The 55,906-nt window shown below is 70.9% G+C and carries 53 protein-coding genes, 1 tRNA gene and 1 rRNA gene (1 of these 55 cut by a window edge); 28 read left to right on the top strand and 27 right to left on the bottom strand.

What is annotated here, in order from left to right; genetic code table 11:
- On the top strand, positions 1–352 hold the 3' portion of the coding sequence (locus AB0N03_RS34345) for a hypothetical protein (RefSeq protein WP_364380556.1). It extends 542 nt beyond the left edge of the window; only the last 352 of its 894 coding nucleotides appear in the window; its start codon lies off the left edge, out of view; the stop codon is at positions 350–352.
- Here AB0N03_RS34345 and AB0N03_RS34340 read toward each other — a convergent pair.
- The gene (locus tag AB0N03_RS34340) at positions 349–768 is read right to left on the bottom strand and encodes a hypothetical protein (protein WP_364380553.1); all 420 of its coding nucleotides are present in this window, start codon (positions 766–768) and stop codon (positions 349–351) included. The two genes, AB0N03_RS34345 and AB0N03_RS34340, sit on opposite strands and share 4 nt — an antisense overlap.
- Positions 769–851: 83 nt before the next feature.
- On the opposite strand from AB0N03_RS34340, the gene AB0N03_RS34335 reads away from it, so the two are divergent.
- Positions 852–1,112: a hypothetical protein gene (locus AB0N03_RS34335; protein WP_364380550.1), complete on the top strand. Its 261-nt coding sequence runs from the start codon at positions 852–854 to the stop codon at positions 1,110–1,112.
- Here AB0N03_RS34335 and AB0N03_RS34330 read toward each other — a convergent pair.
- Together AB0N03_RS34330 and AB0N03_RS34325 are read right to left on the bottom strand one after the other, a co-directional pair.
- Positions 1,099–3,213 (bottom strand): DUF2156 domain-containing protein, encoded by a 2,115-nt coding sequence (locus AB0N03_RS34330; RefSeq protein ID WP_364380547.1) that lies wholly within the window; start codon positions 3,211–3,213, stop codon positions 1,099–1,101. The genes AB0N03_RS34335 and AB0N03_RS34330 overlap by 14 nt on opposite strands.
- A gap of 111 nt (positions 3,214–3,324) precedes the next feature.
- Positions 3,325–4,020: a haloacid dehalogenase-like hydrolase gene (locus AB0N03_RS34325; protein WP_364380544.1), complete on the bottom strand. Its 696-nt coding sequence runs from the start codon at positions 4,018–4,020 to the stop codon at positions 3,325–3,327.
- A gap of 105 nt (positions 4,021–4,125) precedes the next feature.
- On the opposite strand from AB0N03_RS34325, the gene AB0N03_RS34320 reads away from it, so the two are divergent.
- On the top strand, positions 4,126–5,130 hold the full coding sequence (locus tag AB0N03_RS34320; RefSeq protein WP_364380541.1) for an ABC transporter permease: 1,005 nt from the start codon (positions 4,126–4,128) through the stop codon (positions 5,128–5,130).
- Here the strand turns inward: AB0N03_RS34320 and AB0N03_RS34315 are convergent.
- From AB0N03_RS34315 to AB0N03_RS34290, 6 genes are all read right to left on the bottom strand, one after another.
- Positions 5,068–5,478, bottom strand: coding sequence for a secondary thiamine-phosphate synthase enzyme YjbQ (locus AB0N03_RS34315; RefSeq protein ID WP_364380539.1), 411 nt, complete (start codon positions 5,476–5,478; stop codon positions 5,068–5,070). The genes AB0N03_RS34320 and AB0N03_RS34315 overlap by 63 nt on opposite strands.
- 57 nt (positions 5,479–5,535) lie before the next feature.
- Complete coding sequence (locus tag AB0N03_RS34310) at positions 5,536–6,180, bottom strand: response regulator transcription factor (protein WP_364380536.1); 645 nt, start codon at positions 6,178–6,180, stop codon at positions 5,536–5,538.
- A gap of 9 nt (positions 6,181–6,189) precedes the next feature.
- Positions 6,190–7,497, bottom strand: coding sequence for a sensor domain-containing protein (locus AB0N03_RS34305; protein ID WP_364380533.1), 1,308 nt, complete (start codon positions 7,495–7,497; stop codon positions 6,190–6,192).
- A gap of 209 nt (positions 7,498–7,706) precedes the next feature.
- Entirely contained in the window at positions 7,707–7,907 is a 201-nt protein-coding gene (locus AB0N03_RS34300; RefSeq protein ID WP_364380530.1) for a hypothetical protein, read from the bottom strand.
- A 7-nt stretch (positions 7,908–7,914) separates the two neighbouring features.
- Positions 7,915–9,024, bottom strand: coding sequence for an acyl-CoA desaturase (locus AB0N03_RS34295; RefSeq protein WP_364380528.1), 1,110 nt, complete (start codon positions 9,022–9,024; stop codon positions 7,915–7,917).
- 10 nt (positions 9,025–9,034) lie between these two features.
- Complete coding sequence (locus tag AB0N03_RS34290) at positions 9,035–10,102, bottom strand: FAD-binding oxidoreductase (RefSeq protein WP_364380525.1); 1,068 nt, start codon at positions 10,100–10,102, stop codon at positions 9,035–9,037.
- A 195-nt stretch (positions 10,103–10,297) separates the two neighbouring features.
- Here AB0N03_RS34290 and AB0N03_RS34285 point away from each other — a divergent pair, with 195 nt between their 5' ends.
- The 5 genes from AB0N03_RS34285 to AB0N03_RS34265 all read left to right on the top strand — a co-directional run bounded on the left by AB0N03_RS34285 (position 10,298) and on the right by AB0N03_RS34265 (position 14,572).
- Positions 10,298–10,915, top strand: a complete 618-nt coding sequence (locus tag AB0N03_RS34285; protein ID WP_364380522.1) for a TetR family transcriptional regulator — start codon at positions 10,298–10,300, stop codon at positions 10,913–10,915.
- A 123-nt stretch (positions 10,916–11,038) separates the two neighbouring features.
- Positions 11,039–12,151, top strand: coding sequence for a Re/Si-specific NAD(P)(+) transhydrogenase subunit alpha (locus tag AB0N03_RS34280; protein WP_364380519.1), 1,113 nt, complete (start codon positions 11,039–11,041; stop codon positions 12,149–12,151).
- A gap of 5 nt (positions 12,152–12,156) precedes the next feature.
- A complete protein-coding gene (locus AB0N03_RS34275; RefSeq protein WP_364380781.1) occupies positions 12,157–12,459 on the top strand; it encodes an NAD(P) transhydrogenase subunit alpha in 303 nt (100 codons plus the stop codon).
- The gene (locus tag AB0N03_RS34270; protein ID WP_364380516.1) at positions 12,456–13,844 is read left to right on the top strand and encodes an NAD(P)(+) transhydrogenase (Re/Si-specific) subunit beta; all 1,389 of its coding nucleotides are present in this window, start codon (positions 12,456–12,458) and stop codon (positions 13,842–13,844) included. Before AB0N03_RS34275 ends, AB0N03_RS34270 begins: the two co-directional genes overlap by 4 nt.
- A complete protein-coding gene (locus AB0N03_RS34265; RefSeq protein WP_364380513.1) occupies positions 13,841–14,572 on the top strand; it encodes a lipoate--protein ligase family protein in 732 nt (243 codons plus the stop codon). Before AB0N03_RS34270 ends, AB0N03_RS34265 begins: the two co-directional genes overlap by 4 nt.
- A gap of 74 nt (positions 14,573–14,646) precedes the next feature.
- On the opposite strand, the gene AB0N03_RS34260 is transcribed toward AB0N03_RS34265, so the two are convergent.
- A complete protein-coding gene (locus tag AB0N03_RS34260; RefSeq protein ID WP_364380510.1) occupies positions 14,647–15,123 on the bottom strand; it encodes a histone-like nucleoid-structuring protein Lsr2 in 477 nt (158 codons plus the stop codon).
- Positions 15,124–15,260: 137 nt separating this feature from the next.
- On the opposite strand from AB0N03_RS34260, the gene AB0N03_RS34255 reads away from it, so the two are divergent.
- Entirely contained in the window at positions 15,261–16,655 is a 1,395-nt protein-coding gene (locus AB0N03_RS34255) for an NAD(P)/FAD-dependent oxidoreductase (RefSeq protein WP_364380507.1), read from the top strand.
- Between the two features lie 17 nt (positions 16,656–16,672).
- Here the strand turns inward: AB0N03_RS34255 and AB0N03_RS34250 are convergent, their stop codons facing one another.
- Positions 16,673–18,592 carry a hypothetical protein gene (locus AB0N03_RS34250; protein ID WP_364380504.1) on the bottom strand — a complete coding sequence of 640 codons (1,920 nt, stop codon included), beginning with the start codon at positions 18,590–18,592 and terminating at the stop codon, positions 16,673–16,675.
- 274 nt (positions 18,593–18,866) lie between these two features.
- Here AB0N03_RS34250 and AB0N03_RS34245 point away from each other — a divergent pair, with 274 nt between their 5' ends.
- Positions 18,867–19,370: a DUF3145 domain-containing protein gene (locus AB0N03_RS34245; protein WP_364380501.1), complete on the top strand. Its 504-nt coding sequence runs from the start codon at positions 18,867–18,869 to the stop codon at positions 19,368–19,370.
- Positions 19,371–19,499: 129 nt separating this feature from the next.
- Positions 19,500–20,093 carry a hypothetical protein gene (locus AB0N03_RS34240; RefSeq protein WP_364380498.1) on the top strand — a complete coding sequence of 198 codons (594 nt, stop codon included), beginning with the start codon at positions 19,500–19,502 and terminating at the stop codon, positions 20,091–20,093.
- A gap of 52 nt (positions 20,094–20,145) precedes the next feature.
- Here the strand turns inward: AB0N03_RS34240 and AB0N03_RS34235 are convergent, their stop codons facing one another.
- From AB0N03_RS34235 to AB0N03_RS34215, 5 genes are all read right to left on the bottom strand, one after another.
- A complete protein-coding gene (locus tag AB0N03_RS34235; protein ID WP_364380495.1) occupies positions 20,146–21,396 on the bottom strand; it encodes a beta-ketoacyl-[acyl-carrier-protein] synthase family protein in 1,251 nt (416 codons plus the stop codon).
- A gap of 27 nt (positions 21,397–21,423) precedes the next feature.
- Positions 21,424–21,669, bottom strand: coding sequence for an acyl carrier protein (locus AB0N03_RS34230; RefSeq protein ID WP_004559006.1), 246 nt, complete (start codon positions 21,667–21,669; stop codon positions 21,424–21,426).
- Positions 21,670–21,745: 76 nt separating this feature from the next.
- Positions 21,746–22,729, bottom strand: coding sequence for a beta-ketoacyl-ACP synthase III (locus AB0N03_RS34225; RefSeq protein ID WP_364380491.1), 984 nt, complete (start codon positions 22,727–22,729; stop codon positions 21,746–21,748).
- On the bottom strand, positions 22,726–23,649 hold the full coding sequence (locus AB0N03_RS34220) for an ACP S-malonyltransferase (RefSeq protein WP_364380489.1): 924 nt from the start codon (positions 23,647–23,649) through the stop codon (positions 22,726–22,728). The genes AB0N03_RS34225 and AB0N03_RS34220 overlap by 4 nt, the downstream gene beginning before the upstream one ends.
- Before the next feature lie 312 nt (positions 23,650–23,961).
- Complete coding sequence (locus AB0N03_RS34215; RefSeq protein ID WP_364380486.1) at positions 23,962–25,176, bottom strand: helix-turn-helix domain-containing protein; 1,215 nt, start codon at positions 25,174–25,176, stop codon at positions 23,962–23,964.
- 128 nt (positions 25,177–25,304) lie between these two features.
- Between AB0N03_RS34215 and AB0N03_RS34210 the strand changes: the two genes are divergently transcribed.
- The 5 genes from AB0N03_RS34210 to AB0N03_RS34190 all read left to right on the top strand — a co-directional run bounded on the left by AB0N03_RS34210 (position 25,305) and on the right by AB0N03_RS34190 (position 30,025).
- Positions 25,305–26,213 carry an ATP-binding cassette domain-containing protein gene (locus AB0N03_RS34210; RefSeq protein ID WP_364380483.1) on the top strand — a complete coding sequence of 303 codons (909 nt, stop codon included), beginning with the start codon at positions 25,305–25,307 and terminating at the stop codon, positions 26,211–26,213.
- A gap of 23 nt (positions 26,214–26,236) precedes the next feature.
- A complete protein-coding gene (locus AB0N03_RS34205) occupies positions 26,237–27,430 on the top strand; it encodes an ABC transporter permease (RefSeq protein WP_364380778.1) in 1,194 nt (397 codons plus the stop codon).
- A gap of 310 nt (positions 27,431–27,740) precedes the next feature.
- Positions 27,741–28,517, top strand: coding sequence for a hypothetical protein (locus tag AB0N03_RS34200; RefSeq protein ID WP_364380480.1), 777 nt, complete (start codon positions 27,741–27,743; stop codon positions 28,515–28,517).
- A gap of 96 nt (positions 28,518–28,613) precedes the next feature.
- Entirely contained in the window at positions 28,614–29,336 is a 723-nt protein-coding gene (locus tag AB0N03_RS34195; RefSeq protein ID WP_364380477.1) for an MOSC domain-containing protein, read from the top strand.
- 53 nt (positions 29,337–29,389) lie between these two features.
- Complete coding sequence (locus AB0N03_RS34190) at positions 29,390–30,025, top strand: nicotinamide mononucleotide transporter family protein (RefSeq protein ID WP_364380474.1); 636 nt, start codon at positions 29,390–29,392, stop codon at positions 30,023–30,025.
- Here the strand turns inward: AB0N03_RS34190 and AB0N03_RS34185 are convergent.
- The gene (locus AB0N03_RS34185) at positions 30,006–31,622 is read right to left on the bottom strand and encodes an L-lactate permease (RefSeq protein WP_364380775.1); all 1,617 of its coding nucleotides are present in this window, start codon (positions 31,620–31,622) and stop codon (positions 30,006–30,008) included. The genes AB0N03_RS34190 and AB0N03_RS34185 overlap by 20 nt on opposite strands.
- Before the next feature lie 133 nt (positions 31,623–31,755).
- Positions 31,756–32,370 (bottom strand): TetR/AcrR family transcriptional regulator, encoded by a 615-nt coding sequence (locus AB0N03_RS34180; protein WP_364380471.1) that lies wholly within the window; start codon positions 32,368–32,370, stop codon positions 31,756–31,758.
- Between the two features lie 82 nt (positions 32,371–32,452).
- Here AB0N03_RS34180 and AB0N03_RS34175 point away from each other — a divergent pair, with 82 nt between their 5' ends.
- Entirely contained in the window at positions 32,453–33,196 is a 744-nt protein-coding gene (locus tag AB0N03_RS34175) for an SDR family oxidoreductase (protein ID WP_364380469.1), read from the top strand.
- Here AB0N03_RS34175 and AB0N03_RS34170 read toward each other — a convergent pair.
- Both AB0N03_RS34170 and aceE read right to left on the bottom strand, forming a co-directional pair.
- Positions 33,193–34,404: an alpha-hydroxy acid oxidase gene (locus tag AB0N03_RS34170; RefSeq protein WP_364380466.1), complete on the bottom strand. Its 1,212-nt coding sequence runs from the start codon at positions 34,402–34,404 to the stop codon at positions 33,193–33,195. The two genes, AB0N03_RS34175 and AB0N03_RS34170, sit on opposite strands and share 4 nt — an antisense overlap.
- An 83-nt stretch (positions 34,405–34,487) precedes the next feature.
- Positions 34,488–37,283 carry a pyruvate dehydrogenase (acetyl-transferring), homodimeric type gene (gene aceE / locus AB0N03_RS34165; protein WP_364380463.1) on the bottom strand — a complete coding sequence of 932 codons (2,796 nt, stop codon included), beginning with the start codon at positions 37,281–37,283 and terminating at the stop codon, positions 34,488–34,490.
- 418 nt (positions 37,284–37,701) lie between these two features.
- Between aceE and AB0N03_RS34160 the strand changes: the two genes are divergently transcribed.
- From AB0N03_RS34160 to AB0N03_RS34150, 3 genes are all read left to right on the top strand, one after another.
- Complete coding sequence (locus AB0N03_RS34160; protein ID WP_364380460.1) at positions 37,702–38,133, top strand: DUF3052 domain-containing protein; 432 nt, start codon at positions 37,702–37,704, stop codon at positions 38,131–38,133.
- Between the two features lie 72 nt (positions 38,134–38,205).
- Positions 38,206–38,667 (top strand): peroxiredoxin, encoded by a 462-nt coding sequence (locus AB0N03_RS34155; RefSeq protein WP_285484937.1) that lies wholly within the window; start codon positions 38,206–38,208, stop codon positions 38,665–38,667.
- Positions 38,668–38,708: 41 nt separating this feature from the next.
- A tRNA-Val gene (locus AB0N03_RS34150) sits at positions 38,709–38,780 on the top strand.
- Between the two features lie 19 nt (positions 38,781–38,799).
- Here AB0N03_RS34150 and AB0N03_RS34145 read toward each other — a convergent pair.
- The gene (locus tag AB0N03_RS34145; RefSeq protein ID WP_364380457.1) at positions 38,800–39,363 is read right to left on the bottom strand and encodes a dihydrofolate reductase family protein; all 564 of its coding nucleotides are present in this window, start codon (positions 39,361–39,363) and stop codon (positions 38,800–38,802) included.
- Positions 39,364–39,474: 111 nt separating this feature from the next.
- Positions 39,475–39,981, bottom strand: a complete 507-nt coding sequence (locus tag AB0N03_RS34140) for a carboxymuconolactone decarboxylase family protein (RefSeq protein WP_364380772.1) — start codon at positions 39,979–39,981, stop codon at positions 39,475–39,477.
- Between the two features lie 125 nt (positions 39,982–40,106).
- On the opposite strand from AB0N03_RS34140, the gene AB0N03_RS34135 reads away from it, so the two are divergent.
- Entirely contained in the window at positions 40,107–40,571 is a 465-nt protein-coding gene (locus AB0N03_RS34135) for a MarR family winged helix-turn-helix transcriptional regulator (protein WP_364380454.1), read from the top strand.
- Here AB0N03_RS34135 and AB0N03_RS34130 read toward each other — a convergent pair.
- Positions 40,568–40,984: a cupin domain-containing protein gene (locus AB0N03_RS34130; protein WP_364380452.1), complete on the bottom strand. Its 417-nt coding sequence runs from the start codon at positions 40,982–40,984 to the stop codon at positions 40,568–40,570. The genes AB0N03_RS34135 and AB0N03_RS34130 overlap by 4 nt on opposite strands.
- A gap of 137 nt (positions 40,985–41,121) precedes the next feature.
- Here AB0N03_RS34130 and AB0N03_RS34125 point away from each other — a divergent pair, with 137 nt between their 5' ends.
- Entirely contained in the window at positions 41,122–42,069 is a 948-nt protein-coding gene (locus tag AB0N03_RS34125) for an SDR family NAD(P)-dependent oxidoreductase (RefSeq protein ID WP_364380449.1), read from the top strand.
- Here the strand turns inward: AB0N03_RS34125 and AB0N03_RS34120 are convergent.
- On the bottom strand, positions 42,066–43,226 hold the full coding sequence (locus AB0N03_RS34120) for an aminotransferase class V-fold PLP-dependent enzyme (protein WP_364380446.1): 1,161 nt from the start codon (positions 43,224–43,226) through the stop codon (positions 42,066–42,068). The genes AB0N03_RS34125 and AB0N03_RS34120 overlap by 4 nt on opposite strands.
- A 45-nt stretch (positions 43,227–43,271) precedes the next feature.
- On the opposite strand from AB0N03_RS34120, the gene AB0N03_RS34115 reads away from it, so the two are divergent.
- Both AB0N03_RS34115 and AB0N03_RS34110 read left to right on the top strand, forming a co-directional pair.
- Complete coding sequence (locus AB0N03_RS34115; protein ID WP_364380443.1) at positions 43,272–43,904, top strand: GntR family transcriptional regulator; 633 nt, start codon at positions 43,272–43,274, stop codon at positions 43,902–43,904.
- Complete coding sequence (locus AB0N03_RS34110; protein WP_364380441.1) at positions 43,901–44,659, top strand: metallophosphoesterase; 759 nt, start codon at positions 43,901–43,903, stop codon at positions 44,657–44,659. The genes AB0N03_RS34115 and AB0N03_RS34110 overlap by 4 nt, the downstream gene beginning before the upstream one ends.
- On the opposite strand, the gene AB0N03_RS34105 is transcribed toward AB0N03_RS34110, so the two are convergent.
- The 3 genes from AB0N03_RS34105 to AB0N03_RS34095 all read right to left on the bottom strand — a co-directional run bounded on the left by AB0N03_RS34105 (position 44,649) and on the right by AB0N03_RS34095 (position 47,924).
- Positions 44,649–46,274, bottom strand: coding sequence for a CocE/NonD family hydrolase (locus AB0N03_RS34105; RefSeq protein ID WP_364380438.1), 1,626 nt, complete (start codon positions 46,272–46,274; stop codon positions 44,649–44,651). The genes AB0N03_RS34110 and AB0N03_RS34105 overlap by 11 nt on opposite strands.
- An 85-nt stretch (positions 46,275–46,359) precedes the next feature.
- Positions 46,360–47,280 (bottom strand): asparaginase, encoded by a 921-nt coding sequence (locus AB0N03_RS34100; RefSeq protein WP_364380435.1) that lies wholly within the window; start codon positions 47,278–47,280, stop codon positions 46,360–46,362.
- Positions 47,277–47,924 (bottom strand): FadR/GntR family transcriptional regulator, encoded by a 648-nt coding sequence (locus AB0N03_RS34095; protein WP_364380769.1) that lies wholly within the window; start codon positions 47,922–47,924, stop codon positions 47,277–47,279. The genes AB0N03_RS34100 and AB0N03_RS34095 overlap by 4 nt, the downstream gene beginning before the upstream one ends.
- Before the next feature lie 599 nt (positions 47,925–48,523).
- Between AB0N03_RS34095 and dnaE the strand changes: the two genes are divergently transcribed.
- The 4 genes from dnaE to AB0N03_RS34075 all read left to right on the top strand — a co-directional run.
- Complete coding sequence (dnaE, locus tag AB0N03_RS34090; RefSeq protein WP_364380432.1) at positions 48,524–52,108, top strand: DNA polymerase III subunit alpha; 3,585 nt, start codon at positions 48,524–48,526, stop codon at positions 52,106–52,108.
- 73 nt (positions 52,109–52,181) lie between these two features.
- Positions 52,182–53,663 (top strand): MFS transporter, encoded by a 1,482-nt coding sequence (locus AB0N03_RS34085; RefSeq protein WP_364380430.1) that lies wholly within the window; start codon positions 52,182–52,184, stop codon positions 53,661–53,663.
- A 418-nt stretch (positions 53,664–54,081) separates the two neighbouring features.
- Entirely contained in the window at positions 54,082–55,275 is a 1,194-nt protein-coding gene (locus AB0N03_RS34080; RefSeq protein ID WP_364380427.1) for a low temperature requirement protein A, read from the top strand.
- Positions 55,276–55,628: 353 nt separating this feature from the next.
- Positions 55,629–55,906 (top strand): 16S ribosomal RNA (locus tag AB0N03_RS34075); the annotation flags it as partial.

Here is a 55,906-nt window from a genome sequence, read left to right as displayed (position 1 = left end):
GGCCCGCAAGGCCGCGACGGATCTGGCGACCGGCGCGTACGGCGGGACATCCCAGGCCGGCCCGGGCACGGACGCCCAGCTCACGAAAGCCGACGGCACCAAGGCCCCGGCCCGGATCGTGGTCGCCGAAGTGATCCCGGCGGCAACGGGTGAGTGTGCGGCGAAGCACGCGCTGGTCGCTGCGATGGCGTTCGGCAACGGGAGCGCGTCGGGGGTCGTGGTGGCGTACGCGGACAGCGACCGTTCCGGCCCGACGATCCGCGACGACCTGCTGGGGATCTTGAAGAGCTACCGGTTCGTGCCGGCGGCGGACCGGAGCACGATCACCCCGCCGCCGGCCACCTACCGCTAACTCTGCGTGTAGCCGCCGCCGATCTCGTCCTGAAGCTGACGGGACGACGCGATGAGGGCGCGGACCATGCCGCCATCCCGCTGGCCGAGTCCTGCCTTCACGAGCCGTTCCGCCAGTTCGTTCAGATACTGCGCGGCTTGGACGACGTGCCCGAACGCGTCGATTCCGTCGGCGCCCGCGAAGAGATGTTCCCGGGTGGCCGCAGTGTTCGAGAGGATGGCTGAAACCTCGCCCGAGACCTGCTCGTGCGCCCCACCGGGAAGGGGCAGCCGGCTGCTCTGACGCAGCAGGCGCTGACAAGCCTCGATGAGCAGGTCGAGCAGCTGGAAGTCGCGGGACTGACTGACCCTGAGCCCCATGCCGGTGACCGCGTCGTCGCGGCCGAAGTACAGGCGACCGACCGTTCCCTCGGACAAGTGCCCTCCTCCACTCCGGTGTCTCAGGGTACTTGCCGAGGGCGCGGGTTCGGCAAGCTGAGCGTCCAGCGCCCACTCCGAGGTTGGTGCACCACGTCGTCGTCTCGTTCGACCTCGTGCGGAGCCTGCCGGATGACCGGGTCCGCCCTGCACCGCGGGCCGGAGATCGCGACGGGCGGCGGATGGAGCACACCGCGCCCGGCGTGATGCTCGCCTTCGCTGACTCGCGCAACGGGCACTGGCTCCGGCTGACCGACGACACCCCGATCGAAAAGACCGAGGACGTCGTCAGTCGCTGGAAGGGCCGGCCTCCGCAGCCGAGCAGCGACCTCAGCGCCTGCTGACCAGCTTCGCCAGCTCCCGCAGCCGGACGTCCGGCAGGTAGGCCCGGCTCAGCGCCAGCCCGATCCGCGGCAGGTCCGCCTCGTCGCGGTAAGCCAGGTACAGCGGCACGCGCCGGGGCTGGAACTTCGCCTTGAACGCGTGCAGGGAACGGAATCCGTAGTACGGCTCCATGACCCGCCCCAGCGACTCCAGCGCCCGGTCCACCGTGCGCGCCGGAGTGCCGGAAGCGCTGCGGGCCAGCGGTGCGCCCGACAGCGAGACGAACCGCGCGCCCTCGGCGCGGAACTGGACGCACGCCGAGGCGATCAGGAACTCCATCACCGGGCGGAAGCCGTGGGCGCTGCGGCGCATGACGTCCAGCGTCCAGCCGCCCACCTTGCCCGCGCCCGTGTGGACCGGCAGCCACGACGTCACGCCGTGGACCGTGCCCTCCGCGTCGACCGCCAGGCCGACGCGCGTCGCCGGGTCCATCGCCTCGTCGAGGCCGCCGAGGGTGAAGCCCATCTCCGGCATGCCCTTGTCCGACACCCACTCCTCCGACAGCGCCCGGACCTGGGCGAGGATGGGCTCCGGCTGGTCGGCCAAGCGGACCAGCCGGAAGTCGATGTCCTGCTTGGCGGCCTTGTTCAGCGCCGATCGCACGTCCTGCCACGCCTTGCCGCGGAACTCCAGCCCCTCCAGGTCGAGCACGTTGTCCTCGGCGACCTGGACGTGCTGCCAGCCCTGCTCGCGCGTCGCCGCGACCGTCGCCTCCGTCGCCGAGAACACGCACGGCACCAGGCCGGTGTTCTCGCACATCGCGGTGAACTCGGTGACCGTGGCCGCCGCCGTGCCGTCCGGCGCGATCGGGTCGCCCAGCGCGACGGCGACGCCCGCGTGCCGGCGGTAAGCGAGGTACGAACGACCGTCCTCGCGGACGAAGTAGGTGTTGCGCGGCCAGGTCGTCATCCACGACAGCGTGCTGCCGCCGTGGTGCCCGAGTAGCGTGCGGGCCAGCGCCGCCCCGGGACCCTGCGCGTGCCGCCGCAGCCGTCGCCGCGACGGGACCCGGAACGCGTGCCGCGCGGCGATCAGGACGCCCAGCTCGACCGTCCACAAGAGATTGTCCACGAAGAACAGCGGCAGGCCCGTGGTGTCGTAGTCCGACCCGAAGACCTCGGCCAGCCCGTAGACCGTGGCCGTGGCGAGTCCTTGCAGGGTCACGAAGACCGACAACGCGACGGCCCAGCGCCACGCGACGCGGCTGCCCTTGCGCAGCCCGTTGAGCATCGGCACCACGACCAGGACGAGGACCGCCAGCTCCGGCGCCGACAGCGAAACCCCTTCGGCGGAGCCGAACGGGCCGTCACCGGGCACCAGGAACATCACGACCTCGGCGATGGTGAGCAGCAGCAGGCCGGCGACGGTCAGCAGCCGCCACTCCCGCGGGTTCGGCCCCGTCGACGGCACCCGCCGCGAGCCGACCAGCCGGTTGCCGAGCGGGATCGCCGCCAGCAGCGCGAAGAAGTGCACGAGGTCGGCCAGCGTGCCGACGTAGACGATCGCGACCCCGGCGTAGACGCAGAGCCCGGTCCGCAGCCGCAGCGCCCACGGCGGCCGCAGCGTCGCGCTGGCGACCGCGACCGCGGCGAGCGCGCCGCCGGAGAACCCGACGTCGAGGCTGCCCGCCATGCGCTCGGCCCACAGCCAGCCGGAGTTGCTGCACAGCGCGAGGAACTGGGTCGCGACGAGCACCGAGACGAACTGGCCGCCGATGGTCACGGCCATCGCGCGCCGCGTCCCCAATTGCCACTCGGCGAAGCCGGCGAAGAGCGCGAAGCTGCCGACCATCGGGAGGTAGAACCAGGGGACGACGGCGAAGAACGGCCCGGTGAACATGGTCCACCACCGGCCGGCCTCCAGCGACGGCAGCCCGTAGGCGACGAACGGGTAGGCCGCGCGGTCTTCGGCGGCGTTCCAGAGCGCCCCCGACACGACGGCCAGCACGAGCATCGCGAGCACCACACTGCTGGTGAACGGCAGGCGTTGCCTGAGCACCGCGATCGTGCCGCGGATGCGTCCCCCTCCGGCGGGCCCGGCCGCCGACGCTGCTTCAGTCATGCCCGGAAGTGTGGCGAACAGCCGCCTCCGGCCACATCAGGCGAAGGAAGGAGATTTACCCCTAAGGGGTCCTCCCATTGACTGATGCCCACCCCCTCCGGAGGACGACTTTCAGCTGAAGACGGCGGTCTTCACGGCGTCGGTGTCGGCGAGGTCCGGCAGCACGATGTGCGCGCCGGCCGCCCGCAGTTCGCCGGCGCTGTAGAGCCCGGTCGCCACCGCGATCGAAAGAGCGCCGTGGGCCAGGGCGGCTTTGACGTCGTTAGGGGTGTCGCCGACGACGACCACCGCGTCGGCGTCGAACGGCGTGCCGTGCTTGGCCGCCGCCAGCCCCACCGCGTGCGGGACCAGGTCGGGGCGGTGCACCGAGAGCGTGCCGTAGCCGCCGATGTCGAGGTCGAGGTGCTCGTGCAGGCCGAACGCGACCAGCTTGTGCCGCGAGATCTCCGGCAGGTTGCCGGTGACGAGCGACTGGACGACGCCGTCGTCCCCGGCGAACGCCGTCAGCGCTTCGGCCGCGCCCGGCAGCGCGCGGGCCTCCGCCGCGAAGCGGTGCGCCGCGCGTTCCGACTCGGCGACCAGGGCTTTGAACAGCGCTTCGATCGTGTCCCGGGCGGGTTCGAAGCCGTTCGCGGTGAGCAGTTCGGTGGTGGTCGCCAGTTCGGTGCGGCCGCCGAACACCGGGTCGACGCGCAGGGTCGCCCCGGTCGCGGCGGTGAACGCGGCCGCGTACCAAGCCGCGCCCAAGCCGGCGAAGTCCACGAGCGTGTGGTCGATGTCCCAGAGCACCAGGCGCTTCTTCGTCACGGGGTCGAGGTTACCGGCGGCACTATTCAACACGCGTTGACTTCTTGGGGGCGCCGTCGTACCTTGGCTATTAATTCAACAAGCGACGAATAAATGGAGGCTGTCATGACCAGTCCTGTCCGGCGCCCCGCCGGGGCGCTCGCCCTGGTCGCCGCCGTGGCCGGCGCGCTGGTGGCCGTGGTGCTCGGGTTCCTCACCTTCGGCGCGCAGGCCACGGCCGCGCCGGACGGCGTCCCGGTCGCGGTCGCCGCGCCGCCGGAGATCGCGCAGCGCATCGCCGCGCACGGCGGCGGTCAGCTCGAATGGACGGTCGCGACCCCGGTCGACGCGCGGAAGCTGCTGGAGGACAAGAAGGTCTACGGCGTGCTCGAGCTCGGGCCGGGGCCGTCCGCGACCATCGTGACGTCGGGGGCGGTCAACCCGGCCGGTACCCAGGTCGCGCAGCAGGCACTGACCGGCGCGGCGTCCGCGCTGGGGAGCGCCCCGAAGCAGGAAGTGCTGCACCCGGTGAGCGTCGCGGGGCGAACCGCGCCGCTGGCCGCGTCCGCGCTGGCCTGGATCGGCGCGCTCGTCGCGGGTCTCGCGCTGACGCAGCTGGCCAAGCGCACCGGGCGCACGGTCGGCGCCGGCGCGCGGCTCCTGCAGGTCATCGGCGCCGGCGTGCTGGTGACGGCGGCCGTGGCCGGGTTCTTCGCGCTGTGGGACGCCACGTTGCCGCTCGACGCCGGTGTCCTGGGGTTCGTTTTCCTCGCCGCGACGGCGTTCGCGGCCCTGCAGGCGGGTTTGCTGCGCCTGCTCGGGCTGCGCGCGATGGCCGTGCTCGGCCCGCTCTACCTGGTCGCGCCCGCGGTCGCCGGGCAGGTGCCGGAGCTGCTGAACCCGGCCTACCGCACGCTGCTGTGGTCGTGGACGCCGTTCCGCTTCTCGACCGAAGGCCTGCGAAGCCTGCTTCAGGGCGTGCCGGGCGCGCCCGACGTCACGACCGGCGTCTGGGTGCTCGGCGCGCTGCTGGCCGCGGGTCTCCTGGCGGCGCTGTGGCCCGGCCGGTCAGCCCGCGAGGAGGCTGAACCGCACCTTGCGGACCGGGTTGTCGAGGTTGGTGTCCACTAGGCAGATCGACTGCCAGGTCCCCAGCGCGAGGACGCCGCCGAGCACCGGGATCGTCGCGTAGGGCGGCACCAGCGCCGGGAGCACGTGGTCACGGCCGTGACCCGGGCTCCCGTGCCGGTGCCGCCAGCGGCCGTCGCGGGGGAGCAGCGCGTCGAGCGCGGTCAGCAGGTCCTCGTCGCTGCCGGCGCCGGTCTCGAGGATCGCCAGCCCGGCGGTGGCGTGCGGGACCCAGACGTGCAGCAGCCCGTCCGCCGCGTCCGCGTCGCGCAGGAACGACTCGGCCTCGTGGGTGAGGTCGTGGACGATGGCTTCGGAGCCGGTGCGGACCTCGATCTCGGTGGAGTACATGGGCCCAGCCTAAGGCTCCTTCGCGGGTTGCCGGGGGAACTTGCCTGCCCGCGGTGCTCAGGAATCCAGGTAGCGCAGCACCGCCAGCACCCGGCGGTTGTCCCCTTCGGACGGTGGCAGGCCGAGCTTGCCGAAGATCGACGTCACGTACTTTTCGACCGACCCGGCCGAGAGGAACAGCTTCGCGGCGATCGCGGAGTTCGACCGGCCTTCCGCCATCAGCCCCAGCACTTCGCGCTCCCGCGGGGTGAGCCCGCTGAGCGCGTCGGTCTGGCGCGTCGCCGAGAACAGCTGGCTGACGACCTCCGGGTCGAGCACCGTCTCGCCGTCCGCGACCCGGCGCAGCGCGTCGAGGAAGTCCGACACCTCGGCGACGCGGTCCTTGAGCAGGTAGCCGACGCCGCCCGCGCGGTCGGCCAGCAGCTGGGCCGCGTACTTCGTCTCGACGTACTGGGAGAACAGCAGGATCGCGCGGCCCGGCGACTCGCGGCGCAGCGAGATCGCCGCCCGCAGGCCCTCGTCGGTGTGCGTCGGCGGCATCCGGATGTCCACAATGGACACGTCGGGGGTGTGGCCCTCGACGGCGGTTTTCAGCGCGTCGGCGTCCTTCACCGCGGCGACGACCTCGTGGCCGCGGAAGGTCAGCAGCTCGACGAGGCCCTGGCGCAGGATGGTCGAGTCCTCCGCGATGACGATCCGCATGCCGCGACCCTAGCGGGGCAGTGGGACCCGCGCGGTCACTTCGGTCGGTCCGCCCACCGGGCTCGCGACGGTCAGCTCGCCGTCGACCGTCCGCAGCCGCTCCGCGACCCCGGCCAGCCCGCCGCCCGGGACGACTCGCGCACCGCCCCGGCCGCGGTCGCGCACCCGCAGCCAGAGGACGTCCCGCTCTTCGGTGACTTCGACGTACGTCGTCGTTCCGCCGTGCTTCGCGGCGTTCGTGAGCAGCTCGGCGGCGCTGAAGTAGACGATCGTCTCCAGCGACGGCGGTGGGCGGCGCGGCAGGTCGACGGCGACCCGCGCGTCCATCCCGGACGTCGCGACCAGGGTGGCCAGCGCGACGTCGAGCCCCGCGTCGAGGGCGGCGGGGTGGATGCCGCGGGCGAGGTCGCGCAGCTCGATCAGGGCCTGCTTGGCGTTGGTGTGGGCGGCGGTGACCAGCTGCTTGACCTGCGGGAGGTCGAGGTCTTCGAGCTCGTCCTTGGCCAGCCCGAGCTTCATGGCGAGCGCGACGAGCTGGGCTTGCGCGCCGTCGTGCAGGTCGCGCTCGATGCGCCGCAGCCGCAGCGCGGAGTCCTCGACCGCCGTCGCGCGGCTCGCTTCGAGGTCGCGGACGCGTTCGGACAGCTCCCGCGTGCCGAGCAGGCCGACGACCAGCAGCCGGTCGAGGGCGACGAAGGCGTGCGTCACCCACGGGAGCGCCACGAGCACCAGCAACCCGGACGCCGACCAGGCGAGCGCACCGGCCCAGTTGTCGGCGTAGATGTCGAAGAGCGGCAGGCGCTGTTCGCCGAGCGGGAACCAGAAGACGGCGAAGGGGATCGCGGCCAGGGCGTAGAGCGTGGCCGAGACCATCGTGAGCAGCCCGGCGAAGGTCAGCGGGAGCCGCAGCAGCAGGTAGCCGGCGGTGCGCCAGCCCGCGGGATCGCCGACGCGGGCCCGGACCCAGGCCCACAGCCCGGGCTTGAGCTCGGGACGGCGCGGGGCGGGCACGCTGACGCCGAGCAGGGCTTTCGCCAGCCGGCGGTGGGCGGCGCCGAGGCCGCGGGCGTAGTGGATGGCGCCGGCCAGGACGAGGAACCCGAACAGCACGGGGGTCAGCGAGAGGCCGAGCGCGAGCAGGACGAAGAAGCTGAGCAGCGAGAAGAGGGTCAGCGGGCCGGAGAGCCACAGCCAGGCGTATTCGGCCCAGAAGTCGCGCGCGGCCAGCGGCCCGAAGACGCGGCGCAGCAGGTGGGGGCGGGGGACGTCGAGGCTGGTCACGGGACCAGTCTGGCTGGGGCCGGGGGCTCTGCCCATCCGGTTTTCCCCCTGGCGTGGCCCGGGAAAGCACCGGGGCGCGGTTCGAGCGGCGCGTGGCGAACGCCGCCTCGGGTGCGCCGCCTGCCCGCGGGGGCGCCCCCGTTTTCCACTTTACCGGCGAGCACCGACATTTCCGGTGGCGGAAAGACGTGAAGGCCACCTTGAGGAACTTCAAGTTCCTCAAGGTGGCCTTCACGAACTTCGGGTCACGGGGCGTCTGGGTCGTCCTCCCGGGCCTTCTGCGCCGCTTCGCGCATCTCGATCACGTCCGTCAGCCAATCACCCGTCTCGCGGGCGATGTCGCGAACCGCGCCCGTGATGATCGAAGCTATGTTGCCGACGTGCGTCGCGGCTGATTCGGTGATCACCTGCAGGGTGTCCTTCTCCCGTTCGAACTGGCCCACCATGTCACCCTCACGCTGCTCGGAGCTGCCGGTCGGGTTCCACGGTAACCGGCGACGGCGAACTCTGCGGGAGGGCCAGCTTCACGATCTTCTTCGCCACCGACCAGAGCTGCTTGTGCAGCGGGCCCGTGTGGTAAGGCAGCCCGTACTTCTCGCAGATCGCGCGCACCTCTCCCGCGATCTCCGGGTAACGGCGTGCCGGGATGTCGGGGAACAGGTGGTGCTCGATCTGGTGCGACAGGTTGCCGCTCATGATGTGGAACAGCGGGCTGCCGGTGATGTTCGCCGAGCCGAGGATCTGGCGCAGGTACCACTGCCCGCGTGACTCCGAAGCCGTCTCCTCCTCGGTGAAGCTTTCTACGTCGGCGGGGAAGTGGCCGCAGAAGATGATCGAGAACGACCACAGGTTGCGGACCAGGTTCGCGGTCGCGTTGCCGGCGAAGGTCAGCGGCGCGAGCGGCCCGGTCAGCAGCGGGAACAGGACGTAGTCCTTGCCGACCTGCCGCGACGCCTTCCGCAGGATGCGCCGCAACACCGGCAGGTTCTCGGCCCACGACCGCTCGCCCTTGACGACGTTCTCGACCTCGAGGTCGTGCAGCATCACGCCCCACTGGAAGAACAGCGCCAGCAGCGTCGCGTACACCGGGTTGCCCAGGTAGTACGGGTGCCACTTCTGGGCGGTGTCCATCCGCAAGATCCCGTACCCGACGTCGCGGTCCTTGTCGACGATGTTGGTGTAGGTGTGGTGGATGTAGTTGTGCGAGTGCCGCCAGTTCTCGGCCGGCGCCACGGTGTCCCACTCGAACCGCTGCGAGCTCAGCGCCGGGTCGCGCGTCCAGTCGTACTGGCCGTGCATGACGTTGTGGCCGATCTCCATGTTGTCGAGGATCTTGGCCACCGACAGCGCGCCGACGCCGGCGAGCCACGCGGGCGGGAAGAACCCGGCGAACAGCAGCGCCCGCCCGGCGACCTCCAGGCCGCGCTGGGTCTTGATGATGGTGTGGATGTAGTCGACGTCTTCCTGGCCCAGGTCGTCGACGATCCGCTGCCGCAGCGCGTCGAGCTCGCGGCCGAATTCCTCGACCTGTTCCGGGGTCAGGCGGTCCTGCAGACCGGTCATGGCTGTCTCCCTACGCGTCGATCTCGACGTCCCCGACCGGGACGGAGATGCAGAGCTGGATTTCTTCGTCTTCGTCGCCGGAAACCTCGCCGGTGCGAGCGTTGCGGACGCGTCCGGCGGTCTTGAGCTGGGTGCAGGAGAAGCAGATGCCCATCCGGCAGCCGTGCTCCGGCGACAGGCCCGCTTCTTCGGCCTGCTCCAGCAGCGGCTTCCCCGAGTTGGCGCACTCCCGCCCGCTGCGCTTGAACCGGACCTGGCCCTCGGCGTTCGCCGTGTCGAAGGTCAACGCCGGCGGCGTGAACTCTTCGGTGTGCGCGCGTTCACCCAACTGCTCGCGCACGGCGTCCATCAGCGGCTTCGGGCCGCAGACGAACGCCTCCGCGTCGCGGTACCACGGTGCGACGCGCTCGAGGTGCTCCGGCGAGAAGAACCCGCGCAGGTCCCCGCCCTTCGTGTGGGTGTAGGCGTGCACGACCTTCAGCCCGGGGTGCCGGGCCGCGAGCTCGGCCAGCTCGGTGCGGTAGAGCGCGTCGGCCGGGCCGTTCGAATAGTGCAGGAACACGACCTCGCCGGCGTGGCCTTCGTCGACCAGCGTGCGGGCCATGGCGAGCACCGGGGTGACGCCGCTGCCGCCGCTGATCAGCAGCACACGGTCCGGGCGGGTGGCCGGCAGGGTGAACGTGCCGTCCGGAGTGGACAGACCGACCACGGAGCCGGCGCCGAGCGCTCGGTTCAGGTGCCCGGAGACCAGGCCCTGCTCCTTGACGGTGAACTCGAGTTCACCGTCGTACTGCGAACCGCACGGCGAATAGCAGCGCGTGCGCCGGACGCCGTCGATCTCCACCTGCAGGCGGACGTACTGCCCGGCGGTGAAGCCGGGCCACGCGCGGCTGGGCTTGACGGTGAGGGTGACGCTGTCGGGCGTCTGCTTGCGCACCGCCGTGACCAGGCCGCGGATCTCGCGGCGCACCAGCATCGGGTCGACGAGCTCCAGGTAGCGGTCCATCCCGTGCGGGGTCAGCAGCGCCTCGGCCAGCGAGGCCAGGCTGCGCACCCGCCGGGGGATGAGCGCCGTCATCGGAGACCTCCTCGATTACAGTGAACGACTGTACACTGAACAGTGCACTGCGGGAGTGGACTGCCTGTCAACGCGGAACGCGGAGGATGTGACGTGAGCAACGCGGTGGACGCTGTGTTCAGCGGGGCTCCGCCCCGAGCCCCGGCAGGGGGCAGGCCCCCTGCACCCCCAAAGGAAGTCCGTACGCTGGAGCCCGTGTCAGAGGAGCCGGTGAGCCGCCAGGAGCGCAAGCAGCGCACGCGCCAGGCCTTGCTGGACACCGCCCTCGACCTGCTGGCCGACCGTCCGTTCGCGACGCTCTCCCTGCGCGAGGTCGCGAAGGGCGCCGGCCTGGTGCCGACGGCGTTCTACCGGCACTTCGCCTCGACGGAGGAACTCGGCGTCGCGCTCGTCGAAGAAGCGACGCGCACGCTGCGCGGCATGATGCGGTCGGCGCGCACCGATCCCGACACCTACCAGGGGATGATCAGCGCGTCGGTGGCCACGGTCCACCAGTTCGTCCGGGCGAACGAGGACCATTTCCGGTTCCTGACGCGCGAACGCTACGGCGGCGGCCCGCTCGCCCGCGCCATCGCCGTCGAACTGCGGATGTTCGCCGGCGACCTCGCGATCGACCTCGCCCGGTTCGCCCCGCTGCGCGCGTGGAGCACCGAAGACCTGCACATGCTGGCCGACTTGATCGTTTCCGTGATGATCACGACCACTGTCGAGCTGCTGGAAGCCCGGCCGGTTGAAGACGCGAAAATCACCGCAACGGCGGAAAAACGGCTGCGCCTGATCCTGCTCGGGATCCCCCACTGGAAAACGAGCTGAACGCTCCCCCTACGTCGCTCGTATCTTCTGGCACAACCCCCGTACTTGCGACCCAGGTCACTGGGGACTGTCGGTCCGGCGTGGTACAACCCTCGGATCGTGCCTCGCCGATGAGGAGGTCGTGTGGCCGACAGCGAACAGCATCAGCAGCTCACCGTGGGTGTGGTGACCGAGTCACGCCCCGGGGAGCGCCGGGTGGCCATGGTGCCCAAACTGGTCGGGAGGCTCGCGCAACGAGGGCTGCGCGTCCTGGTCGAACCCGGTGCCGGGTCCCGTGCGCACCTGAGTGACGACGCGTACACCCAGGCGGGCGCCGAACTCGGTGACGCGTGGGGCGCGGACGTCGTCGTGAAGGTGAACGCGCCGGCGCCGGACGAGGTCGCGAAGCTGAGCCGGGGCACCGTCCTCGTCGGCTTCCTCGACCCGCGCGGCAACCCGGAGGGGCTCGCGAAGCTCGAAGAAGCGGGCTTGCGGGCGTTCGCGATGGAGGCGATCCCGCGGATCTCCCGGGCGCAGGCGATGGACGCGCTGTCGTCGCAGGCCAGCATCGGCGGCTACCGCGCGGTGCTGCTCGCGGCGCAGAAGCTCCCGCGCTTCTTCCCGATGCTCACCACCGCGGCGGGCACCGTGCCGCCGGCCAAGGTGCTGGTGCTCGGCGCCGGTGTCGCCGGCCTGCAGGCGCTGGCCACGGCGAAGCGGCTCGGCGCGCAGACCACCGGCTACGACGTCCGGCCCGAGGTCGGCGAGCAGGTCAAGTCGCTCGGCGCGCAGTTCCTGGACCTCGGCATCGAGGCGGTCGGCGAAGGCGGGTACGCCCGCGAGCTGACGCCGGAGGAGCGCGAGGAGCAGCAGCGGCGGCTCACCGAGGCGATCACGAGGTTCGACGTCGTGATCACCACGGCGCTGGTGCCGGGCCGCAAGGCGCCGACGCTGGTCACCGCGGACGCCGTCAAGGGCATGCCGGCCGGGTCGGTCGTCGTCGACCTCGCCGGCGAGACCGGCGGCAACTGCGAGCTGACCAAGCCGGGCGAGGACGTCGTGGAGCACGACGTCACCATCTCCTCTCCGCTGAACCTGCCCGCCGAAATGCCTTCGCACGCGAGCGAGCTCTACGCCCGCAACGTCACCGAGCTGCTGGAGCTGCTCGTGACGAAGGAAGGCGCGCTGGAGCTGAACTTCGAAGACGAGATCGTCGCCGGTGCCTGCGTGGCCGGGCGCGAAGGGAGCACTTCGTGAGCCCATTGGTGCAGAACCTGGCGGTGCTGGTGCTCGCCGGGTTCGTCGGCTTCGCCGTCATTTCCAAGGTGCCCAACACCCTGCACACGCCACTGATGTCCGGCACCAACGCCATCCACGGCATCGTGCTGCTGGGCGGGCTGGTCGTGCTCGGCCTCGGCGTCGACGGCGTCTTCAACAAGATCCTGCTGGTGATCGCGATCGCCTTCGGCACGATCAACGTCGTCGGCGGCTTCCTGGTCACCGACCGGATGCTGTCGATGTTCAAGGGCAAGAAGCCCGCGCCCGCCGACGAGGAGGAGAAGTGACCGACTTCGTCGCGATCCTCTACATCGTCGCGTTCGCCCTCTTCATCTACGGCCTGATGGGCCTGACCGGCCCGCGCACCGCGGTCCGCGGCAACTGGATCGCCGCGGTCGGCATGGGCATCGCCGTCATCGCCACCCTGCTCACGCCCGGCATGGGCAACTGGCTGCTGATCGTCCTCGGCGTCGCGATCGGCGCGGTGATCGGCGTGCCGTCGGCGCGCAAGGTCAAGATGACCGCGATGCCGCAGATGGTCGCCCTGTTCAACGGCGTCGGCGGCGGCGCGGTCGCGCTCATCGCGTGGGTCGAGTTCAACTCCACCGACGGTTACGCGCACGAGCCGGCGTACATCGCGATCGCGTCGCTGTTCGCCGCGATCATCGGGTCGATCTCCTTCTGGGGCTCGAACGTCGCGTTCGGCAAGCTCCAGGAGCTGATCAGCGGCCGCCCGATCACCATGGGCAAGCTGCAGCAGCCGGTCAACGCGCTGCTCCTGCTGATCGCGCTCGGGTGCGCGGTGGGGATCATCGCGGGCGGCGACTCCTGGCTGCTGATCGTCGGGCTGCTCGTCGCGGCGGGCATCCTCGGCCTCACCGTCGTGCTGCCGATCGGCGGCGCGGACATGCCGGTCGTCATCTCGCTGCTCAACGCCTTCACCGGGCTCTCGGCCGCGGCGATGGGCTTGGCGCTGGACAACACGGCGCTGATCGTCGCGGGCATGATCGTCGGTGCGTCCGGCTCGATCCTGACGAACCTGATGGCCAAGGCGATGAACCGGTCCATCCCGGCGATCGTCGCGGGCGGCTTCGGCGGCGGCCCGGCGGTTTCGGCTGGTAGCGGGACGAAGGAGGAGCGGCCGGTCCGCTCGACGAGCGCCGCCGACACCGCGATCCAGATGGCGTACGCGAGCAAGGTCGTCGTGGTGCCCGGCTACGGCATGGCCGTGGCGCAGGCCCAGCACACCGTCCGCGAGATGGCGAAGCTGCTGGAGAAGAAGGGCATCACCGTCGCCTACGCGATCCACCCGGTGGCCGGCCGGATGCCCGGGCACATGAACGTGCTGCTCGCCGAGGCCGACGTGCCCTACGAGCAGCTCAAGGAGATGGACGAGATCAACTCCGAGTTCGCCCAGACCGACGTCGCGCTGGTGATCGGCGCGAACGACGTCACGAACCCGGCCGCGCAGAACGACCCGAGCTCGCCGATCTACGGGATGCCGATCCTCAAGGTCAACGAGAGCCGGTCCGTGATCGTGTTGAAACGCGGGATGGCCTCCGGCTTCGCCGGGATCGACAACGACCTGTTCTACGATCCGAAGACCAGCATGCTCTTCGGGGACGCCAAGTCGTCGGTGGGCGAGATCGTGGAGGAACTCAAAGCGCTATGACGACCGGGTCGGACGTCCGTGCCGCGTTCACGGATCCGGCCGAGAACCTGGCGTTCGACGAAGCGCTCCTCCGGGTCGCGCCCGGGTCACCGGTGCTGTGGCTCTGGCGCAACCCGGTCTGCGTCGTGGTGGGGCGCGGCCAGCGGATCGCGCGCGAGGTGCACGTCGAGGCGTGCGCCCGCGACGGCGTCCCGGTGCTGCGGCGGGCCAGCGGCGGCGGCACCGTGTTCCACGACCCGGGCAACCTGAACGTGACGCTGGTCCTGCCCGGACTCACCGACCGGCCGCTGGAGACGCTCGGCAAAGTCATGAGCGCCGCCGTCGACCAGCTCGGGCTGGTGCCGCGGATCGGCGACCGCGGCCTGTTCGTCGACGACGCGAAGCTGTGCGGGTTCGCCGTGTTCCGCACCAAGACCGGGCTGCTGGCCCACTCGACGCTGCTGGTCGAGACGTCGGCCGCGCTGGTCGGCCGCTACCTGACGAGCGCACCGGCGGACCCGCGGCCGCTCGACTCCCACCGCAGCCCGGTGGCGTCGCTGGCCGAGCACGGGCTGCGGCCCGGGTTCCCGTCGGTCGAGGCGGCGGTGCGGGCGGCGGCGTCGCAGATCCTCGGGACGCTGGTGCCGCGCCCGCCGTCCGCGGCCGAGCTGGGGCGGCAGCGGGCGCTGCTGCACACGCGGTACCGGTACCCGTCCTGGCACGCGGACGGCTCCCAGCGCGCGGCCTAGAAAGCCGTGAAGGCCTCCTTCACGGCTTTCAGGCCGGTGAGGAGGCCTTCACGGACCTCATGTCTACTGTGGACTTACCGGTGCTCCGCCGCGGAGAACGTGATGCCCGGCACCTTCCGGGCGGTCGCCCGGGTGGTCTTCTTGGGCTCCGCCGCCTTCCGGGTGCGGGTGGTCTTCGCCGGCTCGGCCTTCGCCGTGGTCTTCGGAGCCGCCTTCGGAGTCGCCTTCGCGGTGGTCTTGGCGGGGGTGGCCGCCTTCGCCGTGGTGCGCCGGCCGGCGACCGGCTTCGCCGCCTTTGTCGTCTTCGTCGTCTTCGGGGTCGCCTTCGCCCGGGGCCGCTTCGCGCCCGGGACGATCCGCGGCCGGCGCTTGCGGCCGCCGGTGCGGCGGCCCGCGTCGGCGTAGCGCTGCAGCAGCTCGCGCAGGGCGTCGGCGTTGGCGAAGGAGAGGTCGATGTCGTAGTCGATACCGTCCAGCCCGAACCCGACGGTTTCGGCGGCGGCATCGCCGGTGAGATCATCCAGGACCCGCACAGCCGTGTTCTTGGCCACGACAAACCTCCCGTGCTCGAACGTGGTATTCGCGCGCACCGGGGCCGACGGCACCCGGGCCGCCGATGTCTTGCAGCTTCGAAGACGAGGATAGCCGCTGGCTTGCGTGATCCCGCGTGGTGGTGTGCGCTGAAGCCATGTCTGCACAGACTTTTGACGTAGTGGTGATCGGCGCGGGTCCGGTGGGGGAGGTGGCCGCCGAACGAGCGGCCCGCGGAGGCCTCAAGGTCGCCCTCGTCGAGCACGAGCGCTTCGGCGGCGAGTGCTCCTACTGGGCGTGCATCCCGAGCAAGGCGTTGTTGCGGCCGGGAAACCTCCTGGCCGCGGCGAAGCGGATCCCCGGCGTGCCCGTCGGCGACCGGCTCGACCCCGCGGCGGTGTTCGCGCGGCGTGACTGGTTCACCGGCAAGGGCGACGACTCGGGGCAGGTCGAGTGGGCTCGCGGCGTCGGCATCGAGCCGATCCGCGGGCACGGCGAGCTCACCGGTGAGCGGGAGGTGACCGTCGACGGCGACCGCGTGCTGACCGCGCGGCACGCCGTGATCGTGTGCACCGGCAGCGTGCCGAGCAAGCCGTCGATCCCCGGGCTCGACACGATCCGGCCGTGGGGTTCGCGGGAGGCGACGTCGGCGGAGTCGGTGCCGGGGCGGCTCGGCGTCCTGGGTGGCGGGGTGGTCGGCGTCGAGATGGCGCAGGCGTTCGCGTCGCTGGGGTCGGAGGTGCACCTGGTGATCACCGGCGAGCGGCCGCTGCCGCGCAACGCCGCGTTCGCCGGCGACCTCGTGCTGCACGGGCTGCGTGAAGCCGGCGTGTACGTGCACACGGAGTCGGGGGTCGAGCGGGTCGCCGCGGGTGAGGCCGGCACCGAGCTGACGCTGAAGGACGGCGAGGTGGTCGTCGTCGACGAGTTCCTGGTGGCGACCGGACGCCGTCCCGCGACCGCCGGGCTCGGCCTCGAGGCGTTCGGAGTCGAAGCCGGCCGCGCGCTGGAGGTCGACGACACCGGCCGGGCATCCGCAGTGGACGGTGGCTGGCTGTACGCGGCGGGCGACGTCACCGGGCGCGCCCCGCTGACCCACCAGGGCAAGTACGGCGCCCGCGCGGCGGGCGACACCGTGGCCGCCCTGGCCGCGGGCAAGCCGGTGTCTTCCGAAGCGTGGAGCCCGTTCACCGCGACGGCCGACCACCACGCGGTGCCGCAGGTCGTGTTCACCGACCCGGAGGTCGCGGCCGTCGGCCTGGCGGACGCGCGCGAGGGCTCGGCCGACCGCGTCGTCGACATCGACATCGCGGTGGCGGGCTCGTCGCTGCACGCCGACGGCTACACCGGCAAGGCCCGGATGGTCGTCGACACCGAGCGGAACGTCCTGCTCGGTGTGACGTTCGTCGGTCAGGACGTCTCGGAGCTGCTGCACTCGGCGACGATCGCGATCGTCGCCGAGGTGCCGCTCGACCGGCTGTGGCACGCGGTGCCGTCGTTCCCCACGATCAGCGAGGTGTGGCTGCGGCTGCTGGAGACCTACGGGCTCTAGTCACCAAGCGGGCACAGTCACTGGGCGGGCAGGTCCAGGGCGGCTTTCGCGGCCCGGGCCAGGCCGGGATCGTCCGGAGTGGACGGTCCCGGCGCCCAGACCGCCTGGACGACCCGCACGGACGTGCCTTCGACGCGGGAGGTGTAGGCGGCGTTCTCGAACTGCGGCGCCGGGGTGGCGCCCCACTTGCCGGTCTCCGAGGCGAGGTCGAGCATGCCGCCCCCGCCGGGGGTGTCGGCGACGGCCTTGAACGAGGCGGCCTGAGCGGCATCGGGGAACTCGACGATCCCGACGGTGACGGCGGCCCCGCGCCCATCGACGGTGGCGGCGTAGGACGCGCGCCGGACGCCGGAGCAGCTGGTCTGCTGCAGGCTGGCCTGGGCGTCCCCGAAGGCGTGGGAGGCGCAGCGCTGGTCGCGATCGGCGGCGCGCAGGGCGAACTGGAGGCTCTGCGCGGGAGCGGTGGTGGCCTGCGACGGCGGCGCAGTCGCAGGAGTGGGCGCCCCGGTGGGAGCGGCGTCGGTGTCCTCACCGGAGGTGGCGACGACGATGGCGGCGACGACCAGGGCGACCAGTAGCCCGATGGCGCCGAGGGGAAGCCACCGGACGGTCTTCGAGCTGGGGGCGGCTTCGCGGGGAGCCGGTCGCGGGGTGGGGAAGGGGCGCGGTGGGCCGGCGCTCGGGGGCTCGGGGGGCAGGGTGATCTGGCTGAGGGTGACGGGCTTGGGTGGGTTCGGCTTGGGTTCGGCCGGTTCGGCCGGTTCGGGCTTGGCCGGGTGGGCGAGGTTTTCGGTCCGCTCGGTGTCGTGATCACTCGGCGAGGCCGCACCGGGGAACACCGGGAGAGCCGGGCGTTCCTTTTCCGAGTCCTCGGCGGGGAGGGACGCGGGTTCGGTGGGTTCCGGTTCCGGTTCCGGGGTGGGCGCGGGCTCCGGTTCGGCGGCAGGGATGGGTGCGGGTTCGGCAAGCGCCGAGTGCTCGGTGGGGGCGGGCTCGGCCGAAACCGGAGTTTTGGTCTGCCACGCGGCGCGGCCTACCGCAGCCGCACCCGGTTCGGCCGCGGGTGAGTTGTCTGCGAGTGAGCCTGGCCCCGCAGAATCGCCCGCGGGTGAAACCGGCCCGGCCGAGTCCGCCGCAGCTGCCGACCCAACCGAACCGACCGAACCAACCGAACCAACCGAACCAACCGACCCTGCCGACCCTGCCGACCCTGCCGACCCTGCCGCGACAGCCGAACCGGTCGTTGCCGCCGCGCCCGGAGTCGTCGTCCCTGCCTGGCTCGGCACCGCCGCAGGAGCACTGTCCCAAAGGGACTCCGGTGGCGAATCGTCCGTGAACCGGCTGAATCCTTCCCCCACCAGCACCTCGTCCGAAAACTCCGGTGCCTCGGGCGCCAGCCCGCGGATCAGCGCCCGTACCTGGTCCACCGACCGGGGCCGGTGCGCCGTCGCCAGCGACACCGTGGCCGCCAGCATCGTCGTCGGCGTCGGGTGCAGCACCCGGACCGGGCCCGCCAAATCCGCCGCCGGCTGGTCGACCGTCTCCACGTACGGTCCTACCGCGACGATCGTCCCCACCGGGCCCGTGCCCGGTACCAGCGAAGCGATCCGCCGCTCACACGCCTGGGACACGTCCAGCGCCTCGGTCGCCGGGTTGATCGCGTCGTCGTCGGCGATCAGCGGCCACCCGTCCGCTTTCCACGGCGCTCCCAGCGGGGCTTCCAGCCGCAGCGCCGGGTCCGGGAGGTCCACGCCGATCACGATGATCACGCCGTGGGGCAGCAGGACCACCGCCTCGATCGGGCGCTCGGTCACCGAGCCGACGCCCACCAGCGCGATCCCGCCGATGACGGTGCTGCCACGGCCGAGGGACGCCAGCGCCGCCCGGACGTCGTCGGCCACCCGGGACTGCTGCCGCTCCAGGCGCACCAGTCGCACCGAAAACCCCTCCCTGCTCGTCGTTCCGGGTCATCACGCTAGCGCGCGTGGCGGTATCCACCGCGCGACACGGGGACGACGCGGCCGCGTGCCCACCGAAAGTGGTGCCCTGGGTGACTTGTGGTGTTCATGTGGCCAAACAGCACGGTTGGGGTGCAGAATGTGCTACAACGCATCGGAGGCGGCATTCGGGAGCCGCACTGAGGCCGCGCTGAAAGCTCGAAGTAGGGCGTAGGGGAAGACGTCCCTCGTCGAGCAACAAGCGGAGGTAGCAGTGAGCACCCGTGGCAGCACCCGAGGTGTGGTGTACGTCCACTCGTCGCCGTCTGCGGTGTGTCCGCACGTCGAGTGGGCTATTTCGGGCACCCTGGGTGTCCGCGTTGACCTGAAGTGGACGGCGCAGCCGGCCAGTCCGGGTCAGCTTCGCGCCGAGTGCGGTTGGCGCGCGCCCGCGGGCAGCGGCGCCAGATTGGCGTCCGCCCTCAAGGCGTGGCCGATGATTCGGTTCGAGGTCACCGAAGAGCCCAGCGCGGGCGTCGACGGCGAACGGTTCTGCTTCGCGCCCGGCCTCGGCCTGTGGCACGGGCGGACCAGCGCCAACGGCGACCTCGTGGTGGGCGAAGACCAGCTGCGCGCTCTCGTCGCCATGACCCGTGGAGGCGAGTCCCTCGCGCACAAGCTCGACGAACTCCTCGCCGCGAGCTGGGACGAGGCGCTCGAGCCCTACCGCCACGCCGGCGACGGCGCGCCGGTGACCTGGCTGCACCAGGTCGGCTAGCCGCGGGACGGCTTCCGGCGGGCGGTCCGGCGCGACCTCGGGTGATCCGGGCGTGCCCGGGCCGCTTTCCCCGGGGCACGCCACCCTGCTGCCCCCGGGCGCCGTGGCCGGGCCGGTACGCTCAGCGGCGTGACCACCCCCGCCCCCAGCTCCCGCCAGCGCTGGCTGGTGCCCGTCGTGGTCGTGGTGCTCTCCGTGACCGTGGGCGGCGGCCTGCTCGCGCGCGAGATCTACCGCCGGCCCGACCAGCCCGCCGACGAGACCACGGCCTCGGCGTCCACGCCGTCGTCGGCGAGCAGCGGGTCGCCCGCCGCGACGGGCGTCGTCCGGATGACCGACGACGCGCGGGCGCACCCGCAGGCCGAGGCCGTGCGCAAGCTCCTCGAAACCTACTTCTCGGCCATCAACACCAAGCAGTACCAGCAGTGGATGCAGACCGTCAGCAGCGAACGGATCGCGCATACGCCGATCGGTGACTGGAAGAAGGGCGTCAAGTCCACAACGGACACCGACGCGCTGGTCTACCGGATCGAGCGCGGCGCCGGCGCGTCGCTGCGGGTCCTGGTCGGCTTCACGAGCGAGCAGGACGTCGCCGACGCCCCCGACTGGTTCCGCGAGCCCTGCATCAAGTGGCGCCTCGCCCTGCCGGTGATCGCCGAGCGGACCGGGTTGAAGATCGACACCGTCGACAACGGGCCGTCGCCCGAACACGAAAAGTGCTGAACGCGAGAGGGGGCCCGGCCGAAGCCGGGCCCCCTCTCGTTCGTCAGTGCGTTCAGGCCGCCGGGGTGAACAGCAGCGCGGTGTTGTGCCCGCCGAAGCCGAACGAGTTGCTGATCGCCGCGGTCAGCTCGACCTTGCGCGCCTCACCCGACACGACGTCCAGCTGCACCCGCGGGTCCAGGTCGGTCAGGTTCATCGTGGCCGGCACGATGCCGTGGTAGAGCGACAGGATCGTGATGATCCCCTCGACCGCGCCGGCACCGCCGACGAGATGGCCCAGCGCGCCCTTCGGCGCCGTCACGACCGGGTGCTCCCCGACCGCTTTGCGGATCGCCGCCGCCTCGCCGATGTCACCGACCACAGTGGACGTCGCGTGGGCGTTCACGTGCCCGACGTCCGCGGCGGTCACGCCGGCCATCTTCATCGCCGCGCGCATCGCGGCGATCTGGCCGATGCCCTCGGGGTGGTTGCCCGTGATGTGGTAGGCGTCCGAGGTGATGCCGTGCCCGGCGATCGTCGCGTAGATGCGCGCCCCGCGGGCCTTCGCCTGATCCGCGCGCTCCAGGATGACCACGCCGGCGCCCTCGCCGAGGACGAAGCCGTCGCGGCTCGCGTCGAACGGCCGTGACGCGCTCGCCGGGTCGTCGTTGCGCGTGGACACCGTGCGGGCCTGGGCGAAACCGGCCAGCGTGATCGGGTGGATGCACGCTTCGGCACCGCCCGCGACCACGACGTCGGCACGGCCGGAGCGGATCATCTCCACCCCGCTCGCGATGCCCTCGGCCCCGGAAGCGCAGGCCGAGGCGGGGGAGTGCACCCCGGCCCGCGCCTTCAGGTCGATGCCGACGTGCGCGGCCGGGCCGTTCGGCATCAGCATCGGCACGGTCAGCGGCGACACCTTGCGGAGACCCTGCTGGTGCAACAGATCGTTCTGGGTGAGCAGGGTGACCGGGCCGCCCACGCCGGTGCCGATCGACACGCCGAGGCGGTCGGGGTCGACGTCGGTGTGCTCGTCCGTCGGTTCCGCGTACCCGGCGTCGGCCCACGCCTGGCGGGCGGCGATCAGTGCGACCTGCTCGCAGCGGTCCAGCCGGCGGGCCTGCACCCGCGGGAGGACCTCCGAGGGATCGACGGCCAGCATGCCGCCGATCTTGACCGGCAGCTGCAGCTCCTCGACCCAGTCGGCCTCGATCGCCCGGATCCCGCTCCGCCCGGCCAGCAGACCGTCCCAGGTGGACGTCACGTCCCCGCCGAGCGGTGTGGTGGCGCCGAGACCGGTGATCACGACGTCGATGTTGCTCATGGGAGTCTCCTCAAGGAGGGAACAGACTTACTTGGAGTTGGCCGACACGTAGTTCACGGCGTCGCCCACGGTCTTCAGGTTGGCGAGCTCGTCGTCCGGGATCTTGACGCCGAACTTGTCCTCGGCCTGCACGGCGATCTCGACCATCGACAGCGAGTCGATGTCCAGGTCGTCCACGAACGACTTCTCGGCGGTGACGTCGTCCTGAGCCACACCGGCCACCTCTTCGACGATCTCGGCGAGGCCGGCGAGGATCTCAGCGTTGTCAGCCATGGGGTTTGTTCCCTTCTCGGTGTTTCTTTGGGTCTGCGTGTCCTCGGGCGAGTGCCCGCGGGGAGCGTAACGGTGATCAGGGGCAGACGAACGCCTGCCCGGCGTAGGACAGGCCCGCGCCGAACCCGACCGCCAGCACGACGTCGCCGGGCTTCGCCGTCCCGGCCTTGCGCATGTGGTCCAGCGCGAGGGGGATGGACGCCGACGAGGTGTTGCCGGAGTACTTGATGTCGTCGGCGACGACCATGTCGTCGCGGGCGCCGTTGGCCCGCAGCTTCTTCGCGATCGCCTCGACGATGCGCAGGTTCGCCTGGTGGGGGATCAGCACGTCCACATCGGACGGCGTGAGCCCGGCCACCTCCAGTGCGCGCATGGCGATCGGCGCGATCTGGGTCGTCGCCCACCGGAAGACCGACTGGCCCTCCTGGTAGATGAACTTGTCCTCGGTCATGCCGATCAGGTCGACCAGGTCGCCGGCACTGCCCCAGGAGACCGGGCCGATCAGCGGCTCGTCGGACGCGCCGACGACCGCGGCGCCCGCGCCGTCGGCGAAGATGATCGCGTTCGCGCGGTCGGTCGGGTTGACCGAGTCGGTGAGCTTCTCGGCGCCGATGACGAGGACCTTCTTCGCCGAGCCGGCCCGGACCAGGTCGGAGGCGACGCCGAGGCCGTAGCAGAACCCGGCGCACGCGGCGTTGAGGTCGAACGCGCCGGGGCTCGGGATGCCGATCCGCGCGGCCACCTGGGCGGCGGCGTTCGGGATCAGCGTCGGCATGGTGCAGTTCGGCAGGATCACCGTGTCCACTTCGGACGGGTCGACGCCGGCGTCGGCCAGCGCGGCGGTGCCCGCGGCGACGGCGAAGTCGGTGAGCGACTCGCCCTTCTCCGCGAACCGGCGCTCGATGATCCCGACGCGGTCGCGGATCCACTGGTCGTTGGTGTCCATGATCTGCGAAAGGTCGTCGTTGGTGACGATCTTGTCCGGCTGCGCGCTGCCGATGCCCAGCACGCGGCTGCCGCGGGAGCCGGGGTTGAGGCTCAGGGCGGGTCGATCGGTCACGAGGCGTCCTCCTGGCGCAGCGCCGCCAGTTCGGCCGGCGTCTTCAGCGCGGTGGTAGTGGTGACGACGCCCTTGAGCTGCCGCTTGACCAGGCCGGTCAGCGTGCCCGCGGGCGCGAGTTCGACGGTGCGGGTGACGCCGAGGGAGACCAGGCCGTCCATCGTCAGGTCCCAGCGGACCGACCGGGTGACCTGCGCGACCAGGCGCGCCAGGTACTCGGCCCCGCTGGTGACGACCGCGCCGTCCGCGTTGGACAGCAGCGGGCGGGTGGGGTCGGCCGGGCTCAGCTCGGCGGCGTGGGCGCGCAACGCCTCTTCGGCGGGCGCCATGTACTGCGTGTGGAACGCGCCGGCGACCTTGAGGGCGCGGATCTTCGTGCCTTCCAAGGGCTCGGCGACGATCTTCGCGATCGCGTCGGCGGCACCGGAGGCGACGATCTGCCCCGCTCCGTTGCGGTTCGCCGCGGTCAGGCCCCGCTCTTCGAGCCACGCGACGACCTGCTCGGGGTCCCCGAGCATGACCGCGGCCATCGACGTCGGTTCCAGCGCGCACGCCTTCGCCATCTCGGCACCGCGGACGGCGGCGAGCGCGACGGCGTCTTCGGGCTTCAGCACCCCGGCGATCGCGGCGGCCGCGAGCTCGCCGACGGAGTGCCCGGCGACCGGCGCGTCCGCGGGGACCGGCGCGGTGGCCTGGAGGTGTTCGAAGGTGAGCAGCGACAGCGCGACGATCAGCGGCTGCGCGACCGCGGTGTCCTGGATCTCGTCGGCGTCCGCCTCGGTGCCGAGGCGGAGCAGATCGAGCCCCGCACGCTTGGACCACAGCGCGACGCGCTCGCGGGCGCCGTCGAGGTCGAGCCAGGGCGTGAACATGCCGGGGGTCTGGGACCCCTGACCGGGAGCGAGGACTGCTGCTGTCACCCTTCAAGACAACACGTTCACGGCGCTTCGGCGTGATGCCGACGCTCACAGTGTCTGCCCGGCGTCTTTGTCGGAAACCTCCAAAGACGCGCCGGAGAAGCTCGCGCGTAACCCGGAAGCCTTGTCGGGTTCAATCACCTTTCGCTGTTAAGTCCATCACGTGACGCCCGTCTCGGGAAGCGGCTCGGCCGAGTCGCGGCGCCGGGCCACGATCGCCCCAATGTGGCCTTCGGTGCGTTCAACGCACCCAAGGGGCCCTTCGGTGCGTTCAACGCAACCAAGGCCACATTGGGGCGCTTGGGGCCGGGACCGTCACCAGAGGCCGCGGGCTCGTGCCAGCCGGCCCACCGTCAACGCGATCCGCAGCACCAGCGCGTCCCGCGGGTCGGTCGGCCGGCAGCCCGTGAGGTCGGCCGCCTTGCGCAGCCGGTACCGGACCGTGTTCGGGTGGACGAACAGCGTCTTCGCGCACGTCTCCAGCACCCCGCCGGTCTCGAGGTACGCCTCGACCGTGCGCTGCAGCGTGGGACCCGCCTCCTCCAGCGGCCGCGCGATCGTGTCCACCAGCAGGCGCTCGGCCTCCGCATCCCCGGCCAGCGCGCGCTCCGGGAGCAGGTCCGCCGACCGGACCGGGCGGGGCGCGCTCGGCCAGCCGACCACCGCCCGCAGCCCCGACAACGCTTCCGTCGCGCTGTGGTGCGCCTCCGCCAGCGTCGGAACCGTCGGGCCCGCCACCACCGGGCCGTCGGCGAACGCCACCGACATCCGGGCGAGGATCTCCCGCTCCTTCACGCCGCCCTCGGTGGGGCCGCCGACCACGACCACCAGCCGGGAACCCTGGACCGACAGCAGCACCGGGCGTCCGACGCGGGCCGCGCGGCTGCGGACTTCGAACACCACCGTCGGCGGGTCCTCCGACGGCGGGTTGCCCACCAGGACCGTCGCGGCCGCCGACGGTTCCCAGCCCAGCGCCGTCGCGCGCGAAAGCACCGACTCCTCCGCGTCGCCGCGGACGATCCCGTCGACGACCAGTGCCTCCAGGCGGGCGTCCCACGCGCCGCGCGCTTCGGCCGCCGCCGCGTACGAGTTCGCCGCCGCGAACGCGATTTCCCGGCCGTAGCGCAGGATTCCCTCGATCAGCGCCGCCCGCTCCGCCTCGTTCGCGGCGAACTCCGGCAGCTGCTCCTCGAACACCTCGATGGCCAGGCGCACCATGCCGACCGCCTGGCGCAGGCTGACCCACCGGGACAGCTCGGCCGGCGCGTCGCGGAACGCCTCGGTCGTCAGCTTCAGGGCTTCCTTCGAGTCCCGCAGCCAGTCGACGAAGCCCGCGGCGCCCGCCTGCGTGATCAACAGGACGCTCGCGCGCTGGTCGGCGGGCAGCCGGGCGAACCACGTCAGCCGCCGCTCCATCACCGCGACGCTCGCGCTCGCCAGGCTGCCGGAGGCGTGCTCCAGCCGCCGAAGGGTCTTCGCGGAGAGCCCGTGGTGCTTCGGCACCCGGCGCGGGGCGGTGGTTCCATCCATGGCGCACGCGATCCTACGTGCCCGCAACTTTCGTAGCCCCCGGCGGCAACGCGAGGCGCTATGCGGTGCGTGTACGAACTGCCTAGGATCGCGAGCGGGGGCAGCCAGTAATGAACGGGGGAACCGGAATGACCGGTTTAGAGATCGACAAGGTCTCCAAACGCTACGGCGACGTGGTCGCTTTGCGCGAAATGACATTCGAAGTCCGGCCGGGTGAGCTTTTCGGGTTCGTCGGCAGCAACGGCGCCGGCAAGACCACGACCATGCGGATCGCGCTCGGCGTGCTTTCCGCCGACGGCGGCGAAGTCCGCTACGACGGCGAGCCGGTGACGCACGAAACGCGCCGCCACATCGGGTACATGCCCGAGGAACGCGGCCTTTACCCGAAGATGAAGGTGGCCGAGCAGCTCACGTACCTCGCGCGGCTGCACGGCATGCCCGCCGCGGACGCGCGGGCGTCGGCGGAGAAGTGGACCGAACGGCTCGGCGTCGCCGGCCGCCGCGACGACGAGGTGCAGAAGCTCAGCCTCGGCAACCAGCAGCGCGTCCAGCTGGCCGCGGCGCTGGTGCACGAGCCGCGGATCCTGGTGCTCGACGAGCCGTTCTCCGGCCTCGACCCGGTCGCGGTCGACGTGATGAGCCAGGTGCTCAAGGAAAAGGCCGCCGAGGGCGTGCCGGTCGTGTTCTCCAGCCACCAGCTCGACCTGGTGGAGCGGCTCTGCGACCGGGTCGGGATCGTCCGGAGTGGACAGATGGTCGAGGCCGGCACGGTCGGCGAGCTGCGCGCCGGTGGCGCCGTCCGGCTGCGGGTCGACGTGCCCGAAGCCGGCGACGGCTGGGCCGACGGCCTCACCGGTGTGACGGTGCTGGCCCGGAAGGGCTCGGTGACCGAGCTCGAACTCGGTGCCGGCGCCGACGACCAGGCCGTGCTCAAGGCCGCGCTGGCCACCGGGCCGGTGCGCGAGTTCGCCCGCGAACAGCCGTCGCTGGCCGATCTGTTCCGTTCCGTCGTCACGACCGAGGAGGTCCCCGCGTGAGCACCCCGGTCCAAGACGTCCGGATGAGCCCGGCGAGCGCGGTCGGGCTGGTCGCCTCCCGCGAGATCGGCACCCGCGTCAAGTCGAAGGCGTTCCGCGTCGCCACCGTCGTCATGCTGCTGCTGATCGTCGTCGGCATCCTGCTGATCAAGTTCCTCTCGGGCGGTGGCGGCGCCGACTCGACCATCGGCTACACCCCGGCGACCGCCCCGTTCGCGGCGCCGCTGAAGGCCGGCGGCCAGGCAGTCGACGAGTCCATCGACACCACTCAGGTCGCCGACGAGGCCACCGGACGCGCGAAGCTGGCCGACGGCTCGATCGACGCGCTGCTCACCGGCGACGGCAAGACCGTGCACGTCCAGGTGAAGAAGGACCTCGACGGCAAGCTCGCGAACGTCCTGCAGCTGCTGTCCCGGCAGGTCGCGCTCGACCAGCAGATCACCACGCTCGGCGGGAACCCCGCGCGGTTCCAGGCCGCCATCGCCTCGGCGAAGTTCATCGAGGACCCGCCGCTGGAGGAGCCGTACGACTACAACGGCCAGCAGCTGGTGCTGGGCATCGCCGCCGGCATCCTCATCTACCTCTCGTTGATGATCAACGGCCAGAGCGTGGCGCAGGGCGTCGTCGAGGAGAAGACGTCCCGGGTGGTGGAGCTGCTGCTGTCGACGATCAAGCCGTGGCAGCTGATGGCCGGGAAGGTGCTCGGCATCGGCGTGGTCGGGCTGATCCAGATGCTCGTGATCGGAGCAGGCGGGGTGATCACCGGCTTGGCGGCCGGGGTGCTCACCATTTCCGTTTCGGCGGCCGTCGGCACGGTCGTCTGGCTGATCGTGTGGTACCTGCTCGGGTTCTTCATGTACTCGATCGTGTTCGCCGCGCTGGGCGCGCTGGTTTCGCGCCAGGAAGATGTCGGCGGCGCGACGATGCCCGCGCTGATGTTCGTGATCGCCGGGTACGTCGTCGGCATTTCCGTGCTGCCGTCGGACCCCGGGAACACGTTCGTCGAGGTGCTTTCCGTGATCCCGGTGTTCTCGCCGACGCTGATGCCGATGCGGCTGGCGATGGGCGGGGTGCCGGTGTGGGAAGCCGTGTTGTCGGTGGGGCTCGTGGTGCTGATGATTCCGGGGTTGATCTGGTTCGCCGCGCGGATCTACCGGAACGCGGTCATGCGCAGTGGCGCGAAGGTGAAACTGCGCGACGCCCTGCGCGCCGCCTGAGGTTCGCCGAACGTTCATCCGGCCCTCGGAAGCTCCGGCTTCCGGGGGCCGGTTTTTCGTGTGCCCCACAAATGCTCGAGGCCGCCCGGCGCTTGCGGTTTACGCTGCGCCGGACGGCCTCGTCTCCCCGGTCCCCACCGGTGAAACCAGTATGGCCACGGCTGATCTTCGCGCGCCAGTCGTCTCACTCGATCGTGGGGCGCACGAGTTGCCGCGGCCGGGTACCTGATCAACGATCCGGTGCACAGAGCGGCACCACCCCGAATCGGCGGGTGGCGATTCGGGCGCAAAACCCGTGGAGGGAGTCGGTATGGGCCAGCAACTGAAGGACGGGCTCGGGCAGGCGTGGAACCTGGTGGCCACGTTCGTCCCGAAATTCGTCGGATTCCTGATCATCCTGCTGATCGGCTGGCTGATCGCGAAGGCGGTGTCGAAAGGGCTGAGTCTCGTCCTCGGAAAGGCCGGCTTCGGGAAAATGGTCGAGAAGACCGGCCTTTCCGGGCGCATCGGCCAGCAGAAGATCGACGCGACCGGCATCCTGGTGAAACTGGTCTACTACTTCATCCTGCTGATCGCGCTGCAGCTGGCGTTCGGCGTGTTCGGGCCGACCAACCCGGTGAGCCAGCTGCTCAACGACATCATCGCGTTCCTGCCGCGGATCGTGGTCGCGCTGGTGCTGATCGTGGTCGCGGCGGCCATCGCGAAGGTCGCGCGTGACGTCGTCTCGTCGGCGATGTCGGGCCGCCCGGCCGGCCGCTACCTGGCCACCGGCGCCTACTGGCTGATCATGGCGTTCGGCATCATCGCCGCGCTCGGCCAGGTGAACATCGCGACCGCCATCACCGGCCCGGTGCTGATCGCGGTGCTGGCGACGATCGGCGGCGTGATCGTCGTCGGCTTCGGCGGCGGCCTGATCAAGCCGGCGCAGGACCGCTGGCGCGGCTGGATGGCGAACATGCAGCAGCAGCTGGCCGAGACGCCGGCGCAGCGCACGGGCGAGATGGGCACGAGCGCGCCGCCGCGCGCGACCGTCGGCGCGGACAACACCCCGACGCCGCCGGCCGGGATGCCGCGCGCACAGGGCTGAGCGGGAAGTGAGCGGGCGGGGCCCGGCGGACGAGGAAGCCGCCGGGCCCTTCTCGCGTCCCGGCAAGACGTCCGGGCCGGCCGATACCCTGGAGCGATGGGGGTCGTGGCGGCGCTGTGGCGCTATCCGGTGAAGTCCATGCTCGGGGAACGGCTGACCGAGGCGAACGTCGGCGAGCGCGGTCTCGACGGCGACCGCCTCTACGCGGTCCGCGACCCGGACGGCAAGTTCGGCAGCGGCAAGAACTCCCGCCGGTTCCGGCGGATGCCCGGCCTGCACGCGTTCGCCGCGCGGTACGACGGCGACGTCCCGGTGGTCACCTTCCCGGACGGGCGCGTGCTCCGCGGGGACGCCGCGCAGGTGCACGCCGAGATCGCGGCCGCGCTGGGCTTCCCGGGCGTCGAGCTGGCGAAGGAAGCGGAGATCCCGCACCACGACGAAGCGCCCGTCCACCTGGTCACGACGTCGTCGCTGGCCTGGCTGGCCGAGCACGCGCCCGGCGTCGCGCTCGACGAGCGGCGGTTCCGGGCCAACCTCCTGCTCGACACCGGCCCGGCGCCGGAGCTCGCCGAAGAGGCCTGGGTGGGGGAGCGCGTCCGGATCGGCGAGGTCGAGCTGGAGGTGCTCCGCAAGGCCGTCCGCTGCGTGATGGTCGGCCTGCCGGGCGACGGGCTGCCGGCCGCGCCCGGGCTGCTCAAGGCGATCTCCGACACCAACGGCTTGACCTTCGGCGTGCAGACCCGCGTCGTCCGCGGCGGCACGATCCGCGTCGGGGACGACGTCCACGAGGTGGGATGTTCCGCGGCTCACAGTCTCTAGGGAATTCACCCCCGCCGGAGCATGTTTGATGCGGTAGACGAAAGGGGCGTCAGGTGGATTTCCTGCTGCACCACGGAATCACGGTGCTCGGCCAGTGGATCTCGATCGCGGAGCTCGCCGGGCAGGTGTTCGCGCTCGCCGTCGTGTTCCTCGCGCAGCGTCGCACCCTGTGGACGTGGCCCGTGCAGGTCGGCGCGACCGTGCTGCTCTTCGCCGTCTACGCCTCCGCGCACCTCGGCGGGCTCGCCGCCCGCCAGGTCGCCATCCTCGCCATCTCCGTCTACGGCTGGTGGGCCTGGACCCGCCGCCAGGACCCGGTGTTCGGCGTGGTCGTGCGGCAGGGACGGCTCGTCGAACGGCTCGCCATGCTCGGCGCCTTCCTCGCCGGCACGACCGTGATGGCCCTGGTCCTCGACGCGCTCGACGCGTCCTGGGCACCTTGGCCGGACGCCGCCATCTTCGTCGGCACCCTCGTCGCCTTCGCGGCGCAGGGGGCCGGGCTCGTCGAGTTCTGGCTGGTCTGGCTGGTCGTCGACGCGATCGGCGTGCCGCTGCAGATCTCGTCCGGGCTGTACTTCTCGGCCGCGATCTACATCGTCTTCGCCGGGCTCGTCGTGCACGGCTGGTGGAGCTGGAACCGCTCCGCGCGCAGCGTCGCGAACCGCCAGGTCATGGCAGCATCCAGCTGAGCACGGCGGTGCTCTGGCCGAGCACGATCAGGCACATCACCAGCAGCAGCCCCAGGCTCCACGGCAGCACCTTCCGCAGCAGCTTGCCCTCTTCGCCCGGCAGGTTGGCCGCCACGCAGGCGATCGTGAGGTTCTGCGGGGAGACCATCTTGCCGAGGACGCCGCCGGAGCTGTTGGCCGCGGCGAGGAGGTCGGCGGCCAGGCCCGTCTTGTTGGCCGCCGTCACCTGAAGCGCGCCGAACAGCGCGTTCGCCGACGTATCGGAGCCCGAGACGGCGACCCCGAACCAGCCCAGCACCGGCGACAGGAACGCCAGGCCCGCGCCGGCGGCCGCGATGAACGTGCCGATCGTCGTCGTCTGGCCGGACAGGTTCATCACGTAGGCCAGGGCGAGGACCGAGCAGACGGTGAGGATCGCGAACCGCAGCTCCTTGACCGTCGCGAGCCATTCCTGCACGGTGCCGCTCGCGGAGACGGCCAGGATCGCGGCCGTGATGATGCCGGCCAAGAGCACCAGCGTGCCGCCGGTGTTGAGGAACGGCAGCGAGAACGTGTTGCCGGACACCGGTTTCCCGTTCGGCCCGATGACGTTCAGCCCGGGCCAGTGGAACTTCCAGGTCGCCTTGTCCAGCAGCTTCTTGATCGGCGGCAGCACGGCGAGGGAGAAGATCACGATGATCAGGGCGTACGGCAGGTAGGCCTTGACGACGTCGTTGCGGGAGTCTTCCGGCGGCGCTTCCTCGGTCGCCGTCCCGCCGGTCCCGATGCTGATCCGGACGGCTTCGGGCACCGGACGGCGGGTCTGCGGCAGCGCGACCAGCGCGGCGGCGCCGGCGAGCGCGGCGCCGATGTCGGCCAGCTGCGGTGACACGAAGTTGGACGCGAGGAACTGCACGAGCCCGAACGCGACCCCGCAGACCAGCGCGGGCAGCCAGGTGTCCTTCAGGCCGCGCTTGCCGTCGACGATGATCACCAGCAGCAGCGGCACGACCAGGGCCAGCAGCGGCGTCTGGCGGCCGACGATCGAGGAGACCTGCTGCAGCGGCAGCCCGGTGACCTGGGCCAGCGTGACGACCGGCGTGCCCATCGCGCCGAACGCGACCGGCGCGGTGTTCGCGACCAGCGCGACGACCGCGGCCTTCACCGGGTGGAACCCGACGGCCACCAGCATCACGGCGCTGATCGCGACCGGCGCGCCGAAGCCGGCGAGGGCCTCCATGAGCGCGCCGAAGCAGAAGGCGATGATCAGCGCCTGGATCCGCGGGTCGTCGGAGACCCGGCCGAACGAGCGGCGCAGGACGTCGAAGTGCCCGGTCCGCACGGTGAGCCGGTAGATCCACAGCGCGTTGACGACGATCCACATGATCGGCCACAGCCCGAACGCGGCGCCCTGCAGCGCGCCGGAGACGGCTTGGACGATCGGCATGCCGTACGCGGCGATGCCGACGACGAGCGCGACGAGCAGCCCGATCAAGGCCGCGTGGTGCGCCCGCATCCGGACGGCGCCGAGGAGCACGAGGACGGTGGCGAGGGGCAGCACGGCGACGAGCGCCGACAGGCCCAGCGAACCGAGGGGAGTCACGTCTTGCATGAACAGGGCCTGCACGAACACGGGCGACCTCCGTTTTCCACGATGCGAAAACGGCCTTTCGGCGAGTGCCCGAGATCTTCGTCACAAACCAGTCGGCCCGTCAAGAAGTTGAGACCGGTTGGCCCAATGAGTCAGTGCCTCACGGGCTGCGGGGTGTCTCCATCACCGGCTTCGGGAGCAGGGCCAGGGCGGTTTCGGCGATCGCGCGCAGGGCCGCCGGGGTCGCACCGCCCTTGCCGAGGGCCTCGATACCGCGCAGGACGGCGAGCAGGAGGCCGGCGAGGCGGTCCGGAGGCTGGTCGCCGGCGATGTCGCCCGCGCGTTGGGCCGCCGTGACGCAGTCCGTCAGCTGGTCCGCCAGATCGCGGAACGCCCGCGACGCCCGGGCCGCGACCGCCTCGTCGTGCTCCGCGCACTCGGCCGTGCTCTTCGCGAGCAGGCAGCCGCGCAGGTCGCGGTCCGTGCCGGTGGCTTCGGCGATCGCGAAGACGTGGTCGCGGAGCCGCTGGTAAGCGCCACTGTCGGGGCCGGCCAGGTCGCGACGGGTGCCGTCGACCGCGTCGGTGCAGTAGTCGTCGAAGACGCGCAGGAACAGCGCGTGCTTGTCGCCGAAGGCGCCGTAGAGGCTGCCCTTGCCGAGGCCGGTGGCCGCGGCGATGTCGTCGATCTTGGTGCCCGCGTACCCCGTCGACCAGAACTGGTCCCTGGCCGTGCGCAGGACCGCACGCTCGTCGAAGCTCCGGGGTCTCGCCATGGCGCCAGGCTACTTGTTCTTGACTATCTCGTCCAGAACTGCGTATGTTCTGGACGAGATAGTCAAGAACTCGGAGGACATCGTGAACCTGGAGAACAAGACAGCCGTCGTGACCGGCGGCGGCACCGGCATCGGGCTCGCCATCGCGAAGCGGTTCGTGGCCGAAGGCGCGCACGTCTTCATCACCGGCCGCCGCAAGGAGGTCCTCGACGACGCGGTCGCGGAGATCGGCGGCTCGGTCCAGGCGATCCGCGCCGACTCTTCGGACCTCGCGGACCTCGACGCGGTCTACCGCGCCGTGGAAGAGCGCGGGAAGGGCCTGGACGTAGTGGTGGCCAACTCGGGCAGCGGCGTCCTGGCCCCGCTCGGGGAGATCACCGAGGAGCAGGTCGACGTCACGTTCGGCACCAACGTCAAGGGCGTGCTCTTCACCGTCCAGAAGGCCTTGCCGCTGCTGAACGAGAACGCGTCGGTGATCATCACCGGCTCGACGACGTCGACGCGGGTGGCGCCCGGCATGAGCGTCTACGCGGCGACGAAGGCCGCCGTCCGCAACTTCGCGCGGACCTGGGCCCTCGACCTGAAGGGCAAGGGTGTGCGCGTCAACGTCCTGAGCCCGGGGCCGACGGTCACCCCGGGCATGCTCGGCCTGGTCGAGCCGGATGCCCAGCAGGCCTGGCTCGACGCGATGCGGGCGGGCGTCCCGCTCGACCGCGTCGCCGACCCGTCGGAGATCGCCGGCGCGGCGCTGTTCCTGGCGTCGGCCGACGCGAGCTTCGTCAACGGCGTCGAGTTCTTCGTCGACGGCGGCCACGCGCAGGTCTAACGCAGGGTCGCGTGCGAAGGCGTGAGGTCCTTCAGCGTCCGGACGCCCAGCAGCTGCATCGTGCGGACCATCTCCGTGCGCAGGATGTCGACGCACCGCTGCACGCCGCGCTCGCCGCCGGCCATCAGGCCGTACAGGAACGCGCGGCCGACCAGCACCGCGTCCGCGCCGCGGGCGATCGCCGCCACGATGTCGCCGCCCGAAAGGATGCCCGTGTCGATCCAGACCTCGGCGCCGCCCTGGAGCTCGTCCAGCACCGCCGGCAGCAGCTCCAGGGGCGTCGGGGCGCGGTCGAGCTGGCGGCCGCCGTGGTTGGACAGCAGGACGGCGTCCGCGCCGTGCTTCACGACGTCGCGGGCGTCGTCGACGTTCTGCACGCCCTTCACGACGAGCTTGCCCGGCCAGGTCCGGCGGACCCAGTCGAGGTCGTCGAAGTTGAGCGTGGGGTCGAAGAGCTTGTTCAGCAGCTCGGCGACGGTGCCGTCGAAGTGGCTGAGCGAGGCGAACTGCAAGGGCTCGGTGGTGAGCAGGTTGAACCACCACGCCGGGTGCGTCGCGCCGTCGAGGAAGGTCTTCAGCGTCAGCGCGGGCGGGATGGTCAGGCCGTTGCGGACGTCGCGCAGGCGCGCGCCGCCGACCGGGGTGTCCACGGTCAGCATCAGCGTGTCGTAGCCCGCCGCCCACGCGCGATTCATCAGATCTTCGCCCGCGCCGTGGTCGCGCCAGACGTAGAGCTGGAACCACTTGCGGGCCTCCGGCGCGGCTTCGGCGAGGTCCTCGATCGACGTCGTCGCCATCGTCGAGAGGCCCATCGGGATGCCGTTGCGCTGCGCCACCCGGCCGACGGCGGCCTCGCCCTCGTGGTTCATCATCCGCGTGAACCCCGTGGGGGCGAAGGCGAACGGCAGCGCCGACGTCTTCCCGAGGATCTCGCGCGTGGTGTCCACATCGGACACTCCGCGCAGCACGTTCGGGTGGAACTCGACCCGCCGGTAGGCCTGACGGGCACGGAGCAGGCTGTCCTCGAGCTCGGCCGCGCCGTCGGTGTAGTCGAAGGCCGCCCGCGGGGTCCGCTTGCGGGCGATCATCCGCAGGTCGGCGATGGTGTGCGCGTTCGCCAGGCGCCGGTCGGTCGGGTTGAGCACGATCGGCTTGGGCCGCAGGAGCTGCTTCAGCTCGTCCGGCTTCGGCAGTCGGCGCTTCGTCACCTTCATCAACTCCCTAGACGGCCTTGCGGCGAACGGGACCCGGCAGACATCGGATGTCTGCCGGGTCCCTTTCTAGCACCAGGTCACGCGCTGCCGGAATCCGACGTCTGCGGCCCGGCGGCCGCGATGTCGTCGAGCCGGTATTTCGTGGCCGCTTCGAGCACCTTCGCCTGGTCGACCTCGCCGCGCTTGGCCAGGATCGACAGGGCGCCGACGGTGATCGACTCGGCGTCGACCAGGAACTTCCGCCGCGCCGCCGGCCGGGTGTCGGAGAACCCGAACCCGTCGGTGCCCAGCGTCAGCATGTCGGTCGGCACATACGGGCGGATCAGGTCCGGCACCGCGCGCATCCAGTCCGACACCGCCACGACCGGGCCGTTCGAGCCCAAGAGCGCCTCCGTCACGTACGGCACGCGCGGCTCGCTGCCCGGGTAGAGCAGGTTGTCGTGGTCGATCTCGACGGCCTCGCGCCGCAGCTCGGTCCACGACGTGGCCGACCACACCGACGCCCGCACGCCCCACTCCTCGGCCAGCATCTTCTGCGCCTTGAGCGCGTCCGGCATCGTGACGCCCGAGACCAGGACCTGCACCTCGGGGCCGTCGCCCGAAGGCGCGTCCGAGTACTTGTACAGACCCTTCAGCAGGCCGTCGACGTCGAGGTTCTCCGGCTCGGCGGGCTGCTGGTACGGCTCGTTGTAGATCGTCATGTAGTAGAAGACGTTCTCGCCGTTGCCGTCCGGGCCGGTCTCGCCGTACATCCGGCGGAGGCCGTCCTTCACGATGTGCGCGATCTCGAACGACCACGACGGGTCGTAGGCGACCGCGGCCGGGTTGGTCGCCGCCAGCAGCAGCGAGTGCCCGTCGGCGTGCTGCAGGCCCTCACCGGTCAGCGTCGTGCGGCCGGCGGTGGCGCCGATGACGAACCCGCGGGCCATCTGGTCGGCGGCGGCGTAGAGGCCGTCACCGGTCCGCTGGAACCCGAACATCGAGTAGAAGATGTAGATCGGGATCATCGGCTCGCCGTGCGTCGCGTACGACGTGCCGACGGCGGTGAACGACGCGGTCGAGCCCGCCTCGTTGATGCCCTCGTGCAGCAGCTGGCCCTTCTCGGACTCCTTGTAGGCCAGCATCAGGCTCGCGTCGACCGACGTGTACGTCTGGCCGTGCGGGTTGTAGATCTTGGCCGTCGGGAACATCGAGTCGAGGCCGAAGGTGCGGGCCTCGTCCGGGATGATCGGGACGACGCGCTTGCCGATCTCGGAGTCCTTCGCCAGCTCGCGGACCAGCCGGACGAACGCCATCGTCGTGGCGACCTCCTGCTTGCCGGAGCCCTTCCGGATGCCCTCGTAGACCTTGTCGCCGGGCAGGACGAGCGCCTTCGCGGCCTTCGGACGGCGTTCGGGCAGGAAGCCGCCGAGCGACTTGCGGCGGCCGATCAGGTACTCGATCTCCGGCGACTCCGGGCCCGGGTGGTAGTACGGCGGCAGCTTCGGGTCGCGCTCGAGTTCCTCGTCGCTGATCGGGATCCGCTGCGCGTCGCGGAACAGCTTCAGGTCGTCGAGGGTGAGCTTCTTCATCTGGTGCGTGGCGTTGCGGCCCTCGAACGCCGGGCCCAGGCCGTAGCCCTTGATCGTGTGGGCCAGGATCACCGTCGGCTGGCCGTGGTGCTCCAGCGCCGACTTGTAGGCCGCGTACACCTTGCGGTAGTCGTGGCCACCACGCTTGAGGTTCCAGATGTCGGCGTCGGAGAGGTCCTTGACCATGTCCTTCGTCCGCGGGTCGCGGCCGAAGAAGTGTTCGCGGACGAAGGCGCCGTCGTTGGCCTTGTACGTCTGGTAGTCGCCGTCCGGCGTCACGTTCATCAGGTTGACCAGGGCGCCGTCGCGGTCGGCGTGCAGCAGCGAGTCCCACTCGCGGCCCCAGATGACCTTGATGACGTTCCAGCCGGCGCCGCGGAAGTACGACTCCAGCTCCTGGATGATCTTGCCGTTGCCGCGCACCGGGCCGTCGAGCCGCTGCAGGTTGCAGTTGATCACGAAGGTCAGGTTGTCGAGGCCCTCACCGGCCGCGACGTGCACCAGGCCGCGGGATTCGGCCTCGTCCATCTCGCCGTCGCCGAGGAACGCCCAGACGTGCTGGTCGTCGGTGTTCTTGAGGCCGCGGTCGCGCAGGTAGCGGTTGAACCGCGCCTGGTAGATGGCGTTCATCGGGCCGAGGCCCATCGACACCGTCGGGTTCTCCCAGAACTCCGGCATCAGCCGCGGGTGCGGGTACGACGGCAGGCCGCCGCCCTCGCCGGCGTGGCTGAACTCCTGGCGGAAGCCGTCGAGCTGCGACTCCGAGAGCCGGCCCTCGAGGAACGCGCGGGCGTAGATGCCGGGGGAGGCGTGACCCTGGATGTAGATCTGGTCGCCGCCGCCGGAGTGGTCCTTGCCGCGGAAGAAGTGGTTGAACCCGACTTCGTAGAGCGCGGCGGACGAGGCGTAGGTCGAGATGTGGCCGCCGACGCCGACGCCCGGGCGCTGCGCCCGGTGCACCATGATCGCGGCGTTCCACCGGATGTAGGCCCGGTAGCGGCGCTCGATCTCCTCGTCACCGGGGAACCACGGTTCGTTCTCGGTGGGGATGGTGTTGACGTAGTCCGTCGAGGTCAGCGCGGGTACGCCGACGTTGCGCTCACGAGCGCGCTCCAGGATGCGCAGCATCAGGTACCGGGCCCGCTGCTGACCTCCCCTGGCCAGCGCCTCGTCGAAGGAGTCCAGCCACTCGGCGGTCTCCTCCGGGTCGATGTCGGGCAGGTGCGCCGCCAATCCGTCACGGATGACGCGTACGCGTGCCGGGGTCTCCTTGCCGGAGGCGCCGTCGTTCTGCGGGGCCAAGGGGTCTCCTTGCGAAAAGTTGCAGCCGGTGGTGCTCGTACTCGGGGGTGTACGACTCTCCATCGTCGTCTTCCGTCCCGGCTTCCGCACCGCTACTGAGCGGTAACATCAGCCGACCCGGTCGAGCCACTCCCCGCGCGCGGTGTATCGCGCGCGCGTTTTCTTCCTCCCCACCCTAGGGGACGCCCCCCGAAGGGGTGGCAGACCGGTCTCGGGAGGTACCCGAAACGCCGTCGCGGGAGGGTGGTCGCGGGCCGTATCCTGCGACACGAGTTGTCAAAGATCCGGTGTGGACGGTTGCGCGCGGAGCCGCACCAGTGTTCGCTATCGGCAACCGGGTCGCCGAGTGTGGCGCAGCCGTACCCTCGCAGCGAGGGGCCGGACGCCACGCTCCGTCGTAGTTGGAGGAGTGGAAGCAGTGGTCGCCGCGGGAGACGCTGATCAGACCGGCGTCGCCGAGAGGCTCGGCATCAAGCCCGAGATGGTGGTCCAGGAGATCGGCTGGGACGAGGACGTCGACGACGACGTCCGCGCGGCGATCGAGGAGCAGATCGGCGGGGACATCCTCGACGAGGACGCCGACGAGGTCATCGACGTGGTGCTGCTGTGGTGGCGCCAGGACGACGGTGATCTGGGTGACGCGCTCATCGACGCCCGAGGCCCCCTGGAGGAGACCGGCGTGATCTGGGTGCTGACCCCCAAGACGGGACAGCCAGGCCACGTCGAACCGAGCGAGATCGCCGAAGCCGTGCCCGTCGTCGGGCTGGCCCAGACCGCCAACATGAGTGTCGGCGCGAACTGGATCGGCACGCGCCTGGTGTCTCCGAAGTCGAAGTCGAAGCAGCGCTGAACAGGTCCCGCCCGGCTGACACGATAGGGTTGTCGTCGCAGGCACGTGTCCGTACGGGAGAGGAAACGCGGTATGACCGTCGAGGTCGGTTCTGAGGCCCCTGACTTCACGCTCAACGACTACAACAAGCAGCCGGTGCAGCTGTCGTCCTTCCGGGGTGACAAGCCGGTGCTGGTGGTCTTCTACCCGTTCGCGTTCAGCGGCATCTGCACCGGCGAGCTCTGCCAGCTCCGCGACGAGTTCGCCGACTACGACAACAAGGGCGTCCAGGTCCTGGGCGTCTCGGTCGACACGCCGTTCTCGCTCAAGGCGTGGGCCGAGAAGGAGGGCTACCAGTTCCCGCTGCTGTCCGACTTCTGGCCGCACGGCGAGGTGGCCCGCGCGTACGGCGTGTTCAACGAGCAGGCCGGCCTGGCGGTCCGCGGCACGTTCCTGATCGACACCTCCGGTGTGGTCAGGTTCGCCGAGGTCAACGCGCCGGGTGAGGCCCGTGACCAGCAGGGCTGGAAGAAGGCCGTGGCCGAACTGGCTTGAGTTTTCCCGGCCGGCGGCTCTTTCGGGAGCCGCCGGCCGAGGGGCGCATAGCTCAGCGGAAGAGCACTCGGCTTACACCCGAGCGGTCGCAGGTTCGAACCCTGCTGCGCCCACCGAATCCGAGGTCGGTACTCAACGCTTGGTCTCGTACCTGGTCAGGACCACGCCGTCGGGGAACGTCCGGGTCTCCACCGGGGTCAGGTTCACCCAGCTGTCCAGGGCCGTGAAGAACGGCGTGCCGCCGCCCACCAGGACCGGCGCGGTGACCAGCACGTACTCGTCGATCAGCCCGGCCCGCATGGCTACCGCCGCGAGGGTGGCGCCGCCGATGTCCATGGGGCCGCCGTCCTCGGCCTTGAGCCGGGTGATCTCGGTGACCGCGTCGCCGGTGACCAGGCGGGTGTTCCAGTCGACCGGGCGGGTCGTCGAGGAGAACACCACCTTGGGCATGTCCCGCCAGCGGCGGGCGTACTCGATCTCCGCCGGGGTGGCGCCGGGCTGCTGGTCGGCGGTCGGCCAGTGGGAGCTCATCGCCTCCCACAGTCTGCGGCCGTACAGCGCCAGGCCCGTCGCCCCCACCCGATCGGACCACCACTGGAACAGCTCGTCGCTCGGCACGCTCCAGCCGAGGTCGTCGCCGGGCGCGGCGATGTAGCCGTCCAGGCTCAGGTTCATGCCAAAGGTCAGTTTCCGCATGGCGTCAGCCTTCCGTGAGTCGGTACCCGGCGTACAGACCGGCACGGCACGGAAAAATCACCGGCGGGACGTTCGACGAGCCGATCCCCGGCAGCGGTCTCGGCGCGCTCGTCAACGCCGGTCTCGAGGGGTGTGCCAGGCGTGGTCGGCGAAGGCCTCGTCCAGTGGAGCCGCGGTCAGGCGGTTCGCGAACGTCGACAGCGTGTACGTCCCGATCCCCAGCACCACCTCCAAGGCGTTCTGGGCCGTGTAGCCGGCGCCGGTGAAAGCCGCCAGCTCCGAAGGCGGGACGTCGCCCGTCGTGTCCATCACCGTCAGCACGAACCGCCGCAACGCCTCCAGCCGCGGCGAAGGCAGCGAAGACTGCGCACGCAACGCCGCCACCAATTCCGGCGCCGCCGAAAGGCCCTGCAGGGACGCCGTGTGCATCGCCACGCACAGGTGACACCCGTTGCGCGCCGCCACCGTCATGACCAGCACCTCGCGGTCCAGCGCCGGCAGCGTCGCGGACTCGAAGATCGCGTTGAGCTTCAGGAAGCCGTTCAGCAGCTCCGGCGACGTCGCCAGGCGCGCGACGGCGGCCGGGACCCGGCCGAACTTCTTCGCGGTGGCCGCCATCGCCGGGCGGGCGGCCGGGGGTGCAGACTCCGGGGTGTGATCGGGGAACAAGACGTCTCCAGACGTAGTATCGACAACGTGGTTGTCGAAACAGTAAACCTGGTTGTCGGAAAGGGCAAGGGGCGATGACCGACGCGCCCGGCTACGAGCTGCCCTTCCTGCTCTTCGGCGGGTTCCGCACGCTCATCGACCGGCTCCACGCCGAGCTCGCGCGCCGCGGCCACCCGGACGTCCGCCCGTCCTACGGCTTCGCCATGCAAGCCGTCGGCGTCCAGGGCGCGACGGCGTCGGAGATCGGCCGCCGGCTCGGGGTGTCCAAGCAGGCGGCGGGCAAGACGGTCGAGCGGCTCGAGACGCTCGGGTACGCCGAGCGCGCCGACGACCCGGACGACGCGCGCCGCAAGATCGTGCGGCTCACCGCGCACGGCGTCGACGCGCTCACGAAGTCGGCGGACATCTTCGACGAGCTGCGCGCGGACTGGGCCCGCACGGTCGGCGCCGAGCGGATCACCGCGCTCGAGACCGACCTGCGCGCGGTCGTCGGCCCGGCGGCCTACCGGCTCGACGCGGCGGGCTGGTTCAGCGCCTAGTAACCGCAGCCCGGGTCGGGCGCGTCCGCCGACAGCGGGCTGCCCGCCGGGAGCACGTAGAGGACTTCCAGCACCAGCGGCGTCGTCCCGAGGTTGCGGCCGATGTGCACCTGGTCGGGCTGCTCGGTGAACGCGCGCCCGGCGCCGAAGATGCCGTCGATGCTGCAGTCGGCGAGGTTGTGCGTGAGCGTTCCGGCCTTCACGTACGCGTAGAGCGTGCCGTCGTGGAAGTGCCAGCCGGTGTAGCCGCCGGGTTGAACGGTGATCTCCCGCAGCGTGTAGTCGGTGTGGCCGATGGTCTTCTGCGCCAGGATCGTGGCGGTGACGCCGCTGCCGGGCGTCGCGGACGCGGTCCCGGACACCAGCGTGACGGCCAGCGCGGTGGTGGCGAAGAGCGTGACGGTTTTGCGCATCGGGCAGTACTCCTCGGTCCTGGCGCGGGGTGCGCCGCACCATCTTGCCCGATCCGGTGCGCGGCCGGGCCGTGCTCACTGATCCGTGGGTCACTCGGGCTTGCGCTGGAGTTCACTCCAGCTCCTACCGTCGGGGGATGACCACTGCACAGCACAAGATCGGCTCCGGGTTCGGAGACGGGAGCACCGCGGCCGAGGTCGTGGCCGGGATCGACCTGACCGGCAAGCTCGCGATCGTCACCGGTGGCTACTCGGGCATCGGCCTGGAGACCACGCGGGCGCTGACGGCGGCGGGCGCGCACGTCGTCGTCCCGGCCCGGCGGCGCGCCACGGCGGAAGAAGCGCTGCGGGGCTTCGAAAACGTGGAGATCGACGAGCTGGACCTCGCCGGCCTCGACAGCGTCCGCGCCTTCGTCGAGCGGTTCGTGGCTTCGGGGCGCGGAATCGACATCCTCATCGGCAGTGCCGGGATCATGGCGGCGCCGGAGACGCGCGTCGGGCCGGGCTGGGAGGCGCAGTTCGCCACCAACCACCTCGGGCACTTCGCCCTGGTGAACCGGCTGTGGCCGGCGTTCACCCCGGGGGCACGCGTCGTCTCGGTGTCCTCGCGCGGCCACCACTTCGGCCCGGTCCGGTTCGACGACCTGGAATTCCGGCAGGGCTACGACAAGTGGCTCGCGTACGGCCAGGCGAAGACGGCGAACGTCCTCTTCGCGGTGCAGCTCGACAAGCTGGCGCGCGTCCGCGGCGTCCGCGCGTTCGCCCTGCACCCGGGCCGGATCCTCACCGACCTCGTGCGTCACCTCGACCGCCAGGAGCTGGTCGACGCCGGCATGGTCGACGCGGAAGGCCGGGTCACCGGCGGCGCGAAGACGCCGGAACAGGGCGCCGCGACGCAGGTCTGGGCCGCCACGTCCCCGCAGCTCGACGGCCTCGGCGGCGTCTACCTCGAGGACTGCGACATCGCCGAGCCCGCCCCGGCCGACGGCACGCGCACCGGCGTCAAGGACTACGCGATCGACGCTGCGCAGGCCGAGCGGCTGTGGGCGGTGTCTGCGGACCTCACGGGCGTCAACGCCTTCTAGAGCTTTCCCACCAGCAGGTCGATCTCGTCCTCGGTGTTGTAGTAGTGCACCGACGCCCGGACCATGTTCGGCAGGTCGCGCGCGGTGAAGTCGAACTGGGCCGACGTCCGCGACGAGATCGAGGTGGTGATGTTCGCCTCGGCCAGCCGGGCCTTGATCTCTCCGGCCGGAGTGCCGTCGACGCTGAAGGTGACGATGCCGCACTTGCGGGCGCCGGCGTCGTGCACGCGCGCCCCGGCTTCGGTGAGCCGGGTGCGCAACGTCGCGGCCAGCGACGCGACGCGCGTTTCGATGGCCGGCAACCCCCAGCCGAGTGCGTAGTCGATGGCCGCGCCGAGCCCGAACACCGCGGCGAAGTCGCGCTCCCACACCTCGAAGCGCTTGGCGGTCGGGTCGACGACGTACTCCGTGGGCGACGTCCAGGTCGCCGAGTGCAGGTCGAGCATCGCGGGCTCCAGCCGTTCGCGCAGCCGCGGGTGCACGTACAGGAAGCCGGTGCCCCGCGGGCCGCGCAGGTACTTGCGGCCGGTCGTCGAAAGCGCGTCGCACTTCAGGCGCGTGACGTCGAGGTCGACCTGGCCGGCCGACTGGCAGGCGTCGAGCAGGAACGGGATGCCGGCCGCCTCGGCGACCGCGCCGATCTCCTCGGCCGGGTTGACCAGCCCGCCCTGGGTGGGCACGTGGCTGACGGCGATCAGCTTGACGTCGCCGTCGACGCGTCGCCGCAGGTCCTCGACGTCCAGCTGCCCCGACTCGTCGTCGCCGATCACTTCGACGACCGCGCCGGTGCGTCGCGCGACCTGGAGGAACGCGATGGCGTTGCTGGCGTACTCCGCGCGGGAGGTGAGGATCCGGTCGCCGGAGGCGAACGGCAGCGCGTAGAACACCGCCTGCCACGAGCGGGTCGCGTTGTCGGTGAGCGCGATGTCGTCGGGTTCGCCACCGACGAGCCGCGCCGCCGACGCGTACACCGCGTCGAGGCGGTCCGACGCTTCGGCGGCCGCTTCGTACCCGCCGACCAGCGCTTCGTGGCGCAGGTAGTCGACGACGGTGTCGGTCACGACGGCCGGCGGGAGCGCGGAACCGGCGTTGTTGAAGTGGATCACTTCGGCGCAGCCGGGCGTTTCACGGCGAGCGCGGTCGACGTCGAAGACCATGTGAACTGAATACAGTAGGTCCTTTCTGTATGCAATACTGCGAACGTGGCCCGGACCCCGCTGCGCAGCGACCTCATCGAGGAGATCACCACCCGCGTGCTCGACGGGCGGCTCGCCGCCGGCGCCCGCGTCAACGAGGTGCACCTGGCCCGCGAGCTGGGCGTCAGCCGGACGCCGCTGCGGGAGGCGCTGATCGGGCTCGCCGACCGCGGTCTGCTCGTTTCCGCGCCGGGGCGGGGGTTCCTGGTGTCGCCGTTCGACCCGGACGAGGCCCGCCGCCTCTACCCGCTCGTCGCCGAGCTCGAAGCGCTCGCCCTGCGCTGGACGTCGCCGCTGGAGCTGGCCGGGCTGCCGGACGCGCTCGACGCCGTCGCCGGCGAGATGGCCGCGGCGCTGGAGCGGGGCGACGATCTGTCCGAAGTGGACGAACGGTGGCACGCGCTGCTGCTGTCGCGTTGCCCGAACCCGCACCTGCTGCGGCTGATCGGGCAGACCAAGCCGCTGCTCAAGCGGTACGAATCGTGCTACTTCGGTGGGGCCGCGCGCGCCGGGGAGAGCATCGGCGAGCACCGCCGGATCGCCGCCGCCCTGCGCGACGGCGACCTGCCGGCCGCGTCCGCGGTGCTCGTCCGCAACTGGGTGAAAGCGCTGGCGTACCTGGGGAAGGACGAACGATGATCATCGCGCACCTGAGCGACCTGCACCTGGACGACGGGCCACGGGCCGAGGACCGCGTCGCCGCCGTGATGGCCTGGCTGGGTGGGCTGGCCCACCCGATCGACGCCGTCGTCGTCACCGGCGACATCGCCGACCACGGAGCGGCGTCGGAGTACGCGCGTGCCGCCGAGCTGCTCGAGCACCCCGCGCCGGTGCTGGTGTGCCCGGGCAACCACGACGTCCGGGCGGCGTTCCGCACGGGCTTGCTGGGCCTGCCCGCTTCGGACGGTCCGATCGACCTCGCGCAGGAGGTCGACGGCGTGCTGTTCGCGCTGTGCGACTCGACGATCCCGGGCCGCGGCGCGGGTTTCCTGGCCGACTCCAGCTTGGCGTGGCTCGACGACGTCCTCGCCGGCGGCGACGGCCCCGCGTTCGTCGCCTTCCACCACCCGCCGGTCGAGGTCGGCGTCCCGCTGGTCGACGCGATCCGCCAGTCGGGCGAAGACCGGCTGGCGGCGGTGCTGGCCCGGCATCCGCGCGTGGTGGCGCTGCTGGCCGGGCACGTGCACACGGGCGCGTCGACGACGTTCGCGGGCGTGCCGCTGCGGATCGCGCCCGGCGTGGTTTCGCAGTCGCTGCTGCCGGTCGAGCCGGGCGCCGAACGCGGCTGGGACGAAGGCGGGCCGCTCGACTACGAGCGGCCGCCTTCGTTGCTGCTGCACGTCTTGCACGACGACGGCCGGGTGACCAGCCACCACCGCACGGTCAGCTGTTGAACACCGGCAGCGTGATCTTCGAGGGCCGCGCCGCGTCGTGGAACACCTCGAACCGGTTCGGCTTCCCGTTCACCGCCGAGGTGATCGGCTCGTCCGTGCCGTGGTTGCGCGCGAACCGCGGGAACGCCCCGCCCGCCACCTGGACGCGCAGCCGGTGGCCACGGCGGAAGCGGTAGGCCGTCGGGTCGAGCGTCACCTCCGCCGTCACCACGCCGTCCGCGTCCGCAGCCGGGATTCCGGGCCGCATCCGGAGGATCCCGTCCGTCACGTTGCGGGACACCCCGCCGGAATCGACGTCGCACAGCCGGACGTAGACGTCGGCGTGCCCGATCTCCGTGCGCACGTGCACGGTTGCCGACACCTCGCCGATGACGTCCAGGTCCGACGGCAGCGGCTCGCCGGTGAACACCAGGACGTCCGGGCGCGCCTCGACCTCCTGGTTGTCGCGCTGCTTCCACTCACCGGTCAGCAGCGGCCCGCCGACCGCCGGCGTCGGGTCGGCCGGGTCGTAGGTGAACGCCGTCGGCAGCGCCTCGTCGCCGGCCCGTTCGCCGAGCCCGCCGATCGGCCGTAGGTGGGACGCGGTCGCCGTCGCGGGCGGCGGCCACGATTCGAAGTCGAGCCAGGTCCCGGCGCCCTGCAGGAAGAGCCGGACCGGCGCGCGCTGCAGGAAGGTGCGGTCGCCGAGCAGGTGGGCGCGCAGGAAGCCGAGCTGGTCCCGGATCATCGGGCCCATGCTGGCGGGCTCGCCGTGCGCCCACGGCCCGATCGTGAGCCGCGGCGCCTTGCCCGCGTCGGCGAGGGTCCGGAAGTCGCGCAGCTGCGAGCCGATGAACAGGTCGTACCAGCCGGTGACCATCGACACGGGGACGTCGAGCTTCGCGACTTCGGCGCTGTGGTCGGACATCGTCCAGTACTCGTCTTCGGGCACGAAGTGCTCGGTGATGTCCTGGAGGAACTGCACCGGCTTCCCGATCGCGGCGACGTCGGCGCGGCTCAGCGGCAGGAACGACATCGCCTTCCGCGTCTTGCGCTTCTGCAGCGGGTTCGGCAGCGCGGCGAAGCGCTCTTCCTGGCGGCCGATCATCGCCGACCACGACACCATGTTGTCCGCCGCGAGCACGCCGCCCGGGTAGAACGTCGAGATGAATTCCGACGCCGTCACCCCCAGGCACATCGCTTTGAGGGGCGGGTCGAGGTAGGGGCCGACCGCCCATTGCGTGTGCCCGAGGTAGCTGGCGCCGGCCATGGCGACGGCGCCGTCGCACCAGGGCTGCGCGCGCAGCCACTCGGCGGTCGCGACGCCGTCCTCGCGCTCGAGGTGGAAGGGCCGGAACTCGCCGCCGGAGCCGAACGAGCCGCGGGTGCTCTGGATGACCGTCTGCAGGCCGTGGCGGGCGAAGGTGTCGCCGAAGAGCTTCGAGAGCAGGCCCTTGCGGCCGTACGGCGTGCGGATCAGCACGACCGGCGCCGATGTCGTCCCGGCCGGGGCGTACCGGTCGGCGAGCAGCGTGACGCCGTCGGGCATCGGCACGGCGAGGTCGCGCGTCACGACCGGCTTCGGTCCCTCGGCGCGGGGGAGTCCGAGCATCTTGTCGACAAGTCGGTCCAGCACGGGCGCCCAGCCTTCCGAAGTGGAGTCGTACCTTCCGGATCGACGATACCGGCTGCCGGGCGTGCCCGCCGCCGAGCATGTCGTGTCAAGGCAGCATGATCCCCACGGAAAGTTTTCCGGTCACGCGCAGGTTTTCCGGGCCGGGCGGGACGTCCACCCCGCACAGCTTCAGCGCCGCGGCGAGCACGGGCAGGCGGGCCCGGTCGCCGCCGTCGGCGATCTTGAACGCGAGCGCCGTGCCGTCCGGCAGCGCGGCGACCTGGACGGCCTCGAAGCCGTCTTTTGCGAGCAGCCCGGGCACCGCGCGCATGACGGCGGTGACGTCGCGGCGGCTCCCGCCGACCAGCTCCGGGTGCCGGCGGATCCCGTCGGCGACCAGGTGGTCCGGCGTGCCGGGCGCGGCCGTGGCGATATTCGCGACGGCGGTGGCGAGACCCCGCAGCGTCGTCGCGAACAGGGGCGCGCCGCAGCCGTCGACGGCGACCCGTTCGATGCGGCGGCCGGTCAGGTCCTCGACGGTCGCGGCGATCGCGCGCTGCAGCGGGTGGGCCGGATCGAGGTAGCCGTCCGTGCTCCAGCCGTTCAGGTCGCAGGTCGCGAGCATCGCCGCGTGCTTGCCGGAGCAGTTGTGCGCGAGCCGGCTCGGGGCGCGGCCGGTCGAGAGCCAGTGGTCGCGCTCGACCGGGTCGTACGGGAAGTCGGCGGGGTTGTCCAGCACGTCGGGGGAGCGTCCGCCGAGGACGTCGAGAACGGCGTTGAGGTGCATCGGCTCGCCGGAGTGGCTGGCCGCCGCGACGGCGAACCCGGCGGGGGACAGGCGCAGCCCGAGCCGCGCCATCGCCGTGGCCTGCAGGGGTTTCGCGGTCGAGCGCGGGTACATCGCGGCGTCGGGGTCGCCCGTGGCGAAGAGCGTGGTGCCGTCCGGGGCGAGCACGATCGCGGAGCCGTGGTGCACGCCCTCGACCAGACCGTCGCGCACCAGCTCGACCAGGGGTTCGTGGATCACCGGTCTCCGTTCACGATGCTGGTGAGGGTGGCTTCGACGTGGGTGAGGTGCGTGGTCATGGCGGCGACGGCGGCGCTTTCTTCGCCGCTCTCGATCGCCGTGACGATTTCCCGGTGCTCGACGTTCGACCGCGCGCGCCGATCGCCGAGCTGGTTGAGGAAGGCGGACTGCCGGGCGAGCGCGTCCCGGATCTCTTCGATCACCTTCCCGAAGGCGGGGTTGCCCGAGGCCTGGGCGATGGTGATGTGGAAGAGCGAGTCGAGCGCGACCCAGGCGGTGTTGTCGGTCTCGGCGTCCATCCGCTCGACGAGGTGCCCGAGCAGATCCAGGTGGTCCTGGTCGCGCCGCAGGGCGGCATAGCCGGCGACGGGGATCTCGACGTGCCGGCGCACCTCGAGGAGATCGCGGGCGGAGTAGGGCCCGAAGGTGGGGTTGTCGGCGGGCCCGGTGGCGGTGACGAAGGTGCCCTTGCCGGTCTTGGACTCGGTCATGCCGAGGGCTTGAAGGCCGCGGAGGGCTTCCCGGACGACCGAGCGGCTGACCTCGAACTCCCTGCTCAGGGCGGCTTCGGAGGGCAGCTTGGCGCCGACGGGGTGGTCACCGCGTTCGATCAGCCGCCGGAGGTGGGCCAGGACGGCTTCCATGGCGCCGACTCGCCGGGGGACGCCTTGTCCGGCTGTCTGGCTGTCGGACAGGTTCATGTCATCGATGCTCGGCGTCGGGGTCTCGGGTGTCAATGCGGGCCGGGCGGGTGTGGCTCACTTCACCGCTCCCTCGCTCGCGCCGGCCTGAGGTCGCGAATGACTCATTCGGGACCTCCGACGCCGCGAATGAGTCATTGGCGACCCCAGGGATCCTGCCGACCCCGGCGGGGACGTCGTGAACGACTCGTTCACCTCGTCCGACGACATGAACGAGTCGTTCATGACGTTCGGCGAGCCGCTGCCCAAGCCTCGCCGCTCTGCTGCCCTGCCTCGGCCCGGCCGGGCCCGGCCCGCCGGCCCGGACCGGCCGGACCACCGCCGCCTCCGCCCGCGCCACCGGCATCCCCGCGTGACCGCCCGGCAGCGGCGCGTACCCGTGATCACCACCGCCCGAAAAGGGCGCGCGTCGCAGCGGCGGAACACCTCGCGCGAGGAGCAGAATCGACCCGACGAGCGCGTGTCGGGACCGAGAGCGCCACGGGTTAGGGTGAGGGATCCGGGCGCAGCCGGTCCCATTCACCTAGGGGAGGTTTTCGCTGGTGTCGAACGATTCCTTCGTCCACCTGCACGTCCACACCGAGTACTCGATGCTCGACGGTGCGGCGAAGATCGCCCCCCTCTTCGCGGAGGCGGCGCGCCTCGGCATGCCCGCGGTCGGCATGACCGACCACGGCAACATGTACGGCGGCGACGAGTTCTACCAGCAGTCGAAGAAGCACGGCCTCAAACCGATCATCGGCATCGAGGCCTACGTCGCGCCGGAAAGCCGGTTCCACAAGAAGCCGGTCTTCTGGGGGCAGTCGAACCAGCGCGGCTCCGACGAGCTGGGCGAGGGCGGCGACGTCTCGGGCGCCGGTGCCTACACCCACATGACGATGCTCGCGCAGAACGCCACCGGCCTGCGGAACCTCTTCAAGCTGTCCTCGCTGGCGAGCATGCAGGGCTATTACCGCAAGCCCCGGATGGACCGCGAGCTGATCTCGGAGAACCACTCCGGGATCATCGCGACCACCGGCTGCCCGTCGGGCGAGGTGCAGACCCGGCTGCGGCTGGGCCAGAAGGAAGCGGCGATCCAGGCCGCGTCCGACTACAAGGACATCTTCGGCGCCGACAACTTCTTCCTCGAGCTGATGGACCACGGGCTGCCGATCGAGCGGTCGGTCCGCGAGGGTCTCCTCGAGGTCGGCCGGCTGCTCGACCTCAAGCCGATCGCCACGAACGACTCGCACTACGTCACCAAGGACCAGGCCGACACGCACTCGGCGCTGCTGTGCGTCCAGGCCGGCAAGACCCTCAACGACCCGACCCGCTTCAAGTTCGACGGCGACGGCTACTACCTCAAGGCCGCCGCCGAGATGCGCGAGTACTGGGACAGGGAGGTGCCCGGCGCCGCCGACAACACGCTGCTGATCGCCGAGCGCGTCGAGTCCTACGAAGACGTCTACGCGCACAAGGACCGGTTGCCGTTCTTCGAGGTGCCGGAGGGCTACGACCAGGGCGGCTGGCTGCGCGAAGAGGTCGCGAAGGGCCTGGCGTGGCGCTTCCCGGGCGGCCCGCCCGAGGGGTACCCCGAGCGGATCGAGAAGGAGCTCGACGTCATCATCGGGAAGGGCTTCCCGGCCTACTTCCTGATCGTCGCCGACCTCATCAGCTACGCCCGCCGCGTCGGCATCCGCGTCGGCCCCGGCCGTGGTTCGGCGGCCGGCTCGCTCGTCGCGTACGTGCTCGGTATCACCAACCTGGACCCGATCCCGCAGAAGCTGCTGTTCGAGCGGTTCCTGAACCCCGAGCGCGTCTCGATGCCCGATATCGACATCGACTTCGACGACCGCCGGCGCGGCGAGATGATCCGGTACGCGACGGACAAGTACGGCTCGGACAAGGTCGCCCAGGTCATCACCTTCGGCACCATTAAAACCAAGGCGGCGATCAAGGACTCCGCTCGCGTCCACTTCGGCCAGCCGGGGTACGCGATCGCGGACAAGATCTCCAAGGCGCTGCCCCCGCCGATCATGGCGAAGGACATTCCGCTCTCGGGCATCGTCGACTCCAAGCACGAGCGCTACGGCGAGGCCGCCGAGGTCCGCGCGCTGGTCGAGACCGACGACGAGTGCAAGACGATCTTCGAGACCGCCCGCGGTCTCGAGGGACTGATCCGCAACGCGGGCGTGCACGCCTGCGCGGTCATCATGTCGTGCGACCCGCTGACCGACGCGATCCCGCTCTGGCAGCGTGACGACGGCTCGATCATCACCGGCTGGGACTACCCGTCGTGCGAGGCCATCGGCCTGCTGAAGATGGACTTCCTGGGCCTGCGGAACCTCACGGTCATCGGCGACGCGATCGACAACATCAAGGCCAACCGCGGGATCGACATCGATCTCGACACCCTGGGCGTCGACGACCCGGAGACGTACAAGCTGCTCGCCCGCGGCGACACGCTCGGCGTGTTCCAGCTGGACGGCGGGCCCATGCGCGACCTGCTCCGCCGCATGGAGCCCACGGTGTTCGACGACATCGTCGCGGTCGGCGCGCTGTACCGCCCCGGCCCGATGGGCATGAACGCGCACAACGACTACGCCGACCGGAAGAACAACCGGCAGAAGGTCAAGCCGATCCACCCGGAGCTCGACGAGCCGCTGCGGGAGATCCTGGCCGACACCTACGGCCTGATCGTGTACCAAGAGCAGATCATGCACATCGGCCAGAAGGTGGCCGGCTACACGATGGGGCGCGCGGACGTGCTCCGCCGCGCGATGGGCAAGAAGAAGAAGGAAGTCCTCGACCTCGAGTACGAGGGCTTCGAGGCCGGGATGAAGACCAGCCCCCTGATCGAGGGCGGGTTCTCCGCCGAGGCGGTCAAGGCCCTCTGGGACACGATCCTCCCGTTCGCCGGCTACGCGTTCAACAAGAGCCACGCGGCCGCGTACGGCCTGATCTCGTACTGGACCGCGTACCTCAAGGCGAACTTCACACCCGAGTACATGGCCGCCCTGCTGACCTCGGTTGGCGACAACAAGGACAAGTCGGCGGTCTACCTGTCCGAGTGCCGCCGGCTCGGCATCAAGGTGCTCCCGCCGGACGTCAACGAGTCGGCCCTGCGGTTCGCGGCCGTCGGGGACGACATCCGCTTCGGCATGGGTGCCGTCCGCAACGTCGGCGCGAACGTCGTCGAGTCGATCATCAAGACGCGCGCGGAGAAGGGCAAGTACGCCTCCTTCATCGACTTCCTCGACAAGGCCGAGCTCGTGGCCTGCAACAAGCGGGTGATGGAGTCGCTGATCAAGGCGGGCGGGTTCGACTCGCTCGGCCACACGCGGCTGTCGATGATCCAGGTCCACGAAGACGCGGTGGAAGCCGTCGTCCCGCTCAAGCGCCAGGAGGCGATGGGCCAGTTCGACCTGTTCGGCTTCGGCGGTGACGAGGGCGAGGCGGCCCCGTCGTCGTCGCCGCTCGCACACCTGAAGTTCGGCGAGGAGGAGTACCCGCGCAAGCAGCTGCTCGCCTACGAACGCGAGATGCTCGGCCTGTACGTCTCGGCGCACCCGCTGGACGGCGCCGAGCGGATCCTGCGCAAGCACGCCCCGAAGCCGATCGCCGGGATCCTCGCCGATCCGCCGCGGGAGGGCGAGATCATCATCTCCGGGCTGATCACGTCGCTCGAGCGGCGGGTCAACAAGAAGGGCGAGCCCTGGGCGATCTGCACGGTCGAAGACATGGACGCCTCGCTCGAGGTGCTCTTCTTCCCGAAGTCGTACGCGCTGTTCGCGGGTGAGCTGATCGAAGACAACGCGGTGCTGGTCAAGGGCCGGGTCAACTGGCGCGAAGACAAGATGTCGATCTTCGGCGGCGGCCTCGCGACGCTGGACCTGTCCGAGGTCGGCACGGGCAACGGCGACGACGAGCCGCCGCTGGTGCTGCTCGCGGCGGCGGAGAAGATCGACCAGTCGGTCGTGAGCGAGCTGCGGTCCACGCTGCTCGCCCACAAGGGCGAAACGATGGTCCACCTCAAGCTGGTGGGGCGGAACCAGACGGTGTTCGCGCTCCAGGACTACCCGGTGAAGGTCAGCTCGATGCTGATCGGCGAGCTCAAGGGCATTCGCGGCATCACCGCGAGTACGTAGGTACCGGCACGAAACGGGCGGGACCGCGGCGGACAACGCGCGCGGATCCCGCCCTTCGTGTTTGCTGAGCAGGATGACTTACGAACCCGACCCCCGTCGCTGGAAAGCGCTCGCCGTCTCGCTGACGGCCGGGTTCATGGGGCTGCTCGACGTCAGCATCGTCAACGTCGCCCTGCCGTCGATGCAGTCGGGGCTGCACGCGAGCAGCGGCGGCATCCGCTGGGTCGTTTCCGGCTACGCACTGGCGTTCGGACTGGTCCTGGTCACCGGTGGCCGCCTCGGCGACGCGTTCGGCCGGCGGACGATGTTCCTCGGCGCCCTCGCCGCGTTCGTCATCACGAGCGCGCTGGCGGGAGCCGCGCCGAACGAGACGACGCTCGTGATCGCGCGTCTCGCCCAGGGCGTGGCCGCGGGCATGCTCACCCCGCAGAACACCGGGTTGATCCAGGACCTCTTCCGCGGCGCCGAGCGCGGCCGCGCGTTCGGGATCTTCGGCGCCGTCGTCGGGATCTCGACGGCGGTCGGCCCGATCCTCGGCGGGGTCATCCTCGCGGTCTTCGGCGCCCAGGACGGCTGGCGCTGGGTGTTCTACGTCAACGTGCCGATCGGCGTGCTCGCGTTCGCGCTGGCCCTGCGGCTGCTGCCGCGCAGCGAGAAGAAACAGTTCCGGGTGCGGTCGGAGATCGACTTCCTCGGCATCGTGCTGCTCGCGGTCGCCGTGCTCGGCGTGCTGCTCCCGGTCATCGAATCCGACGGCGACGGCCCCGCGCGGCTGTGGTGGATGTTCGTCGTCGCGCTGGTGTTCGGGTTCGCGTTCGTGCGCTGGGAACGCTCGGTGGTCCGGCGCGACCGGACGCCGCTGCTGGACACCCGGCTGTTCACCGGCACGCCCGGGTACGCCGCCGGCGCCGCGGTCGGCGCCCTCTACTTCTGCGGGTTCGCCGGGATCTGGCTGGTCTTCGCGATGTTCTTCCAGCAGGGCCTCGGCTACACGCCGCTGCAGTCCGGGCTGTCGGTGACGCCGTTCGCGCTCGGCTCGGCGGTGTCCGCGGCCGTCGCCGGCCGGCTCGTGCCGACCTACGGGCGGCGGCTGACCGTCGCCGGGCTGGCCGTGGTGGCGCTGGGCCTGCTCGCCGTCGCGCTGCTCGCCGAGCTCGTCCCGCCGTCGGCGTCCGGGTGGGCGTTCGCGCTGCCGCTGCTGTTCGCGGGCGTGGGCGGCGGCATGGTGATCTCGCCGAACACGACGTTGACGCTGGAGTGCGTGCCGGTCCGGATGGCCGGGGTCGCGGGCGGCGCGCTGCAGACCGGGCAGCGGATCGGCACCGCGATCGGCACCGCCGTGCTGGCGTCGGTGTTCGGCGCGTTCGCCGGCGCGAGGACGGACTACCCGCTCGCGCTCACCGTCGCGCTCTGCTGCGCGGCCGGTCTGACGTGCACCGCGCTGGCTCTCGCGATCGCCGAACTCCGGGCGCGGCGCCACCGTGCGCAATCTTCCGAGGATGAACGCGAGGCGCGGAGGGCCGAGACGTCCGCCGCGGACGTCCAGCGGGGCTGAGACACTACTTTCCGCAGATTCGCGATGCTCCATCCGAGTGACGAGCACGGAAAGACACTGGTGCTACGCAGAGCAACCAGGTAGATCTTATGGAGCCTTCACTGCGCGGCTTCGGCTACCGACAGTGGCAATCGGTCGGCCACCCGGGGATGGGGTGACCGGCCCGAGCGATCGAGGCGTCCGGAGTTCGAGGGAATGGACACACTCGGTCACCTTCCATCCTGTGAGTGTCGGCGTCCGCGGGGGACCGTCCGGCACTCGCGGAAGGGATGCCCATCGGCGGCCGCCGACGCGTGACGGCAGCGGGTGGGCCCGGGTGAGGGGGAACCGGGCCCGCCCGTTCTTCGTGTCGTGCTTCCACGGGGCTCGTGATCATGTTGGGATGACCGCGTCCGACAGCACGAGCGCAGGAGCTTCGATGACCGAGCAGCCGCCGCGGCCGGGCAGCGGGATCCGGGTCTGGTACCGGCCGATGCGATCGCGCGACAGCAGTGAGCACCACCGCGTCGCGACGCCGCTGGAACTGCTGTTCGACCTCTGTTTCGTGGTCGCCGTCGGTCAGGCCGGGGCGTCACTGCACCACGCGCTCGCCGAGGGCCACGCCGCGCACGGTGTCTCGTCGTTCGCCATGGTGTTCTTCGCGATCTGGTGGGGCTGGCTGAACTTCAGCTGGTTCGCCTCGGCGTTCGACACCGACGACGTCCCGTACCGGCTGGCCACGCTCGTGCAGATCGCCGGCGGGCTGACCGTCGCGGCCTCGGTGTCGAGCGCGTTCGAAGGCGACTTCCGGCTGACGGTCGTCGGCTACGTCCTGATGCGGCTGGCGATGGTCTTCCAGTGGCTGCGGGCCGCGCGGTCGGACCCGGGGTGCCGGCCCACCGCGCTGCGCTACGCCGCCGGGATCGCCGTGGTCCAGGTGCTGTGGGTCTCCTACCAGTGGCTGCCACACGGGGCGCGGGTGGTCGCCTTCGTCGTGTTCGCGGTGCTGGAGATGGCCGTCCCGATCTGGGCGGAGCGCCGGCGCGGGACAACGTGGCACCCGCACCACATCGCCGAGCGGTACGGCCTGTTCACCCTGATCGTCCTCGGCGAAGTGATCCTCGGTGCGACGAACGCGATCAAGGAGGGTGCCGCGGAGCCGGGGCACGTCGGTGCGCTGATCTCGCTGGCCGCGGCCGGCCTGGTGCTCGTGTTCTCCATGTGGTGGCTGTACTTCGACCGGCCGGGGCACGCCCGGCTCCTGCGCCGGCCGACCATGTTCACGTCGATGAGCTGGGGGTACGGCCACTACTTCATCTTCGCGTCCGCCGCGGCCGTGGGAGCGGGGCTCGAGGTGGCGGTCGCCTACGACACGGGGACGCTGCACGGGCTCGGCGGCGTGGCCGCCGCGCTGCCGACCACGCTGCCGGTCGCGGTCTTCCTGCTCAGCGTGTGGCTGCTGCACATCGGGCCGACCAACGAATGCCGCCCGATCGCCATCGGCTTCCCGGTGACGGCGGTGCTCGTCGTCGCCGCGTCGTTCACGCCGGCGCCGATCCACCTCGCGGCGGTGCTGACGGCCGCGCTCGTCGCCGTGTCGGTCGTCGCGACCCACGGGCAGCCCCAACCGTAGATCGACGCAGGTCAGCGGCCTGGCGCGAATAAAGGGGACCCCCCTGTGCGAGGCCGTTTCGGGGCATGTAAAGTTCTCCAAGTCGCCAGGGAAACCGGGCGGCCGCCGGGGCCACGAACCAAGCTCCCACGAACGTGGTAGAGTGGGTGGTCCTGAACCGAGGTGTTAGCCTCGGAACGACAAAGCTTGAAACAAACGCTGAGGATAAGGCCGTGTGAAAGCGGCGCGATCCGAGGTGTGTTGCTTGAGAACTCAACAGTGTGCTAGTGAACTAAGCCAGTAGAGCTTATATATAACCTCGTATGAGGTTCCTTTGAGAATGATTGAGTACATAGTCTCGATCAAACTATTCATTGTTGGAGAGTTTGATCCTGGCTCAGGACGAACGCTGGCGGCGTGCTTAACACATGCAAGTCGAACGCTGAACCACTTTCGGGTGGGGATGAGTGGCGAACGGGTGAGTAACACGTGGGTAATCTGCCCTGCACTCTGGGATAAGCCTTGGAAACGGGGTCTAATACCGGATATCACAACTCCTCGCATGGGGGGTTGTTGAAAGTTCTGGCGGTGCAGGATGAACCCGCGGCCTATCAGCTTGTTGGTGGGGTAATGGCCTACCAAGGCGACGACG

Origin of the sequence: Amycolatopsis sp. NPDC051061 (assembly GCF_040682935.1) — a bacterium.
Classification (GTDB): domain Bacteria; phylum Actinomycetota; class Actinomycetes; order Mycobacteriales; family Pseudonocardiaceae; genus Amycolatopsis.
Note: the sequence above shows the minus strand (reverse complement) of the source record. Positions and strands in the feature narration are given on the sequence as shown.

What these genes read in the sequence shown, in the direction of transcription:
- AB0N03_RS34330 (WP_364380547.1), bottom strand. Translation starts at nt 3,213, where the DNA reads ATGACTGAAGCAGCGTCGGCGGCCGGGCCCGCCGGAGGGGGACGCATC.
- AB0N03_RS34320 (WP_364380541.1), top strand. Translation starts at nt 4,126, where the DNA reads ATGACCAGTCCTGTCCGGCGCCCCGCCGGGGCGCTCGCCCTGGTCGCC.
- AB0N03_RS34315 (WP_364380539.1), bottom strand. Translation starts at nt 5,478, where the DNA reads ATGTACTCCACCGAGATCGAGGTCCGCACCGGCTCCGAAGCCATCGTC.
- AB0N03_RS34310 (WP_364380536.1), bottom strand. Translation starts at nt 6,180, where the DNA reads ATGCGGATCGTCATCGCGGAGGACTCGACCATCCTGCGCCAGGGCCTC.
- AB0N03_RS34305 (WP_364380533.1), bottom strand. Translation starts at nt 7,497, where the DNA reads ATGGGCAGAGCCCCCGGCCCCAGCCAGACTGGTCCCGTGACCAGCCTC.
- AB0N03_RS34300 (WP_364380530.1), bottom strand. Translation starts at nt 7,907, where the DNA reads ATGGTGGGCCAGTTCGAACGGGAGAAGGACACCCTGCAGGTGATCACC.
- AB0N03_RS34295 (WP_364380528.1), bottom strand. Translation starts at nt 9,024, where the DNA reads ATGACCGGTCTGCAGGACCGCCTGACCCCGGAACAGGTCGAGGAATTC.
- AB0N03_RS34290 (WP_364380525.1), bottom strand. Translation starts at nt 10,102, where the DNA reads ATGACGGCGCTCATCCCCCGGCGGGTGCGCAGCCTGGCCTCGCTGGCC.
- AB0N03_RS34265 (WP_364380513.1), top strand. Translation starts at nt 13,841, where the DNA reads ATGACGACCGGGTCGGACGTCCGTGCCGCGTTCACGGATCCGGCCGAG.
- AB0N03_RS34255 (WP_364380507.1), top strand. Translation starts at nt 15,261, where the DNA reads ATGTCTGCACAGACTTTTGACGTAGTGGTGATCGGCGCGGGTCCGGTG.
- AB0N03_RS34235 (WP_364380495.1), bottom strand. Translation starts at nt 21,396, where the DNA reads ATGAGCAACATCGACGTCGTGATCACCGGTCTCGGCGCCACCACACCG.
- AB0N03_RS34230 (WP_004559006.1), bottom strand. Translation starts at nt 21,669, where the DNA reads ATGGCTGACAACGCTGAGATCCTCGCCGGCCTCGCCGAGATCGTCGAA.
- AB0N03_RS34215 (WP_364380486.1), bottom strand. Translation starts at nt 25,176, where the DNA reads ATGGATGGAACCACCGCCCCGCGCCGGGTGCCGAAGCACCACGGGCTC.
- AB0N03_RS34210 (WP_364380483.1), top strand. Translation starts at nt 25,305, where the DNA reads ATGACCGGTTTAGAGATCGACAAGGTCTCCAAACGCTACGGCGACGTG.
- AB0N03_RS34205 (WP_364380778.1), top strand. Translation starts at nt 26,237, where the DNA reads ATGAGCCCGGCGAGCGCGGTCGGGCTGGTCGCCTCCCGCGAGATCGGC.
- AB0N03_RS34200 (WP_364380480.1), top strand. Translation starts at nt 27,741, where the DNA reads ATGGGCCAGCAACTGAAGGACGGGCTCGGGCAGGCGTGGAACCTGGTG.
- AB0N03_RS34195 (WP_364380477.1), top strand. Translation starts at nt 28,614, where the DNA reads ATGGGGGTCGTGGCGGCGCTGTGGCGCTATCCGGTGAAGTCCATGCTC.
- AB0N03_RS34180 (WP_364380471.1), bottom strand. Translation starts at nt 32,370, where the DNA reads ATGGCGAGACCCCGGAGCTTCGACGAGCGTGCGGTCCTGCGCACGGCC.
- AB0N03_RS34155 (WP_285484937.1), top strand. Translation starts at nt 38,206, where the DNA reads ATGACCGTCGAGGTCGGTTCTGAGGCCCCTGACTTCACGCTCAACGAC.
- AB0N03_RS34145 (WP_364380457.1), bottom strand. Translation starts at nt 39,363, where the DNA reads ATGCGGAAACTGACCTTTGGCATGAACCTGAGCCTGGACGGCTACATC.
- AB0N03_RS34140 (WP_364380772.1), bottom strand. Translation starts at nt 39,981, where the DNA reads ATGGCGGCCACCGCGAAGAAGTTCGGCCGGGTCCCGGCCGCCGTCGCG.
- AB0N03_RS34135 (WP_364380454.1), top strand. Translation starts at nt 40,107, where the DNA reads ATGACCGACGCGCCCGGCTACGAGCTGCCCTTCCTGCTCTTCGGCGGG.
- AB0N03_RS34130 (WP_364380452.1), bottom strand. Translation starts at nt 40,984, where the DNA reads ATGCGCAAAACCGTCACGCTCTTCGCCACCACCGCGCTGGCCGTCACG.
- AB0N03_RS34125 (WP_364380449.1), top strand. Translation starts at nt 41,122, where the DNA reads ATGACCACTGCACAGCACAAGATCGGCTCCGGGTTCGGAGACGGGAGC.
- AB0N03_RS34120 (WP_364380446.1), bottom strand. Translation starts at nt 43,226, where the DNA reads ATGGTCTTCGACGTCGACCGCGCTCGCCGTGAAACGCCCGGCTGCGCC.
- AB0N03_RS34110 (WP_364380441.1), top strand. Translation starts at nt 43,901, where the DNA reads ATGATCATCGCGCACCTGAGCGACCTGCACCTGGACGACGGGCCACGG.
- AB0N03_RS34095 (WP_364380769.1), bottom strand. Translation starts at nt 47,924, where the DNA reads ATGGAAGCCGTCCTGGCCCACCTCCGGCGGCTGATCGAACGCGGTGAC.
- AB0N03_RS34085 (WP_364380430.1), top strand. Translation starts at nt 52,182, where the DNA reads ATGACTTACGAACCCGACCCCCGTCGCTGGAAAGCGCTCGCCGTCTCG.
- AB0N03_RS34080 (WP_364380427.1), top strand. Translation starts at nt 54,082, where the DNA reads ATGACCGAGCAGCCGCCGCGGCCGGGCAGCGGGATCCGGGTCTGGTAC.